Here is a 56312-nt window from a genome sequence, read left to right as displayed (position 1 = left end):
TCACGGCGGAAGTGGTGGCTTGTCTGGTGAATGAAGGGCAACTGAACTGGAACGATAACCTGGCGACATTGCTTCCGCCGGGGACGCCGCTTAGCGCGGATGCACAAAAAATCACCCTTCTTGAACTGGTAACCCACACCTCCGGCCTGCCGCGTCAGAATATGGATGTTCCGATGCTTGGAAAATTCATCAGCTACTTAAGCACGGGTGATAATTTCTACGGTGAGCTGGATAGCGATAACGTGCTGCGCTACCTCGCCGACTGGCGAGCGCCAAAGAATAAAGTGCCGCAATATTCCAATACCGGCTACGCGCTGATCGGCTATATCCTGAAACACAAGACTGGCGAGGATATCCAGAGTTTAGCCTCGCGCTATATTTTCCATCCGCTGCAAATGGCTAACAGCAGCTTTACGCCCCGGCAGCTAAAAGGGTACCCCCAGCGTGCGCTTGGCCACGCGGGCGATCAGCCGAAATTTATCCCGCGCGGGCAGCTCACCCCGGACTGGCATTTTTCCAATAACATGGTGGCGGCGGCGAGCCTATACAGTAACGCCGAAGATCTGGCGACCTATGCCCGCTATCACGTCTCAACGACCCACAATCCCCTGCTGGACAGCGTCTTTGCCGAAGTGAGAAATACCGATATTCAACGTCCCGACGGGGTACAGGGTATTGCCTGGACCACCGATTTTATCGGTCTGGAAAAAATCACCTACCAGGTCGGCTATATCGGCGGCTACTCCAGCTTTATCGGCTATGACAAAGAAAAAGGCAATGCGGTGGTGGTACTGCAAAATACCTTTAACTGGAGTAATTACATTGGCATCGCGCTATTAATGGATATGGCGAAAAAAGACAGCCAGAGCCCTGGCAGCCGCTTTGCGATTAATGAGACTCCAAAACGCTTTTATCAGCAATAGTAGTGAAAGCCCGCCGTCAGATTCAGGCCTGATGCGCCAGATCTTCGCGAGTCGGCCCCTGAAAGTAGATCGTGCTGATATGGCAACTTCGAGGCTGAGTCAGTACAAAACGAATTGTTTCCCAGATTGACCATCCATTCACCAGACGTTCCCCCATGCTTGATTGATTATCGACATGCGCCTCTAAGCCGGTCAGTTCAAAATCAGGTGGATATAACCCGGTTACCCGAATGTTTTCTTTGGATAAGTGTTCTGACAGTTTCGTTGTAAAGCCGCTGAGCCCGTGTTTGCTGGCAAAAAAAGCGGGATGGGCAATCGAATCTGTAAAGTTCGGAATACCGCACGCAGATATAATCGCAATGATGTCTGCACTGTCTGAGCGTCTTAAACCTGGTAGCATTGCCTGGGTGAGCAGGATTGAACCTGTCAGGCCTGAACTGACGGTATTGAAGATTTCTGTGCTCGCATGTTCGTCTATCGTCCCTGACAACCACTGAGCAGCATTCAGAATTAAAATATCGATTGGCCTGTCTGAATGTAAGACCTGCGAAGAAAACTGAGAAATGGATTCCGGCAGGGCTAAATCACAGTGATACCCTTTCGCCTCACCACCTTCAGCCGCGATGAGGCTGCAGGTTTTTTGAATATCCACCGCCCGACGGGCGCTAAAATCCACTTCAACGCCCTCTCGGGCAAGCCAGACGCACAGCGCCTGACCAAATCCCCCGCCGCCACCCGTGATAACAGCTCTTTTACCCCTCAGCATAACTCTGCGTCCTCTGTCTTGATGAGTCTGTATCGAGGATTAATAGCATGATGAGGTGAGTAACATCTTCCCGTTAGTGCCGTGGCGCGAACTTCCCGTCCTACACCGCCGATTTCGGCCTTAAATTCTCATCAAACGTCAGCCGTTTCCGGTCAGGTTCAGCCTCGCGCAGCGGCTCTACCTGGTGCATAGTGAGCTTGCAGCGCTCCACCAGCACCTGATACTCCCGCGTGCCCTGCTGTTTCCATGCCAGCTCCTGCTCGCTGAGTTCGCGAATCGCTTTAGCCGGGCTGCCGATAATTAAATGGTTAGCGGGCATCTCCGCTTTCGCCTTCACGAATGCCGCCGCGCCGACGATGCTGTTTTCACCGATGACCGCGCCGTCCATCACCACCGCGTTCATGCCCACCAGCGCATTGCGGCGGATCACGCAGCCGTGGAGAATGGCGCTGTGGCCGATATGCCCGTCCTCCTCCACCACCGTGTCCTGTTCCGGGAAACCGTGCATCACGCAGTTATCCTGAATGTTCGCGCCGTCTTTCACCACGATACGGCCAAAATCACCGCGCAGGCTGGCGTTAGGACCAACATAAACGCCTTTGCCCAGAATCACGTCCCCAATCAGCACCGCCGTCGGGTGAACATAGCTCTCGTCAGGCACGACCGGCGTCAGACCGTCAATTTGATAAACTGGCATCTTCACTCCTTATGCGCTTGTAAGACCACCAAAGCGTTGATAGTAGAGCGTGCCGGGCACGGGAAGTTCGCCCACGGAGGTTTCGCCCTTCTCGCTGACAAACGCCAGCGCCCCCGGCGCGACACGCTGATAGATGTTAATGCAAAGCTGACGGGCGCTTTGCCCCGCCCAGTGCGCAGGCAGCAACTCCTCCGGCAGCAGCGGGTCTTTCAGCACCACGCGACGATAAAAGTGAATCAGCAGCAGCTGGATCTGGAAGCAGCGTTCCGGCGTCAGCTCCTCCGGCGCGGCCTCTTTCAGCAGCGGCAGCAGCGGGCGGAACGAATTGATAAACGACTCGTACATCGCGTTTTGCTCGGTTAACTGCCAGCACTCTTCCACCCGCGAACGCAGCGCGGCGCGGGAGAGCGCCAGCGGCGAGTGGGCTTCAAAGAAAATCACGTTTTCCGCCACCCCGGCATCGTGAAGCAGGGACTGCACGTCCGCCAGATGCTGCGACGGCGAGGCCATCAGGCTCGGTGCCAGCGTGCCAAACCCCTGCCAGATAAGCTGTTTTTTGACGTCGGCAAGGGTGGTTTTATCCAGCCCTTCTGAGAGCAGCAATAACCATTTGCCGTCCCAGGCGGGCAGCTCCGCGCGGTAGATCTTATTCTCCGCGCGACGCGTCAGACGCAGCCCTTTGTCGCTCAGGCGGTAAAAGCTGCGACGCCCGATGCGGGAAACGTCCAGCCAGCCCTCTTTGTTGAGGCGAAATAGCGCGGTGCGCACGAAGCGCTCGCCAAACCCCATGCCTTCCAGCAGGGCCGCCAGGCTGCCGAGCCAAATCTCACCGCCGCGATGGGAAAGCGCGTCACCGTATAACGAGGAGATAAGCGAGGTCCCGCTGACGGGAACGGAGCTGACCGCGTGCTGGATGAAGGCGTCGAGTTTATTCATGTGATTCATTCTGTTGTTATTTTTGTCCTGGATGAATCATAGCATAGGACCCTCACCCTGACCCTCTCCCCAGAGGGGAGAGCGGAAAAGACCGCACCGTACAGTCCCTTCTCCCCTTTGGGGAGAAGGTTAGGATGAGGGGTAAGGTGTTTTAACCGTTGGCCGCCGCTTTACGCAAATCAAACACCCGGCAGGCTTTCCCCTCGGAGCGCGGAATGCTGCCGCAGTTCACGATCGTCACGTCGGTGGAAATCCCCACCATCGACTTAATGCGGTGGCGCAGCTGGTGGCACACCTGACAGCGCTGCTCGTGCGTCAGCGTGAGGCTACTCTCTTTCAGCTCCACCTTCACGGAAAGTGAATCAAGATGCCCGCGACGGTTTACCTCCAGCTGGTAGTGCGGAGAAAGGTGTTCGAACTTCACAATCTCCTCTTCCAGCTGCGACGGGAAGACGTTGACGCCGCGGATGATCAGCATATCGTCACTGCGGCCGCTGATCCGGTCCATACGACGCATGCTGCGCGCGGTTGCCGGTAGCAGGCGCGTCAGGTCGCGGGTGCGGTAGCGGATCACCGGCAGCGCCTCTTTGGTCAGCGTGGTGAACAGCAGTTCGCCCTGCTGACCGTCATCCAGCGGCGTGCCGTCGTTCGGGTTGACGATCTCCGGGTAGAAGTGATCTTCCCAGATGGTTGGGCCGTCGACGGTTTCGATACACTCCATCGCCACGCCCGGCCCCATCACCTCGGAGAGGCCATAAATATCCAGCGCCGTAATGCCTAAGCGTTTTTCAATTTCGCGACGCATGGCCTGCGTCCACGGCTCGGCGCCGAAGACGCCCACGCGCAGGGAACAGCCGCTGGCATCGCCGCCCATCTGGCGCTCCAGCTCTTCAATCAGGTTGAGGCAGTAGGACGGCGTTACCATGATCATATCTGGCTGGAAATCACGGATCAGCTGCGCCTGTTTCTCCGTCTGGCCGCCGGACATCGGGATCACCGTCGCGCCTAAACGCTCGGCCCCGTAGTGCGCCCCCAGCCCACCGGTAAACAGGCCATAGCCATACGCCACGTGAATTTTGTCCTTCGCGCTGCCGCCCGCCGCGCGCAGGGAGCGGGCCACCAGATTGGCCCAGTTGTCGATGTCGCCCTGCGTGTAGCCGACAACGGTCGGTTTGCCGGTGGTGCCGGATGACGCGTGAATGCGCACCACCTGCTCCATCGGCACGGCAAAGGTATCGAAAGGATAGTTATCCCGCAGGTCCTGCTTGGTGGTGCACGGGAATTTGCGGATATCCGCCAGCTCTTTGAAATCGTCAGGGTGAACGCCCGCGGCGTCAAACTTGCGTTTGTACATCGGCACGTTGTTGTAGGCGTGATGCAGCGTCCATTTCAGACGCTCGGTCTGCAGCGCCTGTAACTCGTCAAGGGAGGCCGTTTCAATCGGATCAAGCTTTGTTGTATTTGTCATTGTAGGGTACTCACATTGTTTTTATGCTCAAACACGCTCAAGGATCATGGCAATGCCCTGACCCACACCGATGCACATCGTACATAGCGCATAGCGCCCGCCGCGTCGGTGCAGTTCGTTGCTCGCGGCCAGCGCCAGTCTGGCACCGCTCATTCCCAGCGGGTGGCCCAGCGCAATCGCGCCACCGTTCGGGTTGACGTGCGCGGCATCATCCGGCAGGCCCAGCTGACGCAGCACGCCCAGCGCCTGCGAGGCGAAAGCTTCGTTAAGCTCGACAACGTCCATATCGTTAATACTGAGTCCGGCGCGCTCCAGCACCTTACGGGTAGCGGGTACCGGGCCAAGCCCCATCAGACGTGGCTCCACGCCTGCCGTCGCCATCGCCACGATCCGCGTGCGCGGGACTAGCCCCTGCGCCAGCGCCATCTTCTCGCTGGCGACGATCAGCGCCGCAGCGCCGTCGTTGACGCCGGAGGCATTTCCGGCCGTAATCACTCCGTTCTTACGAAACGGCGTTTTCAGACCGGCGAGCTGCTCGAGCGTAGTGTCCGCGCGCGGGTGTTCATCCACGCTGAACGCCGTAACCGCCCCTTTTTTGCCCGGCACCAGCACCGGCACAATCTCCTGCGCCAGAATGCCGTTCTGCTGCGCCTGCGCGGTACGCTGCTGGCTGCGCAGCGCGAACGCGTCCTGATCGGCACGGCTGATATTTAACAATTCAGCTACATTCTCTGCCGTTTCCGGCATACTGTCAGTTCCGAATTGCTGATGCATGAGCGGATTCACAAATCGCCAGCCGATGGTGGTATCAAAGATCTCCGCCTGACGCTGAAACGCGGCGGTGGCTTTGCCCATCACAAATGGCGCGCGGGACATGGACTCCACGCCGCCCGCGATCAGCAGGTCGCCATCGCCCGCCTTAATGGCGCGCGCCGCAAAACCAATCGCGTCCAGCCCCGAGCCGCACAGGCGGTTAATGGTGGTTCCGGACACCGTCTGCGGCAGCCCGGCGAGCAGGGACGACATGCGCGCGACGTTGCGGTTATCTTCCCCCGCCTGGTTGGCGCAGCCGAAGATCACATCATCGATCCGCTCGAGATCGAGCTGGGGATAGCGGGCCAGCAGCGCGCGCAGCGGCACGGCGCCGAGATCGTCGGCTCGGACTGCGGCAAGCGCGCCGCCGTAGCGCCCCACCGGGGTTCGAACGCCATCACAAATAAATGCGTCACGCATCATGCTCTCCTGTCACGCTGCCGCCGATGCGGTGAGATTTTCCGCGAAAAAGGGCGACGGTTTTCTGTTGTTGGTTCTGGATTTCAATGTCGTATACGCCGGTCAGCCTGCCCTGATGCATCACCCGCGCGGTGGCGGTGAGCGTGTCCCCGGCAAAGCCCGGACGCAGAAAATCAATCGAGCAGCCGGAAGCGACAGCCGCCAGCCCCTGGCTGTTGCAGGCGTAGGCAAAGGCGGTGTCTGCCAGCGAAAAAAGCTGTCCGCCGTGGCAGGTTTTGTGGCCGTTAAGCATTTGCGGGGTGATGGTCATGGTCACCACCGCGTAGCCTTCATCCATGTCGACAATGTCCATCCCCATCGCCTGCGCGCAGGCGTCCCGTTCGTACATCGCGCGGGCGTTATGCCAGGCGTTATGACTCATAGCTACTCTCCAGAAGCGCGCGCTGGCGCAGCAGTGAACAGGGGCGATAGCGCTCTTCGCCGTAATGACGCTGCAGATTCTCCAGCAGCGTAAGCAGCCGCTGCCAGCCCAGACGCTCGCCCCAGGCGATCGGCCCGCTCGGGTAATTCACGCCCAGGCGCATGGCGGTATCGATGTCCTTCTCGCTGGCGACCCCTTTTTGCAGGGCATCCAGCGCTTCGTTGGCAATCATCGCCAGCGTCCGCCAGACCAGCAGGCCGGGATAATCGGCAATTTGCACCACCCGGTTACCCTGCTGTTGCAGGTAGCGGATGGCCTTTTGCGTCGCGGTGTGCGGGTTGCTGGCGGCCGCTGCAATCACCGCTACATCGCGCTCAATGCGGTCCACCACCACCACCGGGCCGTTAAGCCGCAGCGCCAGCGCCTGTGCGGTTTCCCCCTGCGTTTCAATCAGGTACACGTCATCAATTTCGGTGACACCGTCACCTCTTTTTTCCACGCGCATCGGGCTATAGCTATCGTTCACGGCTGGCACCCACCGCACCTCCGGTTTGTCATCCTGCCAATCGTAGACGCCCTTCCCGCTCTTTTTGCCCAGCCGTCCTGCCAGCACCAGCTCCTGCTGCACCAGCGAAGGCAGAAAACGACGCTCCTGCCAGAAGGCGTTAAATACCGAGCAGGTCACCGCGAAATTCACGTCCTGACCAATCATGTCGGTCAGCTCGAGCGGCCCCATCGGGAAACCGCCGCCGTCGCGCAGGGCGGTATCAATCACCTCCGGCGGCGCGACCTGCTCTTCCAGCGCGCGCCAGGCTTCGGAATAGAACGGACGGGCGACGCGGTTGACGATGAACCCCGGCGTGGACTGGCAGCGAACGGGCTGTTTGCCCCAGTTCAGCGCCAGCTCGCACAGCGCGTCGGCCACTTCCGGAGAGGTCGCCAGCCCGCTGACCACCTCTACCAGCTTCATCACCGGTGCCGGGTTAAAGAAATGGAGCCCGGCGACGCGCTCCGGGTGATGAATATCAGCGGCAATCGCCGTGACGGAGATGGATGAGGTGTTGCTGGTCAACAGCGTCTGCGGCGGGCAGACTTCCGCCAGTTTTGCAAACAGCGTTTTTTTAACGTCAAGGCGTTCGGAAGCCGCCTCAATAACCAAATCTGCCGAGGCTAGCGCATCGATATCCGTCACTGGAACCAGTCGGGCGAGGATCTGTCCGCTCGCATCCGCAGAAAGCTTGCCGCGCGTTACCCGAGACGCGAGGCGTTGACGGATGCCGTCAATCGCGCGGGAAATGGCGTCGGCAGAAATGTCGTAAATCAGCACCTGATGACCGTGGCTGGCCGCCACTTCGGCAATGCCTGCGCCCATCGTGCCGCTGCCAATCACGGCGACAGTCCGTATGTTCAGCATCTTATTTCCCCGTAAAGTTTGGCGCGCGCTTCGCCAGGAAGGCGCTGACGCCCTCGCGGTAGTCGTCGCTGCGCCCGGCCAGGCGCTGATAGTCGCGCTCCAGATCGAGCTGGGCGTCCAGGGTGTTGGTTTCCGCGGCGTTGATAGCCTGCTTGATCAGCCCCAGCCCGAAGGTCGGTTGAGACGCAAAATGCAGCGCCATCTGCTGCGCCGTAGTGGAGAGCTGTTCGTCATCCACCACCTGCCAGATCATTCCCCACGCCTGCGCCTGTTCGGCGCTGAGTTTGTCGCCGAGCAGCGCCAGCCCCATGGCGCGGGCGCGTCCGGCCACGCGCGGCAGCAGCCAGGTGCCGCCGCAGTCCGGCACCAGGCCGAGCTTGCTGAAGGCCATCACGAAGTTGGCGGAACGGGCGGCAATGACCATGTCACACCCCAGCGCCAGCGTGGCCCCTGCGCCGGCCGCCACGCCGTTAACGGCACAAATGACCGGTTTCGGCAGCTTTGCCAGGCGGCGCACCAGCGGGTTATAGAAAGTTTCAACGGACATCCCCAGATCCGGCGCCGGGCCGTTGGGGTCGACGTTGCGGTCGTTCAGATCCTGACCGGCGCAAAAGCCGCGTCCCGCCCCGGTGATCAGCAGGCAGCGGATGGCGTCATCCCGCTCGGCCTGCTTCAGGCACTCGGCAAGCTGCTGGTGCATCACGTCGTTAAAGCTGTTCAGACGCTCCGGACGGTTCAGCGTAATGGTCATTACGCCCTGCTCAACATGACTCAGAATAAATTCCACAATTAGCGTCCTTTAAAGTCGGGGGTGCGTTTTTGTAAGAAGGCGTCGATGCCTTCCCGGCGGTCTTCGGTGGCAGAAAGCAGCGTAAACAGCTGGCGCTCCTGCGCGAGCCCGGCCTGGAGCGGCACCTCCTGAGACTGGCGCAGCGCCTGTTTCGCCGCCTGCAGCGCCAGCGGAGAGTGGCGCGCCATCAGCGCCGCCTGCTTCAGGGCATACTCCAGCGTCAGCGCTGGCGGGAAAACATCGCTGACCAGCCCCGCGCTCAGCGCCTGATGCGCGGAAATACTCTCGCCGGTCAGCACCATTTTGCTGGCAAGGGATTTACCGACGCTGCGGATAAGACGCTGGGTGCCGCCCGCGCCGGGCATAATGCCCAGCGTGATTTCCGGCAGACCAAAGCGGGCGTTATCGCCAGCAATGACCACGTCGCACAGCAGCGCCAGCTCGCAGCCTGCGCCCAGCGCGAAGCCGTTCACGGCGGCTATCAGCGGTTTGCTGAACGCGTTAATGCGCGCCCACAGCTGCGGGCGGATATCGTTCAGGGTGGCGGGCAGGTCTTTCTCTGCCATTTCGTTGAGATCGGCCCCGGCGGCAAAGCAGCGCTCGCTGCCGTAAATCACGCAGGCGGAAATCTCGCTGTCAGCAGCCGCGACCTCCAGCTGCTCAGCAAGCTGCGTCAACAGCGCATTGTTGAGGGCGTTGCGCGCCGCCGGACGGTTGAGCGTCAACTGCAGCACGCGTTCATGACGGATAACAATCAGTTCGCTCATGCCATCCCCTTCGCGTCGAAGTCGACAATCACGTCGGCGGTTAACGGCAGCGACTGGCAGCTCAGCACGTACCCGGCGGCCAGCTCGTCCGGCTCCAGGCTGTAGTTGGTCGCCATGTCCACCTTCCCGCGCAGCACTTTGCATTTACAGGTGGCGCATACGCCCCCCTTGCAGGCATACGGGAGATCCGCCCCCTGGCGCAGGGCGGCATCCAGGATGCTTTCGTCGTCCGCCGTCAGGGTGATTTCCCGGTCGCGCCCGTCCTGGCGGACGGTCACTTTCTGCCCTTCCGCCTGGACGTGCACGGCGCGTTTAACGGAGATCCCCGGGGTGTTAAAGCGCTCAAGATGAATCGCTTTGTCCGGCATCCCAAGCGCTTTCAGCGCGGCCTCGGCATCGTCCATCATCGCCGACGGGCCGCAGATAAACGCCTCGTCGTACTGGCGGAAGTTGATCAGGGTTTTCGCCAGCGCCTGCAGCTTTTCCCCGTCGATGCGGCCAAAGAGCAGATCGCTGTCCAGCCGCTCCTGGCTGAAGATGGAGACCAGCTGCAGCCGCTGCGGGTATTTGTCCTTCAGGTCCGCCAGCGCCTGGCGGAACATCATGCTCTGGCTGCTGCGGTTGCCGTAGATCAGGGTGAAATGGCTGTTGGGTTCGGTCGCAAGCGTTGCGGAGATAATCGCCAGCATCGGGGTGATCCCGGAGCCTGCCGCAATCGCCAGGTAGTGGCCTTCGCGGTCAGCCTGCGGCTGGTAGCCAAACTGCCCCTGGGGAACCATGACCTCAAGCGCCATGCCCGCCTTGATCTCATCCCGGGCGTAGCGGGAAAAGCGCCCGCCGTCGATGGCTTTGACCGCCACGCTGATCTCGCCCGGGGCGGTACTCCGGCAGATGGAGTAGCAGCGGCGCAGCTCGTCCCCCTCAAGCTTCGTTTTTAACGTCAGGTGCTGGCCGGGGCGGAAGCGGTAGGCGTCCTGCAGCGCCTGCGGCACCGCGAAGGTGATGGTCACCGCGTCGCGGGTTTCGGGTTCCACTTTTGCCACTGTTAATGAATGAAACGTTGTCATGGCAGCCTCAAATACATTTGAAATAGTCGAAGGGCTCGCGGCAGGTATTGCAGCGGTAGAGCGCTTTGCAGGCCGTCGAACCAAATTCACTGATGAGCGCGGTGTCGGTGCTGGCGCAGCGCGGGCAGCTCACCTCCAAAGGCGCGTGCGCGTGACAGCTATGCCCCACGGGTGGACTGATGCCGTACGCCCGCAGGCGCTCGCGCGCGTCGGCGGTCATCCAGTCGGTGGTCCATGCGGGGTCAAGCTGGAGCACAATGTGCATCGGGGTAAAGCCGTTCGCGGTCATCGCATCGCGGATCGCTCCCAGCAGGTGTTCCGTTGCCGGGCAGCCCGAGTAGGTTGGCGTGAAGCCAATGACCCAGCCTTCCCCCTGCGCCTTCACGCTGCGCACCATGCCTAAATCGGTGATGGTTAACACCGGCACTTCCGGATCGGGGATCTGGCTTAACAGCGACCAGATCTGCGGGATTTGCGCGGGCGCGATGTCGCCGAGGCGTTGCATAGCGTTCTCCTTTACCACTGCTGACCGGGATAGGCGCGCTGGAGATACTGCATTTCCGCCAGCATCGGGCCCAGATGTTCGGTATGCAGCCCCCTCTTGCCACCGGTGCGGTACGCCACCTCTGCGGGCACCTGCAGGCAGGCTTCATTCAGACCGGCATACACTTCACTTTCCCACGGCTGGCGCAGGAGGCGCGGGTCAACCGCCACGCCGGAGTCAATCAATTCCAGCTCCACGTCATCGGCTTCAAACAGCTCCGCCGTAAAACGCCACAGGCCGTCGATGGCCTGCTGCATCTTTTGCGCGGACGTTTCGGTCCCGTCGCCCAGACGCACCAGCCAGCCGCGGCTGAAGCGCAGGTGGTAGCGCGCCTCTTTAATCGCTTTGGCGGCGATGGCGGCAAGCTGGCCGTCGCTGCTTTGGGTCAGGCGTTCGTACAGCGCCACGTTCCAGGCATCCATCAGGTACTGGCGGGCAATGGTGTCGGCGAAGCTGCCGTTTGGCTGCTCCACCAGCAGGACATTGCGGAACTGGCGTTCGTCGCGGCCAAACGCCAGCGTGTCTTCATCGCCCTGGCCTTCCCGTTCCGCGGCATAGGTCAGGAAATTGCGCGCCTGGCCCAGCAGGTCGAGACCGATATTGGCGAGCGCGAGGTCAATTTCCAGCTCCGGCGCGTGGCCGCACCAGGCGCCGAGGCGCTGGGAGAGCACCAGACCGTTGTCGCCCAGACGCAGGGCATAGGCAGTCACTGAATTCATTCTTTGCCTCACATATGCTCGATGCCGTCGGGGATGGTGTAGAACGTCGGATGTCGGTAAACCTTGCTTTCCGCCGGGTCGAAGAACTCACCGCTCTCTTCCGGCTGGGAGGCGACAATCTCGCTCGCCTTAACCACCCAGATAGAACACCCTTCGCTGCGGCGGGTGTAGGCATCACGCGCATTTTCCAGCGCCATGCGATCGTCGGCGGCATGCAGACTGCCCACGTGACGGTGGGATAACCCCTGTTTGCTGCGTACGAACACTTCGTACAGCGGCCAGTAGACATTGCTCATCGTGATTCCTCTTAAGCCACTTTGCGGGCGTGTTGTTTTTCCGCGTGCGCCAGTGCGGCTTCGCGCACCCACGCCCCCTCTTCCCAGGCTTTACGTTTTGCGGCCAGGCGTTCGTGGTTGCAGATGCCGCGTCCGTTAATCACCTCTTCAAACTCCTGCCAGTCGATCTCGCCGAAGCGGTAGTGACCGCTCTCTTCATCCAAACGCAGGTCGGGATCCGGCACCGTCATGCCCAGCATCTCCACCTGCGGTACCGTGTTGTCGACAAAGCGCTGGCGAAGTTCGTCATTGCCGAAGCGTTTGATTTTCCAGGCCAGGCTGCGGGCGCTGTTTGGCGAGTTGTCGTCGTTCGGCCCGAACATCATCAGCGCGGGCCACCAGAAGCGGTTGATGGCGTCCTGCAGCATCTGCCGCTGGGCCTCGCTGCCCTGCGCCAGCGCCATGCAGGCCTCAAAGCCCTGACGCTGGTGGAAGCTCTCTTCTTTACAGATTTTCACCATCGCGCGGGCATACGGACCGTAGGAGGTCCGGCACAGCGCCACCTGGTTGACGATAGCGGCGCCGTCTACCAGCCAGCCGATCACGCCGATATCGGCCCAACTCAGGGTCGGATAGTTGAAGATGGAGGAGTATTTCATCTTGCCGTCGAGCATCTTCTGGTAGATGTCTTCCCGCGCGCAGCCCAGCGTTTCCGCCGCGCTGTAGAGGTAGAGCCCATGCCCGGCTTCGTCCTGCACTTTCGCCAGCAGGATCGCTTTTCGGCGCAGCGTCGGCGCGCGGGCGATCCAGTTTCCTTCCGGCAGCATGCCGACAATTTCGGAGTGCGCATGCTGACCAATCTGACGGATCAACGTCTTACGGTAGGCGTCAGGCATCCAGTCCTGAGGCTCAATCGCCGTCTCCTGCGCTATGCGCTGCTCAAACCGTTGTTCTTGCGTCACGTCATCACCTTTATGATTCGTTAGTTTGCAAATTAAAGCGTAATGTTGAATCACTTTGTTTTTTAAAAGTTACACAAAGGTTAAATATAACCCCAAGAATTGTTTCCTGGTTTTGTGATGTTGTTCGCAAGGCTTTTACAGCACGCCCTGTACACAGCCGCTTTGCGCGCGGCAATTCATCAGACCGGATCACAATGTTAACAATTCATTAAAACTGAGCTTGATTTTTATGATTCATGATTAAACTATTAATGAGTAAATTACGTAACATTTGGAGATAAGCGATGCAGCAGTTAGCCAGCTTCGTGTCCGGTACCTGGCAGTCTGGCCGGGGCCGCGAACGCACTATTCATCACGCCATCAGCGGCGAAGCGCTGTGGAGCGTGACCAGCGAAGGGCTGGACATGGCGGCCGCCCGTCGCTATGCGATTGAGCGCGGCGGTGAAGCGCTTCACGAGATGACCTTTATCGAACGTGCGGCCATGCTGAAGGCGGTGGCAAAGCACCTGCTTAGCGAGAAAGAGACGTTTTATGCCATGTCGGCCCAGACGGGCGCGACGAAGGCGGACAGCTGGGTAGATATTGAAGGCGGCATCGGCACCCTTTTCACTTACGCCAGTCTGGGCAGCCGCGAGCTGCCGGATGACACGCTGTGGCCGGAAGACGAGTTAATCCCGCTGTCGAAAGAAGGCGGCTTTGCGGCGCGCCACGTCCTGACCTCCAAATCCGGGGTGGCGGTGCACATCAACGCCTTTAACTTCCCCTGCTGGGGGATGCTGGAAAAGCTGGCGCCGACCTGGCTTGCCGGGATGCCCGCCATCATAAAACCCGCTACCGCTACCGCGCAGGTGACGCAGGCGATGGTGAAATCCATCGTGGACAGCGGACTGGTGCCGGACGGCGCCATCAGCCTGATCTGCGGCGGCGCGGGGGATCTCCTCGACCAGCTCGACAGCCAGGACGTCGTGACCTTTACCGGCTCCGCCAGTACAGGGCAAAGCCTGCGCGTGCACCCAAATATTGTGGCGAATTCGATTCCGTTCACCATGGAAGCCGACTCCCTGAACTGCTGCGTGCTGGGTGAAGACGTTACGCCGGAACAGCCGGAATTTGCCCTGTTCATCCGGGAAGTGGTCCGCGAGATGACCGCTAAGGCCGGGCAGAAATGTACGGCCATTCGCCGCATTATCGTTCCGCAAAACCAGATTGACGCCGTGAGCCAGGCGCTGATTGCCCGCCTGGAAAAGGTGGTGGTGGGCGACCCGGCACAGGAAGGGGTGAAGATGGGTGCGCTGGTCAACGCCGAACAGCGCGCGGACGTGCAGGAGAAGGTGGAGCAACTGATTGCCGCTGGCTGCCAGATCCGTCTGGGCGGCAAAGCGGATCTGCAGGCCGCGGGCGCGTTCTTCCCGCCGACCCTGCTGTTCTGCCCGCAGCCGGATGAAACCCCGGCCGTCCACGCGACGGAGGCCTTCGGCCCGGTTGCAACGCTGATGCCGTATCGCAACGCACGCCACGCGATGCAGCTTGCCCGCGCGGGCGGCGGCAGCCTGGCGGGTACGCTGGTCACCGCAGACCTGGCCATTGCCCGCCAGTTTATTGCCGGTGCGGCGCGCGCCCACGGGCGTATTCAGATCCTTAACGAGGAATCAGCAAAAGAGTCTACCGGCCACGGCTCCCCGCTGCCTCAGCTGGTGCACGGCGGCCCGGGCCGCGCGGGCGGCGGAGAAGAGCTTGGCGGCCTGCGCGCGGTTAAGCACTACCTGCAGCGCACCGCGATTCAGGGCAGTCCGACGATGCTGGCCGCCATTGGCAAACAGTGGGTGCGTGGCGCAACGGTGCAGGAAGATCGCGTTCATCCGTTCCGCAAATACTTTGAGGAGCTACAGCCGGGCGACAGCCTGCTGACGCCGCGCCGCACCCTCACGGAAGCAGACATTGTGAACTTTGCCTGCCTGAGCGGTGACCATTTCTATGCCCATATGGATAAGATCGGCGCGGCAGAGTCGATCTTTGGCGAGCGCGTGGTGCACGGCTACTTCCTGATCTCCGCCGCCGCGGGGCTGTTTGTAGATGCGGGCGTCGGGCCAGTTATTGCTAACTACGGCATGGAAAACCTGCGCTTTATCGAGCCGGTTAAACCGGGCGATACCATACAGGTGCGTCTGACCTGCAAACGTAAAACGCTGAAGAAACAGCGTACCGCCGAGGAAAAACCGACCGGCGTGGTGGAATGGGCGGTTGAGATCTTCAACCAGCACCAGCAGGCTGTGGCGCTCTACTCCATTCTGACGCTGGTGGCGCGCCAGCAGGGCGAATTCTGACACCTTCCCTTCACCGCCTTTTCTGCCGGGTGGCGCGATGCTTACCCGGCCTACGGCGACCTGCCGGGGTGTGACACCGCCCCGCTCTTTTTTTAACCTGGCAAGACTGACAAATAACCTGGCAGATGCAGGCAAACGCTTTTCTCATGGGCCTGTCAGGATAAGGCTGTCACAACACAATAAACCCTAAATAATTCGAGTTGCAGGAAGGCGGCAAGGGAACGAATCCCCGGGAGCGTACATAAGTACGTGACTGGGGTGAGTGAGTGCAGCCAACGCACCTGCAACTTGAAGTATGACGGGTATAAACACAACAAGATGAGGTCTACGATGGGAAGCAATTCTTCTTTTTCTGCCCGTAGAACGGCGCTGGCCATGGCCGTTGCGCTGTGTTGCGCCTGGCAATCCCCTGTTTTCGCCCACGGCAGCGAGGCGCATATGGTCCCGATGGACAAAACGCTGCAGGACTTTGGCGCGGACGTTCAGTGGGATGATTACGCACAGATGTTCACCATTGCGAAAGACGGTGCCTTTGTGAAGGTTAAACCGGGCGCAAAAACCGCCATCGTCAACGGTAAAACCCTCAGGCTTGAGGTGCCGGTGGTGATGAAAGGCAAGAAAGCCTTTATTTCCGATACCTTCATCAATGATGTTTTCCAGTCAGGACTCGATCAGACCTTCCAGGTTGAAAAACGCCCTCACCCGCTAAACGCGCTAACGGCGGACGAAATTAAGCAGGCCGTTGAGATTGTGAAAGCCTCGGCGGATTTTAAACCGAATACCCGCTTTACCCAGATTGCCCTTGCAGAGCCTGAGAAAGCTAAAGTGTGGGACTTTGTGCTTAACGGTACGGCCGTGGATGCCCCCCGCCAGGCGAAGATCGTCATGCTTGATGGAAAACACGTTATCGAAAGCGTGGTGGACCTGAAGGATAAAAAAATCCTGCGCTGGGAACCGGTGAAAGACGCGCACGGCATGGTGCTGCTGGATGATTTCACCGCGGTTCAGCAGATTATCAACGAGAGCACAGAGTTTGCCGAGGTGCTTAAAAAGCACGGTATCACCGACCCGAAAAAAGTGATTACCACGCCGCTGACCGTCGGCTATTTCGACGGTAAAGACGGCCTGAAGCAGGAAGATCGCCTGCTGAAGGTGGTGAGCTATCTGGATGTCGGCGACGGCAACTACTGGGCGCACCCGATTGAGAACCTGGTGGCCGTGGTCGATCTTGAACAGAAAAAGATCCAGAAGATTGAAGAAGGCGCCGTTGTTCCAGTTCCCATGACCCCGCGTCCCTATGATGGCCGCGACCGCGTTGAGACGCCGAAAAAACCGCTCAACATCACTGAGCCGGAAGGCAAGAACTACACCATCACCGGGGATATGGTGCACTGGCAGAACTGGGATTTCCACCTGAGCCTGGACTCCCGCGTCGGCCCGATGATTTCAACCGTCACCTATAACGACAACGGCAAAAAGCGCCAGATTATGTATCAGGGGTCGCTTGGCGGCATGATCGTCCCTTACGGCGATCCGGACGTGGGCTGGTACTTTAAAGCCTATCTCGACTCCGGCGACTACGGTATGGGCACCCTAACCTCACCGCTGGTGCGCGGTAAAGACGTGCCGTCCAACGCCGTGATGCTCAATGAAACCATCCCGGATTACACCGGCGCGCCGATGGAGATCCCGCGCGCGATCGCCATTTTCGAACGCTACGCGGGGCCGGAATACAAACATCAGGAGATGGGCCAGCCAAACGTCAGCACCGAGCGCCGCGAGCTGGTGGTACGCTGGGTGAGTACCGTGGGCAACTACGATTACATCTTCGACTGGGTGTTCCATGAAAATGGCACCATCGGCATTGATGCTGGCGCGACGGGTATCGAAGCGGTGAAAGGCGTTCAGGCGAAAACCATGCACGACGCCACCGCCAAAGACGACACAAAATACGGCACGCTGATCGACCATAACATCGTGGGCACCACCCACCAGCACATCTACAACTTCCGTCTTGATATGGACGTGGACGGCATCAACAACAAGCTGGTTGCGATGGATCCGGAAGTGAAGCCGAATACCGCCGGAGGCCCGCGCACCAGCACCATGCAGATCAATCAGTACGATATTGATACCGAGCAGCAGGCGGCGCAGAAATTCGACCCGGGCACCATTCGGCTGCTGAGCAACACCAGTAAAGAGAATCGCATGGGCAACCCGGTCTCATACCAGATTATCCCTTACGCGGGCGGTACGCACCCGGTGGCGACCGGCGCGAAATTTGCCCCGGACGAGTGGATCTACCATCGCCTGAGCTTTATGGACAAACAGCTGTGGGTGACCCGTTACCACCCGGATGAACTTTACCCGGAAGGGAAATTCCCGAACCGCTCCATCCACGACACGGGCCTGGGGCAGTACAGCAAGGATAACGAATCGCTCAACGACCAGGATGACGTGGTCTGGATGACCACCGGCACCACCCACGTCGCCCGCGCGGAGGAGTGGCCGATCATGCCGACGGAATGGGTGCACACCCTGCTTAAACCGTGGAACTTCTTCGACGAGACGCCAACGCTCGGGAAAAAGAAAGACGAACAGAAATAAATAACGCACCGGGCGCAATGCCCGGTTTTTCATCTATTTACTTGCTGAATACCTCTCCCCGATTATAGTTATTTCTACCTCGTTTATTTCTATTGCATTTCTTGAACCACTTTCAGCCAGGACACGAAGTTTCCACGAACGACGTAATACACCACTGAGAGGTTAGGATGAAATTCAATTTGATCGTCAGGAGTCTTGCTCTGGCTGGACTTGTTATTTCCGTCAGCTCCGCGTATGCCGCAGAAGCCCCGAAGGACGCCACGGCCGCAACGCAACAAGCCAATAATGCCCTGTTTAATCAGCTTCCTTTCTCCGACAACACCGATTTTACGGACGCCCATAAAGGGTTTATTGCCCCTCTTCCTCAGGAAATTATCAAAGGGGAACAAGGCAATATTATCTGGGATCCACAGCAGTATTCGTTTATTAAAGAAGGCGATAAAGCGCCGGACTCCGTTAATCCCAGCTTATGGCGTCAATCTCAGCTGATTAATATTAGCGGCCTGTTTGAAGTGACCGATGGCGTATATCAGATCCGAAATATTGACCTGTCAAATATGACCATCATTGAAGGCAAAGAAGGTATTACCGTGGTTGACCCGCTGGTGTCGGCAGAAACGGCGAAGGTCGGGATGGATCTCTATTTTAAAAATCGCGGCAAAAAACCGGTCGTCGCCATCATTTATACCCACAGCCACGTTGACCACTATGGCGGCGTGCGCGGCGTGGTGGATGAAGCCGACGTGAAGTCCGGCAAAGTGAAGGTCTACGCGCCTGCCGGGTTTATGGAAGCGGCCGTTGCCGAGAATATCATGGCGGGTAACGTGATGAGCCGCCGCGCCAGCTATATGTACGGCAACCTGCTGAAGCCTGATGCCAAAGGCCAGGTGGGTGCCGGTCTTGGAACAACGACCTCCGCCGGAACGGTGACGCTGATTGCCCCGACCAATATCATCGAGAAAGACGGCCAGAAAGAGGTCATCGACGGCCTGACCTATGACTTTATGCTCGCACCGGGCTCTGAAGCGCCTTCCGAAATGCTCTGGTATATCGAAGAGAAAAAGCTGATTGAATCCGCTGAGGATGTGACCCATACCCTGCACAACACCTACTCGCTGCGCGGTGCCAAAATCCGCGAGCCGCTGCCGTGGTCGAAATACATCAACCAGGCGATTGTGCGCTGGGGTGACAAAGCTGAAATCATCATGGCGCAGCACCACTGGCCGACCTGGGGCAACGAAAACGTGGTCAAGCTGCTGAAAAGCCAGCGTGACCTCTATCGTTACATCAACGACCAGACGCTGCGAATGGCAAACGAAGGGCTGACGCGCGACGAAATCGCCGCGAACTTCAAGCTCCCGGATTCACTGGCGCATACCTGGGCTAACCGCGGCTATTACGGCTCGGTGAGCCATGACGTGAAAGCCACCTATGTGCTGTATCTGGGCTGGTTTGACGGCAACCCGGCGACGCTGGATGAACTGCCGCCTGAAGAAGCCGCGAAGAAATTCGTGGAGTATATGGGCGGCGCGGATGCCATCCTGAACAAGGCGAAAACCGACTTCGACCAGGGGAACTACCGCTGGGTGGCGCAGGTGGTGAGCAAGGTGGTCTTTGCCGATCCAAATAACCAGGCGGCACGTAACCTGGAAGCGGATGCGCTGGAACAGCTTGGCTATCAGGCTGAGTCTGGCCCGTGGCGTAACTTCTACCTGACCGGTGCGCAGGAGCTGCGTAACGGCGTGGTGAAAGGTCCAACGCCGAATACCGCCAGCCCGGATACGGTGCGCGCGATGACGCCGGAGATGTTCTTTGACTATCTGGCTGTCCATATCAACGGACAAAAAGCCGGTGAGGCTAAATCGGTGTTTAACATCGATTTGGGCAGCGATGGCGGGAAGTACAAACTCGAACTGGAAAACGGCGTGCTGAACCACACGGCGAACGCCGAGGCTAATGACGCTGACGCCACCGTCACCCTTAACCGCGACACGCTGAACAAAATTATCCTCAAAGAGGTAACGCTCAAGCAGGCAGAACAGAACGGCGACGTGAAACTCACCGGTGACGGAGCTAAACTTGATTCAATGCTTGGATATATGGATAAATTTGATTTCTGGTTTAACATTGTGACACCGTAACGCTCAGCATGCATCAGGGGCGGACTATCCGCCCTTTTTTATATCTGTGTCCCACGTAATGGAAAATGGCTTCAATGGAAAAAAGACACAACACCACGCCAGAGCTGGCTACGTGGCCCTCCCGCAAATCGATGGTGCTTCACGGGCTGGAAACGAACCTGTCGTGGCTGGCGTTTGTTAATTTTAGCTTTGCGCTGATGGTCCTGCTGCGCAATGTCCTTTTCGGCAACATTGATAACCTTTTACACGTCGAACCACATCTCCGGTTTATGGTTGACGCCTCGATGCTGGGCGTGATCATTCTGTCCGCTGCGCTAACGCTGATGGCCTGGCGCCATATAGCGGGTATCAGCGTGGTTCTGTTTATTTGCAGCGTGCTCTGGTCGCTATGTTGTTACTGGTTCATCCACGACGTACACCTTCCTCATCCATGGCCGATTTTTGTCACCCTGCTGATGGCCGGGATGACGGCGCTCTATTTTCATCCTGTTGGTCTGATATCCTTTATTCTGCCGCTCTGGCTTACCATGCCCGTTGCCAGTATGGCGCAGAATACGGGGATCAACATTCGCTTTGCTGGATTGTGGGTCGTTTTTACGCTCATTCTCATTTTCGGGCGTTTTATCTTGCTGAGCTGGTTTGAAGAGGCCTGGCGTCGCAACCAGCAGAACCAACTCTTGATTTCGCGTCTGGATGCGCTGGCGCATCAGGATCCCCTGACGAAGACAGCCAACCGCCGGGCGATGGAGCTGGTGCTGGAAAATGCGGTTGAGCAGGGAAAAACCTTTACCCTGATTATGCTGGATGTCGATTACTTCAAGCGTTACAACGATACCTACGGACATCAGGCCGGTGACGAGTGCCTGACTCGCGTGGCTGAAGTGCTTAAAACATCGGTGCGGACGCCTGACGATGTAGTGTCACGCTACGGCGGCGAGGAGTTCGTGGTGATCCTGTTTAACTGCCCGGAAAACATTGCTGAAAAGGTGGCCTTACGCATACAGGACGGCCTGCGCGCGGAGTCCATACCGCACAGCGCGTCAACCGTTAGCGACCATGTCACCGTGAGCATGGGGATTGCGAGCATGGCGGAAGGGTTAGCGGGCACCGAGATCATCGCTCGCGCCGATGCAGCGCTGTATCGGGCGAAGGAGGCCGGGCGGGATCGGTGGGCGCTGTAAATAAAAGCCGGGTGGCGCTGCGCTTACCCGGCTTGTTTTTTAATACCGCACGCAAACCGACTTGGTTTCACACCAGCCGTCCAGCCAGTCCGGGCCAAAGTCACGCCCGGTGCCGGACTGCTTCATGCCGCCGAAAGGCAGGTTGGCGTCGATCAGCGTATGGCTGTTCACCCAGACGGTGCCCGCCTGCAGCCTGTCGGTATACTCCAGCGCCTTGCTGATATTCTGCGTCCAGACGCTGGCCGTCAGGCCATATTCGCTGTCGTTTGCCAGCTGGAGTGCCTCTTCCCCGTCGGCGACGCGCACCACGTTGACCACCGGGCCAAACACCTCTTCACGCGTCAGGCGCAGTGAGGCATCCGGGTTCACCACCAGCGTCGGCGAAACGTAATAGCCTTTGCCTTCCGGCCCCCGGTTACCGACGATCAGCTCCGCGTTGCGCGACTTCGCTTCATCAAGGAAGGTCTGCACCTTGTCGCAGTGCGCGCGCGACACCAGAGGGTTGATAAACGCTTCTGGCGACATGCCCGGCCCGACGCTCAGGGATTTCACCGCCTGCTCAAACCCGCTGACCAGCGTGTCAAACAGCGGCGCTTCAATGTAGATGCGCGAGCTCGCCGCGCACACCTGCCCCTGGTTCAGGAAGCTGCCGGTCATCAGGCCTTCGATCACCCACGCCGGATCCGCGTCTTTCAGTACGATAGCCGGGTTTTTCCCACCCAGCTCCAGGGTCACCCCGGTTAGCGTATCCGCCGCCGCGCGGGCGATTTGCTTGCCCGTCGCCGTTGAGCCGGTAAAGCTCACCTTTGCAATATGCGGATGCGAGGTCAGCGCTGCGCCGCACACCGCGCCGCTCCCGGTTACCACGTTGAACACCCCGTCCGGAATGCCCGCTTCGCTTGCCAGTTCCGCCACCCGCAGCATGGTCAGCGGGGTGGTTTCTGACGGCTTGATGACAATAGAGCAGCCCGCGGCCAGCGCAGGCATCACTTTCCACATCCCGATCATCAGCGGGAAGTTCCAGGGCACAATCCCGGCCACCACGCCAACCGGCTCCTTACGCGTCCACGCCTGATAGCGGGCGCCCTGCGGCAGCGGGATGGAAAGGTCGAGGGTCTTACCCGAAATTTTGGTGGTCAGCCCGGCGGTATAGCGCATCCAGTTCAGGGTGCAGCTGACTTCAAACATGCGGGAAATGTTAATGGATTTGCCCTGCTCCAACGTTTCAAGCTGGGCCAGCTCCTCGCTGTGCTGTTCAACCAGATCGGCAAAATGAAGCAGGATCCGCTCGCGCTCTGCCGGCAGTTTTCCGGCCCAGCTGCGGGCGACAAACGCGCGCCAGCCGGACATGACGGCACGGTCAACGTCATCGACGCTGGCATCGGCAGTCGAGGCAATGACCTCGCCTGTGGCCGGGTTGAAGACGTTCAGCCGTTTTTCACTGTCCGACGCGGCCTGACGCCCTTCAATCCACAGGCCATGCTGTCGGTCTAAAAATTGTTGTACGGCAGGCTGAATGGCCACCTGTGATTCAGACATAGGATACTCCTTCGTTATTCTTCGCAGGGTGTCCATCCAGTCTAAGTGGGGTTTTGCATTCTCGCTTTTGTCTCTGTGACATTCGCTTTGCCACCTGTGACAGGCTCCGCAAATCGCGATAATTGCCGCTTATAACGCTGTTACCGGTGAGTGTTCTTTCCTATAGTCAGCCTCATAGCTCTGACAAAATGCAACACAAATGCAACAATGCGAAAACGTTGACGGTGCAGTGAGAGAAGCGATGGCGTGTGCAAGCGAGCAGGAACAGTATCAGCAGTGGCTGGCGCAAATTAACCAGGTTTGCGGGCGTTTTAACGCGCAGCCCACCGGGGGGAAGTTCTTCGGCGAGCTGGAGACCAGCTATGCGCGCAGCCTGAAGCTCAGCACCGTGACCGCAGGCGGGGTTAACCTGTTCCGCTCCCGTCAGGAAATCGCTCAGAGTAACGATGCCTGGTTCTATACCGTGTTCCAGCTTGAAGGCAGCGCGGAAATTGAACAGGATGAGCGTCGGGCGGTACTCAGAACCGGTGATATCACGCTGATTGACGCGTCACGTCCCTGCTCGATCAACTGGCGGGAAAAATCCCGCCAGGTTTCGCTGCTGGTTCCCCGTCAGATTATTGAGCAGCAGTGTCGTTTCCAGGAGATAAGCTGCGCGACGGCCCTTTCCCGCACCTTGCCCACGGTACAGCTGAGCCACCGCCTGCTGATGGAGAGCATGAGCAATGCCGACCTGAGTGACCGGGAGAGCGAAGCGGCGCTCGAAGCGATGATCTGCCTGCTGCGCCCCGCTTTCCAGCAGCGTGAAATCATTCAGCCGCGCAAGGAACGTCAGTTCCAGCATGTGGTGGCGCTGATTGACGACCATATTCAGTCTGAATCACTGCGCCCGGAATGGATTGCCGCCGAGAGCGGTATGTCCGTGCGCAGCCTCTATCGCATGTTTGCCGAAAAGGGGCTGGTGGTGGCGCAGTACATCAAAAACCGTCGTCTGGATCTGTGTGCGCAGGTACTGCGCGCTGCCGGTGATGATGAAAAGCTGGCGGGCATTGGCTACAGCTGGGGGTTCACCGACCATAGCCATTTTTCAACGGCGTTTAAGCAGCGTTTTGGCGTCTCGCCGGGTGAATACCGCAGGCGCTACCGCTAACTACTTTTTGAGCCATTTTCCGTTAATACCCTTCACGTATTCGCCCGGCTGCGCGCGGGCAACCAGCTTTTGACCTGCCATTTTGGCCACTTCATCGACCGGCAAATTATTGCTGTCAGCCAGCTTCTGGTAGTTTTCCGTGCGTGCCGCATTGATACGATTGACCAGCGCCAGCGTTTCCGCATCCTGTTGAATCGGGGCAATATAACCGCTAAGGGTTTCCCCCACGCGCCCCTGCGCCCGGGCATCGTTTAAGGTCAGCGCAGCCGCCTGCACGTTCATCCCCAGCGCCAGTAAAATCAGAGCTAATCGTTTCATGGCATCCTCAGAACAGATCGCTGCGCGATTTCAGCAGGGTTTCAACGTCTTTATCGACCTTAATATGGATCTCATGTTCGATTTTGACATTCATATTGATGGTAATCGGCTCCTTTGGCGCAGCGACTTCAATACGCGGCGTACAGCCGGTCAGTAGCGCGGCAACGGCAACGGTGAGCACACCAGCCATCTTTTTCATTGTTGTTCCTCACTTTCCTTGCCAGTCGAACTGCGGTGAGCAGGTATCGCCGCATGTTGCTCAAACCAGGTTTGCAGGTTGTCCCCAAAACGCAGGCTGCGCCAGAGGGTAAAGACATTCTCGTCATGGGTATAGTTCAGGTTGACGGAGCTGCTTTTGCCATCCACCCGGCTGGTCCCCTTGATGGTCGCCTGCATGGTTAATTCGCCCAGGTTATCTAAATTGATTCTCGTCCACGAACGCGAAATTTCCATATAGCGGAGCCAGTTAATCGCCGCGCCCGCCACCATATTATCTTTCACGATGGCGTCTGCCGTATCTTTGTCGATGCGTAGCGTCATTGGCCCCGGGTTGGTCAGCCAGCCATCCTTAATAATCCATTTTTCATTATCCAGCCAGAACGGCAGCGCCCCGCTCACCGGCCCTGACATGGCAAACTGTTTCGGATTAACGGCGCTAATCAGCTCGCTGGAGGAGATGTTGTCCACGCGCAGCAGGGCCGGATCGTGCTGTGGCATCCGCAGCTGCTGCATAGTGATCTTCCCGCCGAGGGTCTCCACCTTCACGTTGGTGAGGAGCAGCGGGTTGTCCTCCGTCCAGGGATAATCCCCCTGTAGATCGGCGGTTATGTTGCGCGCGGTCACCAGGTTTTCCACTTCGCCGATGCGCAACGTGACCGGCCCGCGCGTCCCGAGGGACCAGGTTCCCTCGCTGAAGCGGAACGGCAGAACAAAATCGACGCCGTTAATCTGGTTATCAGGCATCCAGGCGCTGCCGGATTTCAGCACGCCGTGCCCGCCCGCTTCAAAGCCCTGATCGGCCGCCGCCGAGAAGGCGACCTGCGCGTAAAGCTCACCGTCGCGCAGCGTCATTTTCCATTCAGGCGGGATCAGCGGCTGGAAGACGGTGAGGGACTGTTTCGGCCACCAGGCCTGCCCGCGAAGACGTACGCCGTCCCAGCGACCGTTCACCTGTACCGGGCCGATTTTGTCCGCATGGAGGTCGCCCTTAAACTGAAAAATGGTCGGGTCGGTGCCGTCGACGCTGAAGGTCAGAACCGATGGCGGCAACGCGCTGCCGCCGGAGAAACGGGTTTGCCCGGCGTTGAGCGACAGCGCGCCGCTGAAGGTCGGCTTTTCGGGGTCACGCAACCAGCGCACAGGTTTTTCCAGCACCAGACGCGGCTTGCTGACCTCCATCGTGCCGTACTGGAGCTTGTCAAAACCGGTGGAGAGCGCCGTCAGCTCTATAAGGTTGTCGCGCCACTCGCCTTTCCCGGCAACATCCCAGCGGGCATGCATCGGCGTAAAACCGCCTTTGCCCCAGTAGCGCCATTGCCACAGGCCGTTATCAGGTAAAAAGTCGTTGGCCTGGCCGTCCAGGTGGAGTTCAAAATCGCCCATCTGGTTTTCATGGGCGCGCAGAATAGCCTGTAAGCGGCCGTCCACGCCCTTCTGCGTCAGCTTCACGCCCGCCAGCGGCCAGCGAATTTCATCGATATCGAGTGAGTCAATGATGCGCCCGCGCGAGCGGAGCAGCGCGCCCGGCTCAAAGGCCAGCTGCGGTTCATACAGGCTGCCGGTCAGCGTGGCGGGCAATTTGGCGTAAAGGATGAGATCGTTTTGCTTCGCCTCGCCGCTGAGATGCAGCGGCATGTCGCTGTTTTCCATGCTGAGCCTGCCGGGCCCAATGTTCAGTACCGCGTTGCCTTTCCCCGCGTCACCCTGGGTAAGCACATTCAGTCGTCCTGTCAGGGTGGTTTTATCCAGCCCCTGCTGCCAGTTGTCCGCGCGAAGCGACACGCGCCCGCTCAGCGGCATACCGGAAAGATCCCAGTTCCAGCGCCCGTCGCTGATGTTCAGCTGCTCCGCCGTGATCTGCCACGGCAGGTCGAGCAGCGGATCGGGGTTGTCCCGCGCCATCACCACCAGCTGTCCCTGATTGTCTTCCCAGTCCAGATCGGCATCGACCAGAGACGTTAACTGTGGCACGTTAAAGGTCGCGACCGCGTGGCCTTTCACCGGCACGCCATCCGGTACCAGCGGCAGGGTAAACTCGCCCACCAGCTTAATCGGCTGCGGCTGGTCCGGGAGCTGTACATCGAACTGGCTGACCGAGAGCGTCTGACCGCGAAGCGTGCCTTTAATGCTGACCTGCTCGCCTTTATAGGCGATCTCCTGACGGGACGGGGTCAGCGATGCCTGAAGTTCGCCCTGCCACTGCTGCCAGGGCGACAGCGTCAGACGGTGAACCGTGATCCAGGTATTGGGTAATACCGCCTGCCACTGTGCCAGCGTTTTGGGGGCGACCGTTGAGGGCGCAGACTGGGGAATTTTGCTCAGACAGACGGAGTTAAGATCCAGCGCGCCGATATCCAGTTTCCAGCGGCTCGGATGTGACAGCGTCACGTTATCGATACGGGCAATTTCGCAGTCTTCAACCAGATAGCGAAGATCGGGGATCACCAGCGCGTGACGGGTCAGTTTCGGGCTTTCTTCGAATGCGATGCGCGTCCCGACGGGCAGCCAGATCCCGGCGAGCGTCGGTACCCACTGGGCGAGCGTCATCAGCAGCGTCAGCGGCAACAATATGAACAGCAGTAAAAGCGCAAGAGCGGCTTTGTATTTACCCTTCATGGGCAGTTAATATCCTGATTTAGCGAAAGAATTAAGCCGGCAGTACCGATCATTGTCGCATGTTTAGCGATTGAGTTGAAGTTAACGCTAAGTTAAGAATAGATGCTGTAATAGTAAGCGGTGATTTTTTTGCCATGCGTAACCTAAAGAATATATTTTAGGTTCAATTGGTTACGCATAAATTCAATAACAATCGCAGAGCAGAGTTGTGAAATTAATACTTGTTCCTTGGCATTGCCAGCAGGTAAAGCATGGCGAATATCAATGACCCCCAATACACCGAGTCGTACCGCCAGGGATCAAAATCAATATGCAAAAAACCGCTAACAAACTCATAGCCGTTTGCAAAAACGTTAATTTGAATGGCTGCAATAGCAATCACAAACAGCGTATAGGCGATGAACAGAGGATATTTACGAAGCCTGTTGACCTTGAGTTTACCGAGGTACAACAAGCAAAAAATGGCAATAGATACAATAAAATAGAACACGGCAGGTAGAATCGGTGGGGTTAATGACAACTCGAACTGTTCCGACATAATTAATTCTCTTTAGCTATCTGGTACATCTGCCAACCTGTGACGCTTCCACTGGTCAAATCCAAAGCCATCGCTGTTTTAGAAGCCTCTTGCCATCCTCTGATATAATCAGATTCGATGTTGCGAAACAGACTCCAGGATTTTTCTCTGGGAGCCAGAACTCTCCTGCCCGCGCCATAGGCTGATAAAGAAATATCAACGACACCATAGACAATATCAGCTTCATTATTCCCATAGCCCAGCTTCGCTGCTGCGTAACGATAAGCATCTCTTAGCGTGCCAGACCGATCTTCACGATAGAGAAGATAGTATCCATTTTCATACATGTTGTTTAGCCCATGAGTAATCATAGGTGCACCATACGCAGCACAGGCAAGACCAAGCGAACCGACGCATAAACTAGCGCCCCCATACACTTGCGCCCCACCGGCAACGAAACCGATCTGTTTAAGCGCTAAAGTCGTCGTTGTTGTCCGATTTTTTTCAACAACAATGAATAATTTAGCCTTATTGAAGGTAAGTAAGTCATCTTGTTCCTTAAGATGATGTATCTGTTCATCAAGAACTTGAATCCCCCCTGACCAGGTCAAGCAATGCGATTCAATCTCCCTTCTCAAACGAGCAACAAGTTGTTGAGTTTCAAAAAACATGCCAGAGGTACCATAAAGCAAATGCTTTGTGGCAATTCGCTGCGCAAGATTTTCAATCTCTAAGACTTTCTCCTCGAAATGACTTTTTTCCCGATTATGGTTGTACATTCGGTCTCCCTGTCATTTTAAAACGATAGCAATAATACTACCTTCGATGTTAAGACATTCAAAGAGCTACGTTATTTCAACAGCTAAAGGTAGTCACATTTTCAGGTATTGGTAAACCATTTACCCAAACATAAGCACTTGCTGTGACTTAAGCTTCCCCCATAGCACCCCTGGAATAAAATAAGTAGGCATCTATCTGGTGCCCCCCTTAAGAAGCCGGTGGATATGAATATCATGGAGTTAGGGTGTACATATGCTCTAGAATAATTGATAGAACTTATTGAATTCAATAATATTTTAGAAATTGTAAGATAATTTTAATCATGCTAACGTGAATGCAAAATCACTGGAGAAAGTCTTATGAAACTCGCGGTATATAGCACAAAGCAGTACGACAAAAAGTATCTGCAACATGTTAACGAGGCTTACGGGTTTGAGCTTGAATTTTTCGACTTTCTGCTGTCCGAAAAAACCGCCAAAACGGCGCACGGCTGTGAAGGCGTCTGCATTTTTGTTAACGACGACGGCAGTCGTCCGGTGCTGGAAGAGTTGAAAAAACAGGGGGTGAAGTACATCGCCCTGCGCTGCGCGGGCTTTAATAACGTGGACCTCGACGCAGCGAAAGAGCTGGGTCTGAAGGTGGTGCGCGTGCCGGCATACTCCCCGGAAGCGGTGGCGGAACATGCGATTGGCATGATGATGTCGCTCAACCGTCGTATTCACCGCGCTTATCAGCGTACCCGTGACGCCAACTTCTCGCTGGAAGGGCTGACCGGCTTCACCATGTACGGCAAAACCGCGGGCGTGATCGGCACCGGTAAAATTGGCGTGGCCGCCCTGCGCATTCTGAAAGGCTTCGGCATGCGTCTGCTGGCGTTCGATCCATACCCGAGCGCCGCTGCGCTGGACCTGGGCGTGGAATACGTCGACCTGCCGACCCTGTTCTCGCAGTCCGACGTGATCTCCCTGCACTGCCCGCTGACGCCGGAGAACTACCACCTGCTCAACCAGGCGGCGTTCGACCAGATGAAAGATGGCGTGATGATCATCAACACCAGCCGCGGCGGGCTGGTTGACTCTCAGGCCGCTATCGAAGCGCTGAAAACCCAGAAAATTGGCGCGCTGGGGATGGACGTGTACGAGAACGAACGCGATCTGTTCTTTGAAGACAAGTCTAATGATGTGATTCAGGACGACGTGTTCCGCCGCCTGTCTGCCTGCCATAACGTGCTGTTTACCGGACACCAGGCGTTTCTGACTGCCGAAGCGCTGATCAGCATTTCAGAAACCACGCTGGGTAACCTGCAGCAGCTGGAAAAAGGCGAAGCGTGCCCTAACGAACTGGCATAAGCGTGACGCCGGGTGGCGGCTATGCCCCACCCGGCGTACTGTCTGTTTCCCAGGACCGATGCGCAAAGCACCACCAGAGCAGGACGGCCACCAGCGCAATCGCGCTCAGGACGCTGAATGCCGTCGCAAAGGAGTAATGACCCGCAATCGTGCCGGTTAGCGCCGGGCTCATGGATGCCCCAACCCCCTGCATCAGCATTACCACGCTCTGCCCGGCATTGACGTGCCCGCTCCCGCGCAGCAGCACCACGATAAACGACGGAACCACAACCCCCAGGATCCCTGCGGCCAGCCCGTCGAGGATTTGTACCGGGATCATCATTAACGGCGCGTCCGTAGACGCCGCCAGCGCCGCGCGCACCGGCATCACCAGCAGTGCCAGCATAATCAAGCGCCAGTAGCCGTAGCGGTCTATTCGGTGGGCGACCCAGATGGCAACGGGGATCATCACCGCCTGAGAGATGATAACGGTGCCCGCCGCGTACAAACCAGGGTTGATCGAGGCGGGTGCCGCGGCCACCCTCATGCTCAGCATCGGCAGCAGCGCAGCGTTCGCCAGGTGAAACAGCAGCAGCGTCAGCCCGGTGACAAACAGCGCCCGGTTTTTAATCAGCACGGCAAAGCCGGGGACCGGCAGGCTCGCGGAAGAGGACAGCCCGCGCGCCGCGTCGTTATCAATATCCGTGTTGCGAATGGCAAGCAGCGCGCACAGCGTGAGCAGCGTGGTACAGGTCATCAGCAGGAAAATCCCGCCGACGCCCCAGTACCAGGCAATGCCGCCCGCAATCAGCGCGGTGACAAAATTGCCGCCGTGATTGAACGCCTCATTTTTGCCCATCTGCGCGCTGAACCCGCTCTGGCCGGTCAGCCCCAGCGTAATCCCGGCGATCAGCGGCCCCACAAATGCCGCGCAGATACCGGTGACGATTTGCGAAACTGCGACAACGCCGCTTTGCTGGCTAAACCACAGCATGAGCGTGCTAAGGGTGATGAGCAGGCACACCAGCGCCAGCACGGTCCGCTTGCTGCGTGAGGTGTCGGTGATGAATCCCGCCGGCAGCGTAGCGAGTAGTCCCGCCAGCCCACCTGCCGTCATCAGGATGCCGATATCATCAGGGGTCCAGTGGCGTTCGGTTAGAAAAATACCGAGAAAAGGACCGAGGCCATCGCGGACATCTGCAATGAAAAAACTTGTCAGGCATAATGCCCGCAGCGAACGAAGAGACATACTGCCTGCCTTTGTCTGTTATCGCCTGTAAAAAAGGAAATGTAGTATACCGGGTATTTTTGAAAATCAGATGACGCATTAAAAAAATGTCCTCCGAACTTAAACAATTCATAACGGAGGCCATTTTTTCGCTTTACTCATTATCTTGCCTGCCTATACTGGCAATAAATTTTCACAGGAGTCCTTCGTTGGAAAGTTATTTTAGAATCGATACGAAGGTAAGCTAGCGCAATTTTCTCGCTGCTTACCTTAAACGGTGGGCAGCAATCCTCTTAAAGCGATTGTATCCCGAAATAGTAAAACCGCTCAATTTGTGGGGCATCGCGATGTTCATGTTTACATATTCACTTTTTCCACCACCGTCGTCCTGACACGCTTAGCATTTAAACGGCGTTATGCTGTGCTTAGCAAAGCACTGACGCTTATTATTTAATAACGTTAACAGGCGACAGGCTGATGTTCCCTTATATCTCTCATCTGCTCGCAGCGATGCTGCTGGGCGCAATTATTGGCGCGGAAAGACAGTGGCGCCAGCGTATGGCCGGGCTTCGTACCAATGCACTGGTTGCCACGGGTGCGGCGGTGTTCATTTTGAGTTCGGTATCCACCTCTCCTGATAGCCCGGGGCGTATCGCAGCGCAGATCGTCTCCGGAATTGGTTTTCTTGGCGCTGGCGTCATTATGCGTGAAGGAATGAATATTCGTGGTCTGAATACCGCCGCAACGCTGTGGTGCTCGGCCGGAATTGGCGTGCTGTGCGGATTAGGCCAGTTCTGGAATGCCGCCATGGCCAGCCTAATTATTCTCTGTGCCAACATATTGCTACGCGAAGCCGCACAGCGAATTAATCAACTGCCCGTGCTCCATGAAGGCGAAAAATGCTATGTCCTGAAAATCACCTGTAATGATGAGCATGAAGATGCGGTGCGGCAGAGCGTCGTAAACATGGCGAAAGAGTTGACGTTAAGTCTGAAAGCGATTTATTCCGCAACGGCGCAGGCAGAAGGTAAAACTGAAATTCGGGCGGAGGTGATGACCCGGGAGGAATACCGAAAATTACTCGATCTGATTATGGGTAATATGGGCGGGAATAAAATTATCGCCTCCGTCAGCTGTCACGCAATATAAATATATTACCGGGCATGACGCCCGGTATAGCCTTTGCCGTTTTGCACGGTCACTGACAATAACGCGGAAAGCCTCATAAGGCAGCACTGGTTTTAGCCAGGCGTTTCATCATCTCCGTCGTCAGGCTGAGCTGTTCGCTGCCCATCAGATGGGACAATTTCTCCTTAGCTGCCTGCCATAACGGGATGACCTCTTCAAGCAGACGCCAGCCTTCACCTGTTAGCGTGAGTCGTTTTCCGGCACGTCCACGGCCTCCAGCCGAGTCAATAATGCCCCGGGATTCCAGACTACGGATATTTCGACTCAGCGTTGTCGCATCCACCCCTGCTCTGGCGGCGAGTTCCGCAACGGTTTCATTCGGGGAACCTCCAATGCCGACCAACAGACTGAACTGCTCTGCGGTCAGATCAAAAGGTCTGAAGCAGGCGTTGTAATAGCGTGTAATAGCCCGAGCGGTAGCGCGCGCCTGAAACCCCGGGCAGACTTCCGGAATGGTCTTCAACAGCGCCACATCAATGTTGTTCATCATTTCATCTCGACAAGCAATGCTAAAATTAATAATGTATATACACTATTAATCATGTTTAAGGAACGGCTATGCCAGCCTTTGTTCATATCAACTTACGCATTATTGACCCTGCCAGACAGGCCAGCCTGGCCCCACGCTTCACGTCAGCATTAGAGGAAGCAGGAGGTAAAATTGTTCATTTTGGAGCTGTTACACAGGTACTGGAAGGCGAAGTTGAGCCGTTACCCTATGCAGGCATTTTTGAATTCCCGACGCTAGATCAGGCTCTTGCCTTCTATCATTCGGAAAAATATGCGCCGATTAAGGCTGAACGGCAGCTCGCCCAGGAAGCGAGAATGTTCATCGTCACGACGGAATAACAGGCAAGTTCGACTGTACCTAAATCACAGAACCGAGATTTGTACCCGTTATGACAGCTTGCTCTCTGTTTTGCTGGAATTAACGGTTTAACCTGAGTTGTGCAAAAAACACTCAGGAGGGACACATGTACAACACAATTTTGGTTCCAATTGATATTTCCGAGGATAGCCTGACACATATGGTTATCCCGTTCGTTCAGGCACATACCGCCCTTAACACCGCCAAAGTTCACTTTCTTACCGTTATTCCATCGCTTCCGTATTATTCATCATTAGGTTTGGCCTACTCCGTGGAAATGCCGAAGATGAAAGAGTTCCAGCACGCGGCCTTAGCAAAACTGGATGAAATTGTTAAGCAATTCAAAATACCTGCAGATAAGATTCAGACTCACGCCGTGACGGGATCCCCTAAGGATCAAATCCTTAAGCTCGCTGACACGATCGGCGCCGACCTGATTATCATCGCCTCCCACAAGCCTGACATATCAACATATCTGTTGGGTTCAAACGCTGCGGCAGTGGTGCGGCATGCGAAATGCCCTGTGCTGGTCGTAAGATAGAACGCTGCGTTTACGCTCATGGATATGATCAGACAGCAGAAAAAAACCGGGCGCAAAGCCCGGTTCTTTTGTCTGTCGGGACTGACTCTATTCGCTCAACCCGCGATTCTCCAGCATCGGTTCAATCTTCGGATCGTGCCCGCGCCAGCTGCGATAAAGTTCAGCCAGATCCGTGCTGTTACCACGGGACAAAATCGCCTCGCGGAATTTTTGCCCGTTTTCACGGGTCAGGCCGCCCTGTTCGACAAACCACTGATAGCCATCGTCCGCCAGCATTTGCGTCCACAGGTAGGCGTAATATCCCGCCGCGTAGCCCCCGCCAAAGATATGGGCAAAATAGCTGCTGCGATAGCGCGGCGGTACGGCGGGCAGATCCAGCCCCTCTTTTTTCAGCGCTGCTGCTTCAAAATCCTCTACGCTCGAAACGGCCTCACCGATGCCGTGCCAGTTCATGTCCAGCAGCGCGGCAGCCAGCAGTTCCGTCATGTCATAACCCTTGTTGAAATGGGTCGCGTTGAGCATGCTTTCCCGCAGCGCGTCCGGCATCGGTTCACCGGTTTCGTAATGGCGGGCGTAGTGGGTAAACACCTGTGGGTGGCTGGCCCAGTGCTCGTTAATTTGTGACGGGAATTCAACGAAATCACGCGGCGTATTGGTGCCGGAAAGCGTAGCGAAACGCTGGCTGGCAAACAGGCCGTGCAGCGTATGGCCAAACTCGTGGAACAGGGTGATCACGTCATCCCAGGAGAGAAGCGCGACGCCGCCGTTAGCCGGTTTTTGGTAGTTACAGACGTTGTAGATCACCGGGCGGGCAGCAAGCTCGAAGGATTGCTCGACGAAATTCCCCATCCACGCCCCGCCCTGCTTGGAATCGCGGGCAAAGAAGTCGCCGTAAAACAGCGCCATGCCCTCACCGGTGTGGTCGAAAATTTCCCAGACGCGAACGTCCGGGTGATACACCGGAATATCGAAGCGCTCCACAAAACGAATGCCAAACAGCTGGCTGGCTGCCCAGAACACGCCATCCTGCAATACGGTATTGAGCGCAAAATAGGGTTTGATTTGCGATTCATCGAGGGCATATTTCGCCTGACGCACGCGCTCGGCGTAATAAGCCCAGTCCCAGGCCTGCGCGGTGAAACCGCCCTGCTCGTCATCAATGACTTTCTGAATATCGGCCTGCTCGCGCTCTGCACGGGCGCGGGCGGCAGGCACAATGCCTCGCATAAAGGTCAGCGCGGCGTCCGGGGTTTTCGCCATCTGGTCGGCGATACTCCAGCTGGCGTAATCCTCAAAGCCCAGCAGGCGGGCCTGCCGCGCACGTAGCGCCGTAAGGCGGAGGATCAGCTCGCGAGTGTCGTTTTCATCCCCTTTCTGGGTGCGCGTCCAGCCCGCGTTGAACAGGTTTTCACGGGTCTGACGATTGCGCAGCGCGGAAAGCGCTGGCTGCTGGGTCGTGTTCAGAAGCGGGATCAGCCAGCGATCGTTTAGCCCGCGCTCCGCGGCAGCCTGCGCAGCGTCAGCGATCTCAGCGGCACTGAGCCCGTCAAGCTGGTGCGCGTAATCCACCACCAGCCCGCCTGTCTTATCGGCAGCCAGCAGACGCTGGTTAAACTGGCTGGTCAGGGTGGCCGCCTCGGTATTCAGCGCCTTCAGCTCGGCTTTTTGTGCTTCATTGAGACGCGCGCCCGCCAGAATAAACCGCTGCCAGGTCTCCTCGACCAGCCGACGGGATTCGGCGTCCAGCGCGGCACGGTCCTGCCAGACGCTCTCCACGCGGGCGAAAAGCACGTCATTCAGCCAGATATCGTTCGCCAGCGCGGCAAGCTCGGTGGAGAACTGCTCCTCAAGCTCCTGCAGGTACGCATTGGTGTGCGCGGAGGTCATGGCGAAGAACACGCTGCTGACCCGCGAGAGCATGGCGCCGCTTTTCTCCAGCGCCAGCACGGTGTTAGTGAAGTCCGGCGCAGCGGTTTGAGACACAATGGCGTCAATGTCCGCCCGCTTCTGGCGAAGCGCTTCATCGAAGGCCGGGCGATAGTGGCCGTCGTTGATTTCATCAAAATGGGGGGCCTGATAGGGCAACAGGCTGATGTCAAAAAAGGGATTCGTGGCCGTCATCTTTCGCTCCTGAGTACGGGTATCCTCCCAGAGTAGGCCAGGCCGCCATCCCCTGCAACGCCGTCATACAAATGTTGCCTTAACGCACCCTCTGCGGCCGTGCTATGTTAGTACAACACAAAAAGCGTTGAGGAACAGTGAGATGATTATTTTAGTTACCGGGGCAACGGCAGGTTTTGGTGAAAGCATCACGCATCGCTTCGTCGCCAACGGGCATAAGGTTATTGCCACGGGCCGTCGTCAGGAGCGCCTGCAGGAACTGAAAGACGAATTAGGCGACAGCATCCTGACCGCGCGGCTGGACGTGCGTAACCGCGCGGCCATTGAAGAGATGATTGCCAACCTGCCCGCCGAGTGGCGCGCCATCGACGTGCTGGTCAACAATGCCGGTCTGGCGCTGGGCATGGAGCCCGCGCACAAAGCCAGCGTAGAAGACTGGGAAAACATGATCGACACCAACAACAAAGGGCTGATCTATATGACCCGCGCGGTGCTGCCGGGCATGGTCGAGCGCAACCGCGGCCACATTATCAATATTGGTTCCACCGCCGGGAGCTGGCCTTACGCGGGCGGCAACGTCTATGGCGCGACGAAGGCGTTTGTGCGCCAGTTCAGCCTTAACCTGCGTACCGATCTGCACGGCACCGCCATTCGCGTCACCGATATCGAGCCGGGCCTGGTGGGCGGCACCGAGTTTTCCAACGTGCGTTTCAAAGGCGATGACGCGAAAGCGGGCAAAACCTACGAAAATGCTAACGCGCTGACGCCGGAAGATGTGACCGAAACGGTCTGGTGGGTGGCGACGCTGCCAAAACACGTCAACATCAATACCGTAGAAATGATGCCAGTCAGCCAGAGTTTTGCCGGACTTAGCGTCCATCGTGGCTAAATCTGCCCCTCCCGGCCTGCGGGCCGGGTCTGTTTCATACCCTGAAAGAATGGTAGTATGTTCAGGCTAACTCTCTGAGAAATGACAACTCATGGCCGCTGAATCGCAACTCAATCCCACCCAGCCCGTTAACCAGCAAATCTATCGCATTTTGCGACGTGATATTGTCCATTGCCTGATCCCACCGGGAACGCCGCTTTCTGAAAAAGAGGTCTCCGTGCGATTTGACGTTTCCCGTCAGCCGGTGCGTGAAGCGTTTATTAAGCTTGCCGAGAACGGGCTGATTCAGATCCGCCCGCAGCGCGGCAGCTACGTGAACAAAATTTCACTCTCTCAGGTACGCAACGGCTGTTTCGTTCGCCAGGCCATTGAATGCGCGGTGGCGCGCCGTGCCGCAACGCTTATCAACGACAACCAGCGTTACCTGCTGGAACAGAACCTGCACCAGCAGCGCATTGCCATTGACCGCAAGCAGCTGAATGACTTCTTCCAGCTTGATGATGAATTCCACCAGAAACTGGCGCAGATTGCGGATTGTCAGCTGGCCTGGGATACCATCGAGAACATCAAGGCCACCATTGACCGCGTGCGCTATATGAGCCTCGATCACGTCTCCCCGCCGGAAATGTTGCTTCGACAGCATCATGATATTTTCAGCGCGCTTGAAAAACGCGATGCGGACGGTGTGGAAAAGGCGATGACGCTGCATCTGCAGGAAATCAGCGAATCCGTGCAGCTTATTCGTCAGGAAAATAGCGAGTGGTTTAGCGAAGAGTAATATTCGCCGCCCCCTTTCGGGTGCGGCGGCGTGATTAGCGAACGACTAACACCGGGATCGTGGCGTAGCGCAGAATAGATTCCGCGTTTGAACCCAGCAGATGGGTGGAGATGCTCGGATTTTTCGACCCGATGACAATCGCATCATATTCCCCCTCCTTGCTCAGCTTGATAATTTCATCGCGGACGTTGCCAAAACGCACCATGCTGTGAATATTCTCAGGGGCGATATCGAACAGTCTTTTTAACTCGTTCATTTTCTTGTTGGATTCTGCGGTCATATACTCTTCAAACTTTTTAATATCGGCGTTGAACCCGCGCAGCAGAGACCGGCTGCTGGCTGGGAGAATATTGACCAGGGTAATCGACGCGCCCTCTGCCTTCGCCAGGTTTGCCGCGTGGCGAACCGCTTTGTCGCTCAAATCCATTTCAAACACGTCTACAGGCATCAAAATGCTCTTATACATAAGCCTGACTCCTTATTCCGATGAAGGGTTATTTCCTGCACCCAGAATGACATCCGGAATATAAACCAACCCTCAACGCTTCCCTGTCGAAACTATCAGTTAATGAAAATAACGGTCTGCTTTGTAAATTACTGTCCTGAATGGTCAGCGGCCGAAGAAATAAAGAAAAAAGTGTGAGTTTGATCAAAAACAAAAACATGAAGCGCGGACAGGCGTATTTATATGCCCCGTGAATGGCAAACCTGAAATAGGGCCGTAACGAACAGGTTAGAGAGGAGAATATACCATGATGACATACGACCGTAACCGAAATGCAATCACCACCGGCAGCCGCGTCATGATTAGCGGCACGGGCAAAACTGGCGTGATTAAAGCGATCCATAGCGACGGGCTGGATGCCGCGCAGGTGCGTCGCAGCAAAACGGTTGAAGTGGAAGGATGCGAAGGTAAGTTCGAGCCGATTGAGCTGATTCGCCTGGGGATGCACTAAGCTGTGCGCAGACATGCCGCCGCGCACGGCGGCATGTGCTGAATTACCGTTGGGACGCGTACTGCGCCACGGTCGCTTTCGCCCCCTGTTGCAGCAGCGACCGGTACGCGGTCATCACCGCAGCAACAAAGCGCGGCTCCTGCGGTAACTCTTTACCAAAGATGGCCTCAATGCCGAGCAGCGCGTTAACCCGACTTTCTCCTTCCGCACTTCCCTTCACCGCCGCCTGAATCACCGCCAGCTGCGGATCGCTCACATCAATGGCGTTACCCTGCTCGTCCACGCCGCCGACATAACGCATCCACCCAGCCACACCCAGCGCCAGCAGTGGGAAAGGTTTCTGGTGCACCAGGTGCCAGCGCACGGAGTCCAGCATACGCTGCGGGAGCTTCTGGCTGCCGTCCATCGCGATTTGCCATGTCCGATGGCGCAGGGCCGGGTTGCTGTAGCGGGCAATCAGGAGATCGGCATAGCGGCCTAAATCAACGCCCTTCACTTTCAGCGTGGGTGCCTGCTCGTTAAGCATCAGCGCGTGCGCGGCGAGGCGGTAGTTCTCATCTTCCATACAGTCGTTGATATGCTGGTATCCGGCCAGATAGCCCAGGTACGCCAGGAACGAGTGGCTGCCGTTGAGCATGCGCAGCTTCATCTCTTCAAACGGGATCACGTCTGACACCAACTCGGCACCGGCTTTTTCCCACTCGGGACGTCCTGCCACAAAGTTGTCTTCGATCACCCACTGGCGGAACGGTTCACAGGCTACTGCCGCCGGGTCACGCACGCCCGTCAGCTGCTCAATTTTATCCAGCGTATCAGGCGTGACCGCCGGCACGATGCGGTCCACCATGGTTGACGGGAAGGTGACGTTAGCCTCGATCCAGTCCGCCAGCTCACCGTCTACCGCACGGGCGTACGCGCAGGTCACATTGCGCATCACGTGGCCGTTCTCCGGCATGTTGTCGCAGGACATCACGCTAAACGCAGGCAGCCCCGCCGCTTTGCGACGCGCCAGCGCTTCCACCACCACGCCCGGCGCGGATTTCGGCTGGTGCGGGTTTTGCAGGTCGGCGACGATAAACGGGTGATCGAGCATCAGTTGCCCCGTCGCCGGTGAGTGGCAGTACCCTTTCTCGGTGATGGTCAGCGAGACAATCGCCACCAGCGGTTCACACATCGCTGCCAGCACGGTCTCCAGCCCGTCAACCTGCGCATGGAGAGCCTTTCTGACCACGCCAACCACGCGGGAGGTCCAGGCATCGGCAGACATTTCCGCCACGGTATAAAGATTATCCTGCGCGTTCAGATCGGCAATCTGCTGCTCGCCGCCAATCAGGTTAACCTCACCGTAGCCCCAGTCGCTGCCGTGCTCTGCCGCGAGAATGTCGGCGTACACCGCCTGATGCGCGCGGTGAAATGCGCCGAAGCCTAAATGTACAATGCGTGCTTTAAGGCTGTCGCGATCGTAATGAGGCAGCGTCGCGTTGGCCTGTAATAAGGTGTTTTCCATGATTAAGACTCGTTAATTAGAAAGCTGTGGATCGCTGCCGCTCCTTCTGAAGCGGCAGCGCCTGCTGACTACACCAACTAGAATGGCAGTTGGGGTAAAAAAATAACTGCCATCAACCATACTGATACTGCCGTTTGATATTTTGATTTATATTAACTTTTGCTCATGTGGTGTGACATAAACATAAAGTTGTGTGATAAGTCACGAAAGCTATAAACCATTAGCGTCGCGAGGAGATCGCCCCGTAACCCACACGCTCTTCGGGCGCGGATTCCGCTGCGTCTTGCGCCGCGCTCAAATCACGGTCGCGCACTTCCGGCATCAGGATCGCCGAGATCAGCCCAATCGCGGAGTAGGCCACCAGCATGGCGACAATCGGCCACCAGGAGCCGGTCATATTGCAGAAGATCCCCGCCAGCACCGGACCAAAGCCCACCGCCACCAGACCGCCCGCCTCTTTCGAGATAGCCATACGGGTAAAGCGATTTCGCGAGCCAAACATCTCCGCCATGGTGATATTTTCCAGCGCAAACAGCCCCAGCACGGCGAAGTTATGGATAACGATGATCGAGAGCATGATTGTCCCCGGCGCATAGCTCTTATCGACGATGATCGACAGCATCGGGTACGCGATAAGAATGGCGGAGATATTGAGGATAATGTACGGCAGACGGCGTCCCACTTTATCGGAAAGCCAGCCCAGCAGCGGAATGGAGATAAACCCGAGAATGGAGCTTATCATCAGCGCATCGGTAGGGATGGCTTTATCGAACAGCAGCGTCTGGACCAGATACCCGGCAAGGAACGTCTGGATGAGACCCGAGTTGCCCGCCTGACCAAACCGCAGGCCGGTCGCCAGCCAGAAGGATTTACTTTTCACCATTGAACCCAGCGAGGTGTCCGGCTGCGCGGCTTGTGCATCGTTCACTTTCTCAAACACCGGGCTCTCTTTCAGGTTCATACGCAGCCAGATGGCGAAGATCATCACCACGACGCTGGCGAGGAACGGCACGCGCCAGCCCCAGGCAATCAGCTCTTCACGATCGAGGGCAAAGAACATCACCGCCCAGATCGCCGTGGCGCTCAGCGTTCCGCAGTTGGTGCCCATCGCCACCAGCGAGGAGATGATGCCGCGTTTGCCTTTCGGCGCGTACTCCGCCAGCATGGTCCCGGCCCCGGAAATCTCCGCCCCGGCCCCGAGCCCCTGAATAATGCGCAGCGTCACCAGCAGAACCGGGGCAAAAATCCCGATCTGCGCATAGGTTGGCAGGACGCCAATCAGCGTGGTGCAGATCCCCATCATGGTGATGGTGATAAACAGCACCTTCTTACGACCAATGCTGTCGCCCATTCTGCCGAAGATAAAGGCGCCGACAATACGTGCTATGTAGCCTGCGCCGTAGGTCCCCATCGCGAGGATCAGCGCCATCGCGGCTGACTGTTCCGGGAAGAAGATCTCATGGAAGACCAGGGCGGCCCCCAGCGAGTAAAGCTGAAAGTCCATAAACTCCAGGGCGGTGCCCAGCCAGCCGGAAACGGCGGCTTTCACCAGATCGGAGGTGGTTCTTTGAGGTTGTGCTTGCGTCATAATGGCTATCTCTAAAAGGTAAGATGCGTACCACCAGAGCCTGTCTGCGCAGGCTCTTAACCGCGTATAGGATTATTGGCCGAACGTGAGCAAGACTTTGCAGCACTGCCGCTGGTCTTTCTCAAACAGTTCAATGGCGTCTGTTACATGGTGATAGTCAAAGGTATGGGTAACCAGTTTTTCGGGGTCGATTAGCCCCTTCTTCAGCCAGTCGATGACGACCGGGAATTTGTTGGCATTGAGGCGCGAGGAGAAGATCGCCAGCTCTTTGCCGGTGATGCCCTGCTGAACAATCTGGCTCGGCTTGCTGGAGAAGCCCATCAGCACGATGCGCGCCGCCGGAGAGGCCAGGGTTATCGCTTCCTGCAGAATCGCCGGATGACAGGCGGCATCAATGATTAACGTCGGTTTGATGCCCTTTTCGTCCAGCGCGGCCTGCAACGACTGCTCGCCGTTATTCAATACCCAGTCCGCGCCGCTGCGCTGGGCCATTTTCAGGCGTTCATCGATGCGGTCAACCACGATAACCTGCTTCACCTTATAGACGCCTTTCAGCGCCTGCACGGTGACCAGGCCCATCGGGCCAGCGCCGTAGATCAGCGCAACGTCCTGCTCGGTGGGGTTGGCCTGCCCCGTGACGTTGGCGGCGATGGTGAAGGGCTCAACCATGACGGCGTGTTTATCCGGAATGTCATCCGGGATAGGCCAGGCATTTTTAGCGGGCACTGCCGCATATTCGCTGAAGCCCCCGTCGCGGTGTACGCCCAGCACCACCAGCGAGGTGCAGACGTTCGGTTTTCCGACGGAACACGGGTAGCAGTGTCCGCAGCTGATCACCGGGTCAACCGAGACGCGCTGGCCCAGACGGGCGCTGTCTACGCCCTCACCCACGGCGTCAATCACGCCAAAGAACTCGTGGCCGATCGTGCGTGGATACTTCGCAAACGGATTATGGCCGCGATAGATGTGGCTGTCCGAACCGCAGATCCCCGCCAGCGTGATTTTGACGCGGACTTCGCCTGCGCCTGGCTCCGGGCGTGGCCGCTCTTCAATCACCAGTTCGTTCGGCTGTTGAATCACTACGCTTTTCATCGTTCGCTCCTCGTTTACCAGTTCCATAGCGTGCCGTCTTCAAGACGGGCCACCGGCAGATAGGCCGGATCGTAGGGGTATTTCGCCGCCAGTTTTTCATCAAACTCGATGCCCAGCCCCGGCTTGTCGCCCGGATGCATATAGCCGTTATCAAAGCGCCAGCTGTGCGGGAAGACTTCCAGCATCTGTTCGGAATAGCCCATATATTCCTGGACGCCAAAGTTTGGCACCCACAGATCGAAATGCAGCGCGGCGGCGTGGCAGACAGGTGAGAGATCCGACGGGCCGTGCGAGCCGGTGCGCACCTGGTAGAGCGAGGCAAAGTCCGCGATGCGACGCATTCCGGTGATCCCGCCCGCGTGGGTAATGGTGGTGCGAATATAGTCGATGAGCTGCTCTTCGATGAGCTGCTTGCAGTCCCAGATGCTGTTAAACACTTCCCCCACCGCAATTGGCGTGACGGTGTGCTGGCGGATCAGGCGGAAGCAGGCCTGGTTTTCCGCAGGCGTTGGGTCTTCCATCCAGAACATGCGGAATTCCTCGATGCTTTTACCGAAACGCGCCGCTTCGATTGGCGTCAGGCGATGGTGCATGTCGTGCAGGAGATGTTCATTGAAGCCGAATTTACTGCGCACCGCGTCGAACAGCTTCGGTGTGAAATCGAGGTATTTTTCGGTGGACCACAGCTGCTCTTCCGGCCAGTCGCCTTTGGTCGCAGGCTCGTAGGCCAGCCCCTTCCCTTTGGCCATGCCGTAGGTGGTTTTCATGCCCGGCACGCCGCACTGGACGCGGATCGCCTTAAAGCCCATCTCTTTATGACGGGCGTAGTCTTCCAGCACGTCGTCAATCGTGTGTCCGGTGGTGTGGCAGTAGACCATCACCCCTTCACGGGATGCACCGCCCAGCAACTGGTAGAGCGGCATGTTGGCCGCTTTGGCTTTGATGTCCCACAGCGCCATGTCCACGGCGGAGATGGCCGACATGGTGACCGGGCCGCGACGCCAGTAGGCGCCCTTATAGAAGAATTGCCAGATGTCTTCGATGCGGTGCGCATCGCGGCCAATCAGCTGGGGGCAAAGGTGATCCTTGAGGTACGAGGCAACGGAGAGCTCGCGTCCGTTCAGCGTAGCGTCACCGAGGCCGACAATCCCCTCATCGGTGGTGATTTTAAGGGTGACAAAGTTCCGCCCCGGGCAGGTAACAAACACGTCAGCCGCGACAATCTTCATAGTTCCTTTCCTTACATCGTTCGTTGTGATGCTGGAAATTTACCCACCAACCCTACTACCATACAAGTGTAATGATCATGAAATCAGCTAACGATCACAAAACCCGGGGACTCAGGCGCGCCCCCATCCCGCCACAATGATCAGCATACCGCACAGGGCAACCAGCGCGCCGGCCCAGTCGTACGCGCTGAGTTTGACGCCATCCACCACGCGTAACCACAGCAGCGCAGTACAGACATAGACACCACCGTAAGCGGCGTAGACGCGGCCGCTGGCAGCCGGATGCAGCGTTAACAGCCAGACAAAGAGAGCCAGCGCGACGCTTGCCGGGATGAGCAGCATTACGGACCCTCCCTTCTTCAGCCAGAGCCACGGCAGGAAGCAGCCGATGATTTCACATAGCGCGGTAGCAAAAAAAAGCAGCGTCGTTTTGAGCATAGTTAACGTCAGGTGAGGATCTATTTAGACATCATACCCGATAATGTCCTTTACTTTTCCATACCCGCTCCGCGGGTATGCCGTCATTTCTCTTTGGTGTAGAATCTGTTCGGGGTAACTTGATTATCTGCACCCATTTAAAAGGAAACGCTATGACCACATTAAGCAAACGCCTTTGTCTGACAGCCCTGCTGGCGCTGTCATCGTTCGCCTTTGCCGCCTCTGCGACAGCGGAAACCAGCAAGCTCATTATTGAGTCTGGTGACAGCGCGCAAAGCCGTCAGAACGCCGCCATGGACAAAGAACAATGGAATGACACCCGTAACCTTCGTCAGAAGGTCAACAAACGTGCTGAAAAAGAGTGGGACAAAGAAGATGTCGCTTTTGACGCGCGCGATAAGTGTCAGCAAAGTGCAAACGTCAATGCCTACTGGGAGCCTAACACCCTGCGCTGCCTGGATCGCCGCACTGGCCGCACGGTAGCCCCGTAATGTCGGCGCCCTGCGACATTAAACTCCGTCCGCTGGAGCGTGAAGACCTGCGCTTCGTCCACCAGCTCGACAACAATGCCAGCGTGATGCGCTACTGGTTCGAAGAGCCTTACGAGGCCTTTGTTGAGCTGTCCGATCTCTACGATAAGCACATTCACGATCAGAGTGAACGTCGTTTTGTGGTGGAGTGTGAAGGCGAAAAAGCCGGTCTTGTGGAGCTGGTTGAAATCAACCATGTTCACCGTCGGGCGGAGTTTCAGATCATTATTTCCCCTGAGCATCAGGGAAAAGGCCTTGCCTCACGGGCAGCGAAGCTGGCAATGGATTACGGGTTCAACGTTCTGAATCTCTACAAGCTCTATCTGATTGTGGACAAAGAGAACGAGAAAGCGATCCATATCTACCGCAAGCTGGGCTTTATGGTGGAAGGCGAGCTGGTTCACGAGTTCTTTATCAACGGTGAATACCGGAATACCATTCGCATGTGCATCTTCCAGCATCAGCATCTGGCCGGGCACAAGCCGTCAGGCGCCAGCCTGCTGAAACCGACCGCGCAGTAACCTGCGCGGTTTTATTCTCAGTAGTATTCAATCGTGTTTTTGATGGTGTACTTGCGCTCAACGGCAGGTTTGACGCTGTCGTCGGTGATCGTCAGATCGCAGCTCACCGGATTATTGTGTCGATCGTAATCGCAGCTCTGCTTGACGTTGCCCATCGGCTTGTCATTCAGCATGCTCACCGCCGAGTAATCCATCCTTTTGCGAACATCTTTAGACGGCGTCGACTGGACGGACAGGTGCTGATCGCCGGAGACGGTGGTTTTGCCCAGCGGGTAGCCATCCGCATCGTAGCGATACTTCACTTCCATCTCTTTGCCGTGCGCCGCCACCACAAAACCGTTGTCGTCGGTATCCCACGTCACCCCGGCTGACGGCAGTTCGGCCAGCTGGCATTTCCCCTGCAGCTTCACTTTGCGCTGCTGGGTTTCCGCATCAAGGTAGTAATTGGCATCCAGCACCAGCGCCACGCCGGTGTTGGCCTCCAGGTCGTGCAGCTCCAGCGTATCGAAACACCCTTCCGTCGACACGGTGCCGGTAACCCGTTTGGACACTTCGCCCTTATCGTTGAACAGCGTCTGGGTAAAGTCTTTAACCGGGCCGCGCAGAGGATCGAAATCAAATTCGTTTGAAAAACTCGCCATCTCGGGCGTAAACGACAGCGGCGCGGAGCTGTTGTCGCACCCCACCAGTGTTGCTGCCAGTAGCGTTATCGCTGCGTATTTCTTCACATTTATTACCGTAAAGGGAGATTATTCCCAATCATATTAGCAAATACAGTTGTTTACACGAAGCCTGCTAAAATTAATCTCTACACAGAGAAAAGGAGCAAGAGATGAAACGGTTACCCTGGATTACCGCCCTGCTGTTAATGAGTGCCTCAACGGCCGCGCTGGCGGCACCGGATTCCTGCGAACGCGTGAAAAGCGACATTCAGCAGAAGATTATCAACAACGGCGTACCTGAGTCAGGTTTTACGCTGAGCATTGTGCCGAACGACCAGGCAGACCAGCCGGATGCGCAGGTGGTGGGCCACTGCGCCAACGACACGTTTAAAATTTTGTACACCCGTACAGGCAGCGGGGCTGCTGAAGCTCAGTAATTTACCCTCAATCCCCTTTGATTTGATGAGGATTAAGATCTAATACCGCCAAATAAGTAACACTCACCCCATCATTAGCCCGGTTATCATTTCGGGGAAAATAATACGCAATTATATACCCTAAATAATTTGAGTTGCAGGAAGGCGGCAAGGGAACGAATCCCCAGGAGCGTACATAAGTACGTGACTGGGGTGAGTGAGTGCAGCCAACGCACCTGCAGCTTGAAGTATGACGGGTATAATGATGGGGTGAGCCATGTCCGATACTGAACATCACGGCGGAATTAGCCGTCGAACTCTCGTGAAATCAACGGCTATAGGTTCTCTGGCGCTTGCCGCTGGCGGGATCTCGCTTCCTTTTGGTTTAAAAAGCGCCGCCGCGGCGGTGAAGAACGCCGTCCAGCCTGCTGAAGATAAAGTGGTGTGGGGCGCCTGCTCGGTCAACTGCGGCAGCCGCTGCGCGCTGCGTCTGCACGTCCGCGACGACGAAGTGTACTGGGTCGAAACCGATAACACGGGCGAGGATATTTACGGTAACCATCAGGTGCGCGCCTGCCTGCGCGGACGTTCAATTCGCCGTCGGATCAATCACCCTGACCGCCTGAACTACCCGATGAAACGCGTGGGCAAACGCGGTGAGGGCAAGTTTGAGCGCATCACATGGGATGAGGCGCTGAACACCCTCACCGCCAGCCTGAAAGACGTGGTCGACAAATACGGCAACGAAGCGGTGTATATTAACTACTCCTCCGGCATTGTCGGCGGCAATATCACCCGCTCCTCCCCTTACGCTTCGCTGGTGGCGCGCCTGATGAACTGCTACGGCGGTTTTCTGAGCCACTACGGCACCTACAGCACGGCGCAAATTGCCTGCGCCATGCCCTACACCTACGGCAGCAACGACGGGAACAGCACCTCGGATATTGAAAACACCAAACTGGTGGTGATGTTCGGCAATAATCCGGCGGAAACGCGCATGAGCGGCGGCGGGATTACCTATTACCTGGAGCAGGCTCGCGAGCGGTCCAACGCGCGAATGATCGTTATCGACCCCCGCTATACCGATACGGCAGCCGGACGCGAAGATGAGTGGATCCCGATCCGTCCGGGTACCGATGCCGCACTGGTGGCGGGTATTGCCTGGGTATTAATCGACGAAAACCTGGTCGACCAGCCGTTTCTGGATAAATACTGCGTTGGCTATGACGAAAAAACGCTGCCGGAAGGCGCGCCCGCTAACGGCCACTACAAAGCCTATATTCTCGGCCAGGGGGATGACCACACGGCGAAAACGCCGGAGTGGGCCTCACGCATCACCGGCATTCCGGCGGATCGCATCGTCAAGCTGGCCCGCGAAATCGGCTCCGCGAAGCCGGCCTACATCTGCCAGGGCTGGGGACCACAGCGCCAGGCAAACGGCGAGCTGACGTCCCGCGCCATCGCCATGCTGCCTATCCTCACCGGAAACGTAGGCATCAACGGCGGTAACAGCGGCGCGCGTGAGTCAACGTATACCATCACCATCGAGCGTATGCCCCTGCCGGATAACCCGGTCAAAACGCAAATCTCCTGCTTCAGCTGGACGGACGCCATCGCTCGCGGGCCGGAGATGACCGCCCTTCGCGACGGCGTGCGTGGGAAAGATAAGCTGGACGTGCCGATTAAGTTCATCTGGAACTATGCGGGTAATACCATCATCAATCAGCACTCCGATATCAATAAAACCCACGATATCCTGCAGGATGAGAGCAAGTGCGAAATGATTGTCGTCATCGACAACTTCATGACCTCGTCAGCGAAGTACGCCGATATCGTGCTGCCGGACCTGATGACCGTCGAGCAGGAAGACATCATTCCGAACGATTATGCGGGCAACATGGGCTACCTGATTTTCCTTCAGCCCGTGACCGCACCGAAGTTCGAGCGTAAGCCTATCTACTGGATCATGAGCGAAGTGGCGAAACGCCTCGGGCCGGATATCCATCAGAAATTCACCGAAGGACGCACGCAGGAACAGTGGCTCCAGTTCCTGTACGGCAAAATGCTCGCAAAAGATCCTCAGCTTCCGTCCTATGACGAGCTGAAAAAAATGGGCATTTATAAGCGTAAAGATCCGAACGGACACTTCGTGGCCTATAAAAAATTCCGCGAGAACCCGGAAGCCAATCCGCTGAAAACGCCATCGGGCAAGATTGAAATTTATTCCAGCAAGCTGGCGGAGATTGCGGCCACCTGGGAGCTGGAAAAAGATGAAACCATTAGCCCTCTGCCCGTCTACGCCTCTACTTTTGACGGCTGGGACGCCCCCGAGCGCGCGCAGTTCCCGCTGCAGCTGTTTGGCTTCCACTTCAAAGCCCGAACCCACTCGAGCTACGGTAACGTCGACGTGCTGAAAGCGGCCTGCCGCCAGGAAGTCTGGCTTAATCCTGTCGATGCCGAAAAACGCGGCATTAAGAACGGGGATACGGTGCGCGTCTTTAATAACCGCGGCGAGGTGCGAATTGAAGCGAAGGTCACGCCACGCATCATGCCCGGCGTGAGCGCCATGGGCCAGGGTGCCTGGCACGATGCCAATATGAGTGGCGATCGTATCGACCACGGCTCATGCATCAACACGCTGACGACCCATCGTCCTTCTCCGCTGGCAAAAGGCAACCCGCAGCACACCAATCTGGTGCAGATTGAGAAGGTATAGAGGGTGAAACGCGAGACCCTGGTTTATTCTATGGTAAGTATTATCGGTTAACACAGTCGCGCGGACGTCATCCGCGCGAGCAAGGAAAGTTTAATGAAAGATGTCTCACATCGTGAATCGTTCGCGTTCAGCGCCCGCGTACTGGGCGCGCTGTTTTACTTCGCTCCCGACAGCGAGCAGGCCGCGCCGCTGGTGAAAGCGCTCACCGCGGGCGAATGGGTTCAGGACTGGCCCCTGCCATCGGAAACGCTGCTGCCCGTTGCCGATACGTTTGCCTCATCATCCGATGAACCGCTGACGGACGCCTGGCAACGGCTGTTTATTGGCCCTTACGCCCTGCCCGCCCCGCCGTGGGGCTCCGTCTGGCTTGACCGCGAATCCGTGCTGTTTGGCGACTCGACCCTCGCGCTGCGCCAGTGGATGCGGGAGAACAGTATCGCTTTTGAGATGCAGCAGAACGAGCCGGAAGATCACTTTGGTACGCTGCTAATGCTCGCGGCGTGGCTGGCCGAAAATGGCCGCGAAGCGGAGTGCGATCAGCTTCTGGCGTGGCACCTGCTGCCGTGGAGCACCCGCTTCCTGTCGGTGTTTGTCGACAACGCCGGGCATCCGTTTTATACCGCGCTGGGCAGGCTTGCACAGCTAACGCTCGCGGACTGGCGATCCGGGCTGCTTATTCCGGTTGCGGAAAAGACGCTGTATCGCTAAGGCGGGAGGCTTGCTCGCGAGTGGCGGGCAAGCTGCAGTCAGAAGATGACGTTTAAAAATTCATATCGAAACATGAGTCATATTAAGATAAATAATATATAATGGCCTTACGTAAAAAATTACGCTATTTTTTGATACATACAAAATAAAAAATGACTGAAAACCATCATTCCGAAAATAAAATTAAAAGGCTATTCATAACGGCTATAACATTTGTCATTTTAGGCGCATGGTTCTGGTATATGGCATGGGCATCAAACATCTCCGACAATACCATTTTGCAAAAATCGATTCCTGAATGGATAACGTATATTTCTATTGGAGCATTGATTGGAGCGCTTTTTGTTATACGTGCTTTTTTTGTGCACGCTTTTAACCAAACCTTAAAATATTTTTCCAATACTTTCTTATGTGGTTTTTGGCTTGGGTTTGTATTGAGCTTAAATTGCTATGATATTTATGTCTATCTCTTCCCGGACAAAATAATTGGCTATGAATCTGAATATGAGGTTGTCTTTCCGGGGCCTTCGAGAGGTAAGTATAGCCATTGTGAAGCGGGTCTCTGGTTAAAAGATCAGAACACTCACAGATGGATACAGCTTTGTACCAACAAAGAATATCTGCACAGCCACCGTAAACAGGGAATGACAGGGGTATGGGTAACGGCTCGTGTTAATAAAATTGGGACTTACATCGTGAAGTATGAATTTATTTATTTGTAGTCGCCATTTTTATTGCGCCGGTGAAATGAATGGTACTCAAGTTTAGCTCATAGCTGTCAGCCATACAGATTGTGCATTCACAGCGGAGCAACATGCTATGGGCAGGATCCTCTTAGAATCCAGTCAGTACAAAATCGTCCTCATCCCCCTACATTTAGTGGTAGATACGTGACGGTTATTACCCTATTCTGCTTTTACCAGCGAGCAAACCGGAGTCATTTTAGTGGATACTCCCATACTTCAGAAAACCATCATTATCTTTGTTCTCATCCTGTGGGTAATAAATGAGGTCAGGGGAAAGAAAAAAAAGCGTTATGACTCCGCTATTGCAGAGGCTAATGCCAGAGAACGCCATGAATGGCGCTATCTCAGATGGGGCTGGCAGGCAATACAAGTGGCAGCGGCAGTGTATATCTTTGTTCAGCTGATTCAGTTTTTACTGAGATAGATGCCACAAGCATTAACGACAGGAAAGGAACATCTCACTGTTCAGGCCGTCAGTAGTTGAGCCTCGGTGTTAGGTGTTGTGAATGTTTTCTGCGTGCAATAAGCGGCTGTTGCCAAGCCTACGCCAGATAGGTTTAACTATTGCATTCCCAATTGAAATGAACTCCACACATGAAAATACGATTGTTACTGATTATATTGCTCATCACTTCCCAGTCATGGGCAAGTGAAATTTCCCCAAGAGAGCAAGCTAAACAAATGGCTGAAGCAGCATGCTTATACCAATACAATGTCATCTACTCTCGCTTTACTTTAGGTTTTTCTGAGGAAAAAGCAGTTCAGGCGTCGTCTAAAATACTCACTAATTATATAGAGAGTCATAAAGAGAACGCAGGTGATTTTTTTCTATCATCGATTCGTAAAAGTACAATTGCACAGTTACGGGAGTTAGAAGTAAATAAAGAGACAGTGCGGCAACTAAGAACGCCTCCACCAGACTTTAAAAATAAATTTTTATCCTCTTGCAATCAAATGAAAACAGAGCAGTTGGAAGCCATGCATGTTTTTGATTAAGTTAAGCATACATACTTATATGCTTTTTTAGGGGCATCACATTTGTTATTTTTTCCCGACATTCGTACCAGACTTATTTCTCCAAAACCTGTTTTTTTTCGCTTATGAGGGGAAAGTACAGTCCATTATCAGGGTATTGAAGTCGACGATGCGTTAGAGATCACTGAATCGATTGATGTCTAAGGCGGTCAGGACTGCAACCGCAGTCCTGTTCCGGAAGCAGTAATTTTTAGCCTTTAACCAGGGTTTGGTTGTGCATTACCATCTGATTCCCCCTCACTCGCACTCTCTTTGCTCTGAATGAACCGAAGTGCGAGATAGAGGTCTGGTGCCAGGATCATGTCATCATCATTCATCGTTGGCCGACTCTCTTTAAACCAGCGTGTTAATTCCGTTTTCCTGCCCGCAAGGATTAATTTAATCTGTCGCCCCTTCAGGTCACGCTTTAACTCATTAATGGTTGCCAGAACGCTGATGTCTGAATAGGTGAAGCAAGCAACGGCATCAATGACCACCCATTTGGGTTGTAATGCCGCGCCATCAACCAGGTTCAATACCCGGCGTTTAAAATAAGCCACATTAAAATAGGTCAACGGTGAGTTAAATCGATACATCAGCACGCCCGGGACCATTTTAATATCGGTTGTATTGCCTAATGAGTGAATCATTCCATCTTCGTCAGTGCCCAACAAGTGCTCAGAGGGACGAAACACCGTACGAAGGAACTGTAGCAGCCCAAGCAGCACCGCAAGGCCGATCCCCTGGATAACGCCGATAATTAAAACACAGCCAAACGTGAAGAAGGCCAGGCGAAATGCCTGTTTATTTCTGCGCCTCAGGTTCCATAACCCACGTAAATCAATCAATGACCACGAGGCATACATTAGAACAATACCTAATGCAGATACCGGAATAAACTGTAATGGCTGAGTGAAAAATACCACTACGATACCGATGAGTAAGGCTGCGACGATGGAAACCAGCTGGCTTTTCCCACCCACTGAATCATTAACCGCGGTCCGGGAATCGGCTCCACTGATAGCGAATCCCTGAGATAAGCCAGACATAATGTTCGCTATACCCAGCGCTCTGAACTCAGCATCAGCATTAATTTCATAGCCATTTTTCGCGGCGAAACTGCGGGCGGTCAGCATCAGGCTGACAAAACTAACTAAAGCCAGGTTCAGCGCCGGGATCACTAAATCACGCATCGGACCGGGCTGGAACGCTCCCCAGTTAACGACGGGTAAACCAGGCTCGAAGCCATCCCCCCCAATCGTGGCGATACCATACTGTTGCGCAGATGTTCCCCACACCAGAACAGTTGTCAGCACAATGGCAATCAACGGTGCCGGCCAGTGGCTGCGATACGTTTTGATAACCATTAAAATAATTAACGTTAAAAGTGATATCCCTATAGTTAATAAATGGCTGTCTGAAAGTCGGCCTGGCAAGGCCATTATTTTCTCAATAACCTGCGCTTCATCGAGTTTTATCCCCAACACCTTGCCTAATTGCCCGACAATAATCGTCACGGCTACGCCATTAAGCAAACCCGTAAGAATGGGATGAGAAAGCAGATCGGCAAGCGCGCCCAGGCGAAACTTACTGGCAAGCAGGCACCACCCGCCCATCATCAACGTCATGATAATCGTCAGTTGCCAGTGCAGTTCGGGATTACCCGCAGAAAGAGGAAACACGACGGCTGCAATCACCGCGCAGGTCGTGGCATCAGGGCCAACAATAAGCTGACGTGAAGAACCAAACAGCGCATACGCTATCATCGGTAAAACGCAGGAATACAGCCCCACTATTGCACCTACACCTGCCAGTTCAGCATACGCAATAGCGACGGGTAGCGCGACCGCCGCAACGGATAACCCTGCTTTAACATCCTGTTTTAGCCAGCTTTTATCGTAGGCTAACAAATTTTGTAAACCTGGCATGTAGTTTAATAAAACTTTTCCGAACACGTTATTCTCCGGATATAAATATTACCCGCGTTATGTTGGCACACTTCTCAGTGAGGTTCTGGCTTTCAAATGCTCCGGATTAAGACTGCCACTGTTCAGAATTTAATAACAGTTCAACTAGTTATTATTCTGACTGCTGTTAAACATAGTTCAAAAATTACCGCTTGTGACTATTCCTCGTCCGTGAACATATCGGCTTCAGGAGAATAATGCTGGCAAACGCATGCCAGCTTATGGCCGTCAGGATCGCGCAGATAGGCAACATAAAAATCGGGGCCGTACGCGGTTCGTGTCCCTGGCTCGCCTTCACTCTTCCCTCCCGCAAGGAGGCCTGCGGCATGGAACCGTCTGACAAGGTCCGCGTTATATGCACGGAATGCGAACATGGTTCCGTTTCCCGCCGTTGCAGGATGCCCGTCAAAAGGAGGGCAGATACAGAAGCTGAAGCCTTCATCGGGATTATTTTCATCTCCCCACATTGCCCAGTCCTCTGTCCAGGCAGGCAAACGTGAATAGCCAAGCACGTTAAAAATAGCGTCATAAAACGCCACGGCGCGCTGAAGGTCATTTGTACCTATAGTGATATAAGTCAGCATCTTGTTTCATCCTCTTTGCCGTTTATCTGAACAGCGATTATACCTCAGAGGCTATGATTCAAGGGGCCATAAAAAGGCTGTTTTTGACCATTGCAGAACCTGTTCTGTAAGGTCATCTCAGCCCTCCACCTCGTGACGTGAATATCTCGAGTTTTCGTATGTATGCTAAAATTTATCCAGCTGAAGACCGAAGAACAGTCCTTAAAATTTCAGTACGTTAGGCAAAGCGAGCGAATATGGATAATATTCCACATAAGCAGACAGTTCGGAAAAGATGCCCCAGATGGCTGTGGTGCGGAAGTTTTTATCTGGTTACATTGCATTGCTATGCAGATGAAATAAATCTGTATTCAATAAACACTGGCTCATACGTTTATCATCTGACGCATAATCACGGACAATACACGGAGAACTTTGAAAATAAGTTTGTTTCCGTGGAGAGAAAATTCTCGGACACGTCGAAATATAGTCTTGTGCTAGGCACAATGAAAAACAGTTTTAATGACAGATGCCTGGCTGCCGGGGTTAGAAAAGACTGGGCTGGATGGGATAACGGTTGGGTTTTTAAAGGAATCTATGGATATGTAGGTGAATTTTTCTTTGATACTTTCGATGATTGTGGTGACCATGGTTCATACCATGATTTTAAAAAAGTAACTGGGATAGGATTTTCGCCCTATATATATCATGGATTCCAGTATAATTTTACGTCTTATTTTGGAATGGATGTGGGTATTATCATACCTTCCGTGTTTGTCATTACGGCACAATGGAGCTTTAGATAAATCCGTCAACCGTGTGTGCAGTGCTGTAAATGTCTGCAAAGGGAACCGCCCCGCCATCTCAACCGGAGCGGCTTTAATTACCGCAAGTGCGTGCTCAAAATATTAAGCCACCGCAGCCCACAATCAAAAACTGTACGTCACCTTTAAACTCCCCGTGGGCGACGTTTTACGCTGCACAATGGGGCTATCACCCGCATCCCCCGTGAGCTGCGTAACGCCTGCTGAGGCAAGCACGCTCCAGCGCGAGGTGAGCTTGTGGGTCCAATCCAGATTCATCGACCAGGCATAAATCCCCGCCCCGGCGTCATGTCGGGCAAATCCCGATGAGCTCGACTGCGCGGCGCTGACCCCGTAGTAGGTCTGCATATACTTGTCAGATCCCCAACTGCCGGTCAGCGCCAGCGTCACCTCATTTTTTGGTGAGGTATAGAACGGGCTGGAAATGCCGAAATGCACCGCTTCACCGTTATCCCTCTCAGAAACCGGTACCTCCGCCTGCAGCTGCAGATGAAGCCAGTCGGTCACCTTGTATTCCAGCCCGGGCACAACGATTGCCGAGCCTTTTATCTCCCCCATCCCGCGCAGCTCGTCGCTGCCGGAGCTGATGGAATCGCTGCTCACGTCTTTATCTTTCCGGCCAATTCGATAGCTCAGCGCGGCGCTGTAATCCAGGTTGCCGATGTTGTTGCCGTAACCGATCCCTCGCGTGGTGCCGATAAAAAAGCCGTTTGCCATGGCGTAATCCACCACCTGAGCCGCGCTGACGCGGGTTTTATCTGAACCCGAGTAGCGCGGCGCGACGTCCACGCCGCCCCCCAGGGTTATGACGTTACCCTGGCTCTGTTCTGCCGCCAGTACGGGCGTGGCCAGTAACGCCATAACGACGCCCGGCACGATGTTTTTCAGGCTGCGGCCCGAGAGTAAATGGGGGAACGTATGACGCAGTTCGATGTTTCTCATTACAGAAGCCCTTTTGGATTCAAATGATGACGATGCATGCGGTTAACCGCCAGAACGCCCATTCTGAATACCGACCCTAAGGTTCTGATGAGCCGAATATGAAGAAATACTGAAGCGCGAGCAGGTGCTGTAAACCGGACAGGTTTCCTGATACCGTTTTTTTCTTAAGATGTTCTTCATTCACGGTTGATACAGTTACCAGTGTGAAAATTCTACTAATCGAAGACGACCTGGATCTCGGCAATGGCGTACGTATCGCCCTCTCAGATCAAGGTTTTGACGTCATATGGGTTCGCCGTAAAGAGGATGCGCTGCATCAGCTGGACGTCTGCGTGCCGGAACTTATTTTGCTCGACCTGGGGCTGCCCGACGGCGATGGCATGAGCCTGATGACGCGTTTGCGTCAGCAGCTCAAGGGGATCCCGGTCATCATCCTGACGGCGCGAGGCACGCTGCAGGATCGGCTTTGCGGGCTGGATGCGGGTGCGGACGACTATCTCGTCAAACCTTTTATTCTCGCCGAGCTGCTGGCGCGAGTCAGAGCCCTGGCGCGGCGCAGCTACGGTTTCGAGAATGAA

The 56312-nt window shown here is 56.0% G+C and carries 56 protein-coding genes (2 of these 56 only partly in view); 23 read left to right on the top strand and 33 right to left on the bottom strand.

Going from position 1 to position 56312, the window contains the following annotated elements; translation table 11 throughout:
• Window positions 1-923, top strand: the 3' portion of a protein-coding gene (locus GVO84_RS10575) for a serine hydrolase domain-containing protein (protein WP_159514073.1). 310 nt of this gene lie to the left of the window's left edge; 923 of the gene's 1233 nt are visible here — the last part of the coding sequence; its start codon lies off the left edge, out of view; the stop codon is at window positions 921-923.
• Between the two features lie 22 nt (window positions 924-945).
• Here GVO84_RS10575 and GVO84_RS10570 read toward each other — a convergent pair whose 3' ends face one another.
• From GVO84_RS10570 to paaA, 14 genes are all read right to left on the bottom strand, one after another.
• A complete protein-coding gene (locus tag GVO84_RS10570; RefSeq protein WP_159514072.1) occupies window positions 946-1689 on the bottom strand; it encodes an SDR family oxidoreductase in 744 nt (247 codons plus the stop codon).
• Between the two features lie 100 nt (window positions 1690-1789).
• A complete protein-coding gene (gene paaY / locus GVO84_RS10565; RefSeq protein WP_023619119.1) occupies window positions 1790-2386 on the bottom strand; it encodes a phenylacetic acid degradation protein PaaY in 597 nt (198 codons plus the stop codon).
• Window positions 2387-2395: 9 nt separating this feature from the next.
• Complete coding sequence (gene paaX / locus GVO84_RS10560; protein ID WP_021241337.1) at window positions 2396-3331, bottom strand: phenylacetic acid degradation operon negative regulatory protein PaaX; 936 nt, start codon at window positions 3329-3331, stop codon at window positions 2396-2398.
• Window positions 3332-3473: 142 nt separating this feature from the next.
• Window positions 3474-4790, bottom strand: coding sequence for a phenylacetate--CoA ligase PaaK (gene paaK / locus GVO84_RS10555; protein ID WP_136194799.1), 1317 nt, complete (start codon window positions 4788-4790; stop codon window positions 3474-3476).
• Between the two features lie 27 nt (window positions 4791-4817).
• Window positions 4818-6023: a 3-oxoadipyl-CoA thiolase gene (pcaF, locus tag GVO84_RS10550; RefSeq protein ID WP_159515629.1), complete on the bottom strand. Its 1206-nt coding sequence runs from the start codon at window positions 6021-6023 to the stop codon at window positions 4818-4820.
• On the bottom strand, window positions 6016-6444 hold the full coding sequence (paaI, locus tag GVO84_RS10545) for a hydroxyphenylacetyl-CoA thioesterase PaaI (RefSeq protein ID WP_159514071.1): 429 nt from the start codon (window positions 6442-6444) through the stop codon (window positions 6016-6018). Before paaI ends, pcaF begins: the two co-directional genes overlap by 8 nt.
• Window positions 6434-7858, bottom strand: coding sequence for a 3-hydroxyacyl-CoA dehydrogenase PaaH (paaH, locus tag GVO84_RS10540; protein WP_159514070.1), 1425 nt, complete (start codon window positions 7856-7858; stop codon window positions 6434-6436). The genes paaI and paaH overlap by 11 nt, the downstream gene beginning before the upstream one ends.
• Before the next feature lies 1 nt (window position 7859).
• The gene (gene paaG, locus GVO84_RS10535; protein ID WP_121423606.1) at window positions 7860-8648 is read right to left on the bottom strand and encodes a 2-(1,2-epoxy-1,2-dihydrophenyl)acetyl-CoA isomerase PaaG; all 789 of its coding nucleotides are present in this window, start codon (window positions 8646-8648) and stop codon (window positions 7860-7862) included.
• Window positions 8648-9415 (bottom strand): 2,3-dehydroadipyl-CoA hydratase PaaF, encoded by a 768-nt coding sequence (gene paaF / locus GVO84_RS10530; protein ID WP_159514069.1) that lies wholly within the window; start codon window positions 9413-9415, stop codon window positions 8648-8650. Before paaF ends, paaG begins: the two co-directional genes overlap by 1 nt.
• Window positions 9412-10482, bottom strand: coding sequence for a 1,2-phenylacetyl-CoA epoxidase subunit PaaE (paaE, locus tag GVO84_RS10525; RefSeq protein ID WP_121423604.1), 1071 nt, complete (start codon window positions 10480-10482; stop codon window positions 9412-9414). The genes paaF and paaE overlap by 4 nt, the downstream gene beginning before the upstream one ends.
• 7 nt (window positions 10483-10489) lie before the next feature.
• Entirely contained in the window at window positions 10490-10987 is a 498-nt protein-coding gene (gene paaD / locus GVO84_RS10520; RefSeq protein ID WP_159514068.1) for a 1,2-phenylacetyl-CoA epoxidase subunit PaaD, read from the bottom strand.
• An 11-nt stretch (window positions 10988-10998) separates the two neighbouring features.
• A complete protein-coding gene (gene paaC / locus GVO84_RS10515) occupies window positions 10999-11745 on the bottom strand; it encodes a 1,2-phenylacetyl-CoA epoxidase subunit PaaC (RefSeq protein WP_159514067.1) in 747 nt (248 codons plus the stop codon).
• 8 nt (window positions 11746-11753) lie between these two features.
• On the bottom strand, window positions 11754-12041 hold the full coding sequence (paaB, locus tag GVO84_RS10510; protein ID WP_003857353.1) for a 1,2-phenylacetyl-CoA epoxidase subunit PaaB: 288 nt from the start codon (window positions 12039-12041) through the stop codon (window positions 11754-11756).
• A gap of 11 nt (window positions 12042-12052) precedes the next feature.
• A complete protein-coding gene (gene paaA / locus GVO84_RS10505; RefSeq protein WP_236545811.1) occupies window positions 12053-12982 on the bottom strand; it encodes a 1,2-phenylacetyl-CoA epoxidase subunit PaaA in 930 nt (309 codons plus the stop codon).
• A gap of 284 nt (window positions 12983-13266) precedes the next feature.
• Here paaA and paaZ point away from each other — a divergent pair, with 284 nt between their 5' ends.
• From paaZ to GVO84_RS10485, 4 genes are all read left to right on the top strand, one after another.
• Window positions 13267-15306, top strand: a complete 2040-nt coding sequence (gene paaZ / locus GVO84_RS10500; RefSeq protein WP_159514066.1) for a phenylacetic acid degradation bifunctional protein PaaZ — start codon at window positions 13267-13269, stop codon at window positions 15304-15306.
• A gap of 330 nt (window positions 15307-15636) precedes the next feature.
• Window positions 15637-17913 carry a primary-amine oxidase gene (gene tynA, locus GVO84_RS10495; protein WP_159514065.1) on the top strand — a complete coding sequence of 759 codons (2277 nt, stop codon included), beginning with the start codon at window positions 15637-15639 and terminating at the stop codon, window positions 17911-17913.
• 167 nt (window positions 17914-18080) lie between these two features.
• Window positions 18081-20054: an alkyl/aryl-sulfatase gene (locus GVO84_RS10490; RefSeq protein WP_159514064.1), complete on the top strand. Its 1974-nt coding sequence runs from the start codon at window positions 18081-18083 to the stop codon at window positions 20052-20054.
• 74 nt (window positions 20055-20128) lie between these two features.
• Window positions 20129-21235 (top strand): GGDEF domain-containing protein, encoded by a 1107-nt coding sequence (locus tag GVO84_RS10485; protein WP_159514063.1) that lies wholly within the window; start codon window positions 20129-20131, stop codon window positions 21233-21235.
• Window positions 21236-21274: 39 nt separating this feature from the next.
• On the opposite strand, the gene GVO84_RS10480 is transcribed toward GVO84_RS10485, so the two are convergent.
• Window positions 21275-22774 (bottom strand): aldehyde dehydrogenase family protein, encoded by a 1500-nt coding sequence (locus GVO84_RS10480; RefSeq protein ID WP_159514062.1) that lies wholly within the window; start codon window positions 22772-22774, stop codon window positions 21275-21277.
• Window positions 22775-23015: 241 nt separating this feature from the next.
• On the opposite strand from GVO84_RS10480, the gene feaR reads away from it, so the two are divergent.
• Window positions 23016-23924: a transcriptional regulator FeaR gene (gene feaR, locus GVO84_RS10475; protein ID WP_159515627.1), complete on the top strand. Its 909-nt coding sequence runs from the start codon at window positions 23016-23018 to the stop codon at window positions 23922-23924.
• Here feaR and GVO84_RS10470 read toward each other — a convergent pair whose 3' ends face one another.
• From GVO84_RS10470 to GVO84_RS10450, 5 genes are all read right to left on the bottom strand, one after another.
• Window positions 23925-24242, bottom strand: coding sequence for a YdbL family protein (locus GVO84_RS10470; RefSeq protein ID WP_064672419.1), 318 nt, complete (start codon window positions 24240-24242; stop codon window positions 23925-23927).
• Window positions 24243-24249: 7 nt separating this feature from the next.
• Window positions 24250-24441: a YnbE family lipoprotein gene (locus tag GVO84_RS10465; protein WP_014169918.1), complete on the bottom strand. Its 192-nt coding sequence runs from the start codon at window positions 24439-24441 to the stop codon at window positions 24250-24252.
• Window positions 24438-27077, bottom strand: a complete 2640-nt coding sequence (locus tag GVO84_RS10460) for a YdbH family protein (RefSeq protein ID WP_159514061.1) — start codon at window positions 27075-27077, stop codon at window positions 24438-24440. The genes GVO84_RS10465 and GVO84_RS10460 overlap by 4 nt, the downstream gene beginning before the upstream one ends.
• Before the next feature lie 214 nt (window positions 27078-27291).
• Window positions 27292-27615, bottom strand: a complete 324-nt coding sequence (locus tag GVO84_RS10455; RefSeq protein WP_121423593.1) for a hypothetical protein — start codon at window positions 27613-27615, stop codon at window positions 27292-27294.
• A 2-nt stretch (window positions 27616-27617) separates the two neighbouring features.
• Window positions 27618-28373, bottom strand: a complete 756-nt coding sequence (locus tag GVO84_RS10450) for a DUF4225 domain-containing protein (protein WP_032657465.1) — start codon at window positions 28371-28373, stop codon at window positions 27618-27620.
• Window positions 28374-28733: 360 nt separating this feature from the next.
• On the opposite strand from GVO84_RS10450, the gene GVO84_RS10445 reads away from it, so the two are divergent.
• On the top strand, window positions 28734-29723 hold the full coding sequence (locus GVO84_RS10445; RefSeq protein ID WP_008502392.1) for a 2-hydroxyacid dehydrogenase: 990 nt from the start codon (window positions 28734-28736) through the stop codon (window positions 29721-29723).
• Between the two features lie 19 nt (window positions 29724-29742).
• On the opposite strand, the gene GVO84_RS10440 is transcribed toward GVO84_RS10445, so the two are convergent.
• On the bottom strand, window positions 29743-30951 hold the full coding sequence (locus tag GVO84_RS10440) for an MFS transporter (RefSeq protein ID WP_159514060.1): 1209 nt from the start codon (window positions 30949-30951) through the stop codon (window positions 29743-29745).
• Between the two features lie 456 nt (window positions 30952-31407).
• Between GVO84_RS10440 and GVO84_RS10435 the strand changes: the two genes are divergently transcribed.
• The gene (locus GVO84_RS10435; RefSeq protein WP_033145409.1) at window positions 31408-32079 is read left to right on the top strand and encodes an MgtC family protein; all 672 of its coding nucleotides are present in this window, start codon (window positions 31408-31410) and stop codon (window positions 32077-32079) included.
• A gap of 73 nt (window positions 32080-32152) precedes the next feature.
• On the opposite strand, the gene GVO84_RS10430 is transcribed toward GVO84_RS10435, so the two are convergent.
• Entirely contained in the window at window positions 32153-32608 is a 456-nt protein-coding gene (locus GVO84_RS10430) for a MarR family winged helix-turn-helix transcriptional regulator (protein ID WP_236545809.1), read from the bottom strand.
• Between the two features lie 68 nt (window positions 32609-32676).
• On the opposite strand from GVO84_RS10430, the gene GVO84_RS10425 reads away from it, so the two are divergent.
• Together GVO84_RS10425 and uspF are read left to right on the top strand one after the other, a co-directional pair.
• Complete coding sequence (locus GVO84_RS10425) at window positions 32677-32967, top strand: DUF1330 domain-containing protein (RefSeq protein WP_121423590.1); 291 nt, start codon at window positions 32677-32679, stop codon at window positions 32965-32967.
• A 125-nt stretch (window positions 32968-33092) separates the two neighbouring features.
• Window positions 33093-33527: a universal stress protein UspF gene (gene uspF, locus GVO84_RS10420; RefSeq protein WP_121423589.1), complete on the top strand. Its 435-nt coding sequence runs from the start codon at window positions 33093-33095 to the stop codon at window positions 33525-33527.
• An 87-nt stretch (window positions 33528-33614) separates the two neighbouring features.
• Here uspF and dcp read toward each other — a convergent pair whose 3' ends face one another.
• Window positions 33615-35648 (bottom strand): peptidyl-dipeptidase Dcp, encoded by a 2034-nt coding sequence (dcp, locus tag GVO84_RS10415; protein ID WP_159514059.1) that lies wholly within the window; start codon window positions 35646-35648, stop codon window positions 33615-33617.
• 142 nt (window positions 35649-35790) lie between these two features.
• Here dcp and ydfG point away from each other — a divergent pair, with 142 nt between their 5' ends.
• Both ydfG and GVO84_RS10405 read left to right on the top strand, forming a co-directional pair.
• A complete protein-coding gene (ydfG, locus tag GVO84_RS10410; RefSeq protein WP_159514058.1) occupies window positions 35791-36537 on the top strand; it encodes a bifunctional NADP-dependent 3-hydroxy acid dehydrogenase/3-hydroxypropionate dehydrogenase YdfG in 747 nt (248 codons plus the stop codon).
• A 91-nt stretch (window positions 36538-36628) separates the two neighbouring features.
• The gene (locus GVO84_RS10405; protein WP_159514057.1) at window positions 36629-37315 is read left to right on the top strand and encodes a GntR family transcriptional regulator; all 687 of its coding nucleotides are present in this window, start codon (window positions 36629-36631) and stop codon (window positions 37313-37315) included.
• A 34-nt stretch (window positions 37316-37349) separates the two neighbouring features.
• Here GVO84_RS10405 and GVO84_RS10400 read toward each other — a convergent pair whose 3' ends face one another.
• Entirely contained in the window at window positions 37350-37781 is a 432-nt protein-coding gene (locus GVO84_RS10400; protein WP_159514056.1) for a universal stress protein, read from the bottom strand.
• 286 nt (window positions 37782-38067) lie between these two features.
• Here GVO84_RS10400 and ydfZ point away from each other — a divergent pair, with 286 nt between their 5' ends.
• On the top strand, window positions 38068-38271 hold the full coding sequence (gene ydfZ, locus GVO84_RS10395; protein ID WP_014883679.1) for a putative selenium delivery protein YdfZ: 204 nt from the start codon (window positions 38068-38070) through the stop codon (window positions 38269-38271).
• 43 nt (window positions 38272-38314) lie between these two features.
• Here the strand turns inward: ydfZ and GVO84_RS10390 are convergent, their stop codons facing one another.
• The 5 genes from GVO84_RS10390 to GVO84_RS10370 form a co-directional block, all read right to left on the bottom strand.
• Window positions 38315-39778, bottom strand: coding sequence for a mannitol dehydrogenase family protein (locus tag GVO84_RS10390; protein WP_159514055.1), 1464 nt, complete (start codon window positions 39776-39778; stop codon window positions 38315-38317).
• A 220-nt stretch (window positions 39779-39998) separates the two neighbouring features.
• Entirely contained in the window at window positions 39999-41366 is a 1368-nt protein-coding gene (locus tag GVO84_RS10385) for an MFS transporter (RefSeq protein ID WP_159514054.1), read from the bottom strand.
• A gap of 72 nt (window positions 41367-41438) precedes the next feature.
• Entirely contained in the window at window positions 41439-42458 is a 1020-nt protein-coding gene (locus GVO84_RS10380; RefSeq protein WP_159514053.1) for a Zn-dependent oxidoreductase, read from the bottom strand.
• 14 nt (window positions 42459-42472) lie between these two features.
• On the bottom strand, window positions 42473-43687 hold the full coding sequence (gene manD / locus GVO84_RS10375; protein ID WP_063145672.1) for a D-mannonate dehydratase ManD: 1215 nt from the start codon (window positions 43685-43687) through the stop codon (window positions 42473-42475).
• 111 nt (window positions 43688-43798) lie between these two features.
• Window positions 43799-44125: a YnfA family protein gene (locus GVO84_RS10370; RefSeq protein WP_159514052.1), complete on the bottom strand. Its 327-nt coding sequence runs from the start codon at window positions 44123-44125 to the stop codon at window positions 43799-43801.
• Window positions 44126-44277: 152 nt separating this feature from the next.
• Here GVO84_RS10370 and GVO84_RS10365 point away from each other — a divergent pair, with 152 nt between their 5' ends.
• Together GVO84_RS10365 and speG are read left to right on the top strand one after the other, a co-directional pair.
• A complete protein-coding gene (locus GVO84_RS10365) occupies window positions 44278-44616 on the top strand; it encodes a DUF1283 family protein (protein ID WP_023335541.1) in 339 nt (112 codons plus the stop codon).
• Entirely contained in the window at window positions 44616-45176 is a 561-nt protein-coding gene (gene speG, locus GVO84_RS10360; RefSeq protein WP_029739396.1) for a spermidine N1-acetyltransferase, read from the top strand. Before GVO84_RS10365 ends, speG begins: the two co-directional genes overlap by 1 nt.
• Window positions 45177-45193: 17 nt before the next feature.
• Here speG and GVO84_RS10355 read toward each other — a convergent pair whose 3' ends face one another.
• Window positions 45194-45904, bottom strand: coding sequence for a YnfC family lipoprotein (locus GVO84_RS10355; RefSeq protein ID WP_121423578.1), 711 nt, complete (start codon window positions 45902-45904; stop codon window positions 45194-45196).
• Between the two features lie 104 nt (window positions 45905-46008).
• Between GVO84_RS10355 and GVO84_RS10350 the strand changes: the two genes are divergently transcribed.
• The 6 genes from GVO84_RS10350 to GVO84_RS10325 all read left to right on the top strand — a co-directional run bounded on the left by GVO84_RS10350 (window position 46009) and on the right by GVO84_RS10325 (window position 51420).
• Window positions 46009-46275, top strand: coding sequence for a DUF1161 domain-containing protein (locus GVO84_RS10350; protein WP_159514051.1), 267 nt, complete (start codon window positions 46009-46011; stop codon window positions 46273-46275).
• A 256-nt stretch (window positions 46276-46531) separates the two neighbouring features.
• Window positions 46532-48970 carry a selenate/tellurate reductase subunit YnfE gene (gene ynfE / locus GVO84_RS10345; RefSeq protein ID WP_159514050.1) on the top strand — a complete coding sequence of 813 codons (2439 nt, stop codon included), beginning with the start codon at window positions 46532-46534 and terminating at the stop codon, window positions 48968-48970.
• A 93-nt stretch (window positions 48971-49063) separates the two neighbouring features.
• A complete protein-coding gene (dmsD, locus tag GVO84_RS10340) occupies window positions 49064-49678 on the top strand; it encodes a Tat proofreading chaperone DmsD (RefSeq protein WP_159514049.1) in 615 nt (204 codons plus the stop codon).
• A 152-nt stretch (window positions 49679-49830) separates the two neighbouring features.
• Complete coding sequence (locus GVO84_RS10335; RefSeq protein ID WP_121423574.1) at window positions 49831-50400, top strand: hypothetical protein; 570 nt, start codon at window positions 49831-49833, stop codon at window positions 50398-50400.
• A gap of 223 nt (window positions 50401-50623) precedes the next feature.
• Window positions 50624-50848: a hypothetical protein gene (locus tag GVO84_RS10330; RefSeq protein WP_121423573.1), complete on the top strand. Its 225-nt coding sequence runs from the start codon at window positions 50624-50626 to the stop codon at window positions 50846-50848.
• A gap of 170 nt (window positions 50849-51018) precedes the next feature.
• Complete coding sequence (locus GVO84_RS10325) at window positions 51019-51420, top strand: hypothetical protein (RefSeq protein ID WP_159514048.1); 402 nt, start codon at window positions 51019-51021, stop codon at window positions 51418-51420.
• Between the two features lie 236 nt (window positions 51421-51656).
• Here the strand turns inward: GVO84_RS10325 and GVO84_RS10320 are convergent, their stop codons facing one another.
• Together GVO84_RS10320 and GVO84_RS10315 are read right to left on the bottom strand one after the other, a co-directional pair.
• Window positions 51657-53393, bottom strand: coding sequence for a SulP family inorganic anion transporter (locus GVO84_RS10320; RefSeq protein WP_159514047.1), 1737 nt, complete (start codon window positions 53391-53393; stop codon window positions 51657-51659).
• Window positions 53394-53563: 170 nt separating this feature from the next.
• Complete coding sequence (locus GVO84_RS10315) at window positions 53564-53989, bottom strand: VOC family protein (protein WP_159514046.1); 426 nt, start codon at window positions 53987-53989, stop codon at window positions 53564-53566.
• 236 nt (window positions 53990-54225) lie between these two features.
• On the opposite strand from GVO84_RS10315, the gene GVO84_RS10310 reads away from it, so the two are divergent.
• A complete protein-coding gene (locus GVO84_RS10310) occupies window positions 54226-54774 on the top strand; it encodes a hypothetical protein (RefSeq protein ID WP_236545806.1) in 549 nt (182 codons plus the stop codon).
• 123 nt (window positions 54775-54897) lie between these two features.
• On the opposite strand, the gene GVO84_RS10305 is transcribed toward GVO84_RS10310, so the two are convergent.
• A complete protein-coding gene (locus tag GVO84_RS10305) occupies window positions 54898-55734 on the bottom strand; it encodes a MipA/OmpV family protein (protein WP_159514045.1) in 837 nt (278 codons plus the stop codon).
• A 203-nt stretch (window positions 55735-55937) separates the two neighbouring features.
• Here GVO84_RS10305 and GVO84_RS10300 point away from each other — a divergent pair, with 203 nt between their 5' ends.
• Window positions 55938-56312, top strand: partial view of a response regulator gene (locus GVO84_RS10300; RefSeq protein WP_121423568.1) — the 5' portion only. 303 nt of this gene lie beyond the right edge of the window; only the first 375 of its 678 coding nucleotides appear in the window; it begins with the start codon at window positions 55938-55940; its stop codon lies beyond the right edge, outside the window.

The sequence above is a fragment of the Enterobacter sp. SM3 genome (assembly GCF_009811935.2).
GTDB classification, from domain to species: Bacteria; Pseudomonadota; Gammaproteobacteria; order Enterobacterales; family Enterobacteriaceae; genus Enterobacter; species Enterobacter asburiae_D.
Note: the sequence above shows the minus strand (reverse complement) of the source record. Positions and strands in the feature narration are given on the sequence as shown.

Excerpts from the sequence above, each read along its gene's own strand:
- paaH (WP_159514070.1), bottom strand. The coding sequence starts at position 7,858 with ATGCTGAACATACGGACTGTCGCCGTGATTGGCAGCGGCACGATGGGC.
- GVO84_RS10440 (WP_159514060.1), bottom strand. The coding sequence starts at position 30,951 with ATGTCTCTTCGTTCGCTGCGGGCATTATGCCTGACAAGTTTTTTCATT.
- paaB (WP_003857353.1), bottom strand. The coding sequence starts at position 12,041 with ATGAGCAATGTCTACTGGCCGCTGTACGAAGTGTTCGTACGCAGCAAA.
- GVO84_RS10315 (WP_159514046.1), bottom strand. The coding sequence starts at position 53,989 with ATGCTGACTTATATCACTATAGGTACAAATGACCTTCAGCGCGCCGTG.
- manD (WP_063145672.1), bottom strand. The coding sequence starts at position 43,687 with ATGAAGATTGTCGCGGCTGACGTGTTTGTTACCTGCCCGGGGCGGAAC.
- GVO84_RS10405 (WP_159514057.1), top strand. The coding sequence starts at position 36,629 with ATGGCCGCTGAATCGCAACTCAATCCCACCCAGCCCGTTAACCAGCAA.
- tynA (WP_159514065.1), top strand. The coding sequence starts at position 15,637 with ATGGGAAGCAATTCTTCTTTTTCTGCCCGTAGAACGGCGCTGGCCATG.
- GVO84_RS10385 (WP_159514054.1), bottom strand. The coding sequence starts at position 41,366 with ATGACGCAAGCACAACCTCAAAGAACCACCTCCGATCTGGTGAAAGCC.
- ydfZ (WP_014883679.1), top strand. The coding sequence starts at position 38,068 with ATGATGACATACGACCGTAACCGAAATGCAATCACCACCGGCAGCCGC.
- GVO84_RS10570 (WP_159514072.1), bottom strand. The coding sequence starts at position 1,689 with ATGCTGAGGGGTAAAAGAGCTGTTATCACGGGTGGCGGCGGGGGATTT.
- paaZ (WP_159514066.1), top strand. The coding sequence starts at position 13,267 with ATGCAGCAGTTAGCCAGCTTCGTGTCCGGTACCTGGCAGTCTGGCCGG.
- GVO84_RS10390 (WP_159514055.1), bottom strand. The coding sequence starts at position 39,778 with ATGGAAAACACCTTATTACAGGCCAACGCGACGCTGCCTCATTACGAT.
- GVO84_RS10485 (WP_159514063.1), top strand. The coding sequence starts at position 20,129 with ATGGAAAAAAGACACAACACCACGCCAGAGCTGGCTACGTGGCCCTCC.
- paaE (WP_121423604.1), bottom strand. The coding sequence starts at position 10,482 with ATGACAACGTTTCATTCATTAACAGTGGCAAAAGTGGAACCCGAAACC.
- GVO84_RS10435 (WP_033145409.1), top strand. The coding sequence starts at position 31,408 with ATGTTCCCTTATATCTCTCATCTGCTCGCAGCGATGCTGCTGGGCGCA.
- paaD (WP_159514068.1), bottom strand. The coding sequence starts at position 10,987 with ATGCAACGCCTCGGCGACATCGCGCCCGCGCAAATCCCGCAGATCTGG.
- GVO84_RS10445 (WP_008502392.1), top strand. The coding sequence starts at position 28,734 with ATGAAACTCGCGGTATATAGCACAAAGCAGTACGACAAAAAGTATCTG.
- paaI (WP_159514071.1), bottom strand. The coding sequence starts at position 6,444 with ATGAGTCATAACGCCTGGCATAACGCCCGCGCGATGTACGAACGGGAC.
- paaC (WP_159514067.1), bottom strand. The coding sequence starts at position 11,745 with ATGAATTCAGTGACTGCCTATGCCCTGCGTCTGGGCGACAACGGTCTG.
- GVO84_RS10430 (WP_236545809.1), bottom strand. The coding sequence starts at position 32,608 with ATGATGAACAACATTGATGTGGCGCTGTTGAAGACCATTCCGGAAGTC.
- uspF (WP_121423589.1), top strand. The coding sequence starts at position 33,093 with ATGTACAACACAATTTTGGTTCCAATTGATATTTCCGAGGATAGCCTG.
- GVO84_RS10325 (WP_159514048.1), top strand. The coding sequence starts at position 51,019 with ATGAAAATACGATTGTTACTGATTATATTGCTCATCACTTCCCAGTCA.
- dmsD (WP_159514049.1), top strand. The coding sequence starts at position 49,064 with ATGAAAGATGTCTCACATCGTGAATCGTTCGCGTTCAGCGCCCGCGTA.
- GVO84_RS10380 (WP_159514053.1), bottom strand. The coding sequence starts at position 42,458 with ATGAAAAGCGTAGTGATTCAACAGCCGAACGAACTGGTGATTGAAGAG.
- GVO84_RS10470 (WP_064672419.1), bottom strand. The coding sequence starts at position 24,242 with ATGAAACGATTAGCTCTGATTTTACTGGCGCTGGGGATGAACGTGCAG.
- paaY (WP_023619119.1), bottom strand. The coding sequence starts at position 2,386 with ATGCCAGTTTATCAAATTGACGGTCTGACGCCGGTCGTGCCTGACGAG.
- GVO84_RS10370 (WP_159514052.1), bottom strand. The coding sequence starts at position 44,125 with ATGCTCAAAACGACGCTGCTTTTTTTTGCTACCGCGCTATGTGAAATC.
- pcaF (WP_159515629.1), bottom strand. The coding sequence starts at position 6,023 with ATGCGTGACGCATTTATTTGTGATGGCGTTCGAACCCCGGTGGGGCGC.
- GVO84_RS10425 (WP_121423590.1), top strand. The coding sequence starts at position 32,677 with ATGCCAGCCTTTGTTCATATCAACTTACGCATTATTGACCCTGCCAGA.
- GVO84_RS10350 (WP_159514051.1), top strand. The coding sequence starts at position 46,009 with ATGAAACGGTTACCCTGGATTACCGCCCTGCTGTTAATGAGTGCCTCA.
- dcp (WP_159514059.1), bottom strand. The coding sequence starts at position 35,648 with ATGACGGCCACGAATCCCTTTTTTGACATCAGCCTGTTGCCCTATCAG.
- GVO84_RS10305 (WP_159514045.1), bottom strand. The coding sequence starts at position 55,734 with ATGAGAAACATCGAACTGCGTCATACGTTCCCCCATTTACTCTCGGGC.
- speG (WP_029739396.1), top strand. The coding sequence starts at position 44,616 with ATGTCGGCGCCCTGCGACATTAAACTCCGTCCGCTGGAGCGTGAAGAC.
- ynfE (WP_159514050.1), top strand. The coding sequence starts at position 46,532 with ATGTCCGATACTGAACATCACGGCGGAATTAGCCGTCGAACTCTCGTG.
- paaX (WP_021241337.1), bottom strand. The coding sequence starts at position 3,331 with ATGAATCACATGAATAAACTCGACGCCTTCATCCAGCACGCGGTCAGC.
- feaR (WP_159515627.1), top strand. The coding sequence starts at position 23,016 with ATGGCGTGTGCAAGCGAGCAGGAACAGTATCAGCAGTGGCTGGCGCAA.
- GVO84_RS10480 (WP_159514062.1), bottom strand. The coding sequence starts at position 22,774 with ATGTCTGAATCACAGGTGGCCATTCAGCCTGCCGTACAACAATTTTTA.
- paaF (WP_159514069.1), bottom strand. The coding sequence starts at position 9,415 with ATGAGCGAACTGATTGTTATCCGTCATGAACGCGTGCTGCAGTTGACG.
- GVO84_RS10310 (WP_236545806.1), top strand. The coding sequence starts at position 54,226 with ATGGATAATATTCCACATAAGCAGACAGTTCGGAAAAGATGCCCCAGA.
- GVO84_RS10400 (WP_159514056.1), bottom strand. The coding sequence starts at position 37,781 with ATGTATAAGAGCATTTTGATGCCTGTAGACGTGTTTGAAATGGATTTG.
- GVO84_RS10490 (WP_159514064.1), top strand. The coding sequence starts at position 18,081 with ATGAAATTCAATTTGATCGTCAGGAGTCTTGCTCTGGCTGGACTTGTT.
- paaK (WP_136194799.1), bottom strand. The coding sequence starts at position 4,790 with ATGACAAATACAACAAAGCTTGATCCGATTGAAACGGCCTCCCTTGAC.
- GVO84_RS10460 (WP_159514061.1), bottom strand. The coding sequence starts at position 27,077 with ATGAAGGGTAAATACAAAGCCGCTCTTGCGCTTTTACTGCTGTTCATA.
- GVO84_RS10465 (WP_014169918.1), bottom strand. The coding sequence starts at position 24,441 with ATGAAAAAGATGGCTGGTGTGCTCACCGTTGCCGTTGCCGCGCTACTG.
- GVO84_RS10365 (WP_023335541.1), top strand. The coding sequence starts at position 44,278 with ATGACCACATTAAGCAAACGCCTTTGTCTGACAGCCCTGCTGGCGCTG.
- ydfG (WP_159514058.1), top strand. The coding sequence starts at position 35,791 with ATGATTATTTTAGTTACCGGGGCAACGGCAGGTTTTGGTGAAAGCATC.
- GVO84_RS10455 (WP_121423593.1), bottom strand. The coding sequence starts at position 27,615 with ATGTCGGAACAGTTCGAGTTGTCATTAACCCCACCGATTCTACCTGCC.
- GVO84_RS10335 (WP_121423574.1), top strand. The coding sequence starts at position 49,831 with ATGACTGAAAACCATCATTCCGAAAATAAAATTAAAAGGCTATTCATA.
- GVO84_RS10450 (WP_032657465.1), bottom strand. The coding sequence starts at position 28,373 with ATGTACAACCATAATCGGGAAAAAAGTCATTTCGAGGAGAAAGTCTTA.